This is a genomic window from Acinetobacter sp. YH12152 (assembly GCF_013418285.1).
GTDB classification, from domain to species: Bacteria; Pseudomonadota; Gammaproteobacteria; order Pseudomonadales; family Moraxellaceae; genus Acinetobacter; species Acinetobacter amyesii.
Genome location: NZ_VPCH01000029.1, coordinates 1 through 45,674, shown reverse-complemented (window position 1 = coordinate 45,674; position 45,674 = coordinate 1). Strand labels below are relative to the sequence as shown.

The following is a 45,674-nucleotide window of genomic DNA, read 5'->3' as shown; positions in this document are numbered from 1 at the left end:
ACTCACCCGTCCGCCGCTAGAAATCGGTAGCAAGCTACCTATTCCCGCTCGACTTGCATGTGTTAAGCCTGCCGCCAGCGTTCAATCTGAGCCATGATCAAACTCTTCAGTTTAAAATCAATAGTACATATAGTGTACCAATCTTGGCTCATCAATTACTGACAAAAATTTGCTCAAATAAACTTCGAGTAATTTCTACCATTAATCAATGAAAATAATTTCGATCGATCAATCAGTAAAAATCCACACAAGTTGTTCTTCATAATCTCTTAATGATCTTCTTAATGCTTCGTCAGCAAATAAGAAAACAACATCAAACAACTCAAAACCTTATGTTTATAGCTGTCTGCGTTGGTATGCAGCGTATTCTATAGAGTTTCAAAACAAACACAAGCCCCTATCATAGAAATTTCTACGATATTGCGCTTGAATGTATATTTTTTAAACTAAAAGCAATTTATTGCTTATTTAAAAATCAATATATCCGTATATTTTGCTTTATGAAAGACGAATTTTATAATTCTTGGTGATTTTTATATTCTTCAATCTAAAAAGCCCGTAATTCAACGGACTTTTCAAATAACGCGGATTTCAAGAAAACTAATAAAGTTACGAAAGTAACTTTAGTTTGCTTGCTCAGCCAACCAACTCATGAATTTTTGTCGTTCAGCTTTACTAGCCTTCTGCCAAAGCTGAATTAATTGTTGATCTACTCCATTTTGATGAACAGCTATATTTTTTGGAGCAGCTACAGGAACGGCTACGTTCGTTGGCTTTACTGTTACGGATTGTGCATAAACAGGTGCCGGTTGATTTTCTGGCACAGCTTCTTTCTTCGTAAAATCTACGGCATTACCCAATACACCATTGGAGAAAATCGATTTTTGTTCTTTCTTTGCCCCAGCTTGCTGCACAAGTAATTGATTAGATTTGTCATACAACCCAAATATTGGTTGGTCTTTATATTTTTGCGCAGCATCAAAATCTCTTGGTGCATTGACTAGACCTAAACGGTACTCTTGACCATCAATCAGTGCTGGAGTGCGAATAGCAGCAACTCCTGATTTTAATATATCGTGCGAATTATCAGCATGTTGAAAAAATTCGCTATAACGTACAGTTAATACGTTTTCACCTGCATCTAGCTTATATTTCTCTGTAGATCGAAATAAACCACCTGTAACTTCTTGATCATTAACTGCAACTATTTTGATTTCTTCCGGAACAGTCAAAGTTACAGCTGCAAATCCGGCACTACTTAACATCAGCGCTGCAGCAGCAACAGTTAATCTTAAAGTCATCATTATCACTCTTTATCAATTATTTAGTTTCGAATGCACTATGCAATGCATATATGACAATCTTATGACATCTAACAATCACTGTATATTTTGTTTCAAGACATTATTTTGATATTCATTCAAGAATTTTGCATATAAAAAAAGGATGCTCAAAGCATCCTTTTTAATTCATCACACCATCATTACTTGAATGTTTTGAATCGTTCTTCATCTGCAATAAAGGTTTTTTCACCTGCAGGTGCTTCAATCGAACCAAAAACAAGCTGTGCGCGTAGTTTCCATTGATCTGGCACATCAAATGCCGCAGCTGTTTCAGCATCAACAATTGGATTGTAATGTTGTAATGACGCACCAATATTTTTTTCAGCCAAAGCCGTCCAAGTAGCAAATTGAGCAATCGCTGTTGAGTGTTCAGACCATACTGGGAAATTATCTGCATAAAGTGCAAATTGTTCTTGGAGGGCTTTTACTACAGCCTGATCTTCATAAAATAATGCTGTACCAAAACCTGCTGCAAAACTATTAATCTTGCCATTGGTTCCTTCAAATGCATCTGCAGGTACAATTTTACGTAAAGTTTCACGTACGATATTCCAGAATTTTTGATGTGCATCACCAAACAGAATAACGACACGAGACGTTTGAGAGTTAAATGATGACGGACTTAAACGTACTGCATTTTTAATGGTTTGCTCAATTTCATCTTGCGATAAACTCACGTTATTACCAATAGAATAGATTGTGCGACGTTGTTCGATTTGATTCAAGAATGACATTACAAGACCTCTTTTTATTTTCAATTAGCTGACTAAGTTGAGATTTATAATAGGTGATGTTTTTAACAGTTGCATGACTATATTTACAACATTGTGTCTTATTTCTAGAACAATCAGTTGCAAGCATCTAAATACCTACAACCCACTTACATTCAAATATTGGTTCACAGTCTTTAGGACAGCAGAAATCAAAGCAACCTACAGAACATAGAAATTACTCATAAATTCTAAACTGATCTTGATCTTCTGGTTCTAAACGTTCAGGCGCTTGACCTTCAATTGAACCAAAGACCAACTGCGCACGTAGCAGCCATTGTTTTGAAATATTAAAGTGTTCGGCAACGGCATAATCAATGTGTGGATTATAGTGTTGTAAACATGCGCCTAAACCTGCATCTGCGATCGAAGTCCATACTGCGAATTGCGCCATGCCAGACGTTTGCTCCGACCACACTGGAAAATCTTCTGCACTTAATGGCACTTTCTTTTGTAATTGTTGAATCACAACTTGATCTTCATAGAAAAGTACAGTTCCCAGGCCAGCTGCACACTGATCTATTTTGAGCGCCACACCTTCAAAAATATAACTCGCAACATTCTTGCGTTGTACGTCTTTTACAATGTCCCAAAATTTTTGATGAGATTCGCCAAATAAAACTACAATACGTGTGCTTTGCGAATTATATGCAGATGGACAACTTCTTACGGATTCTTGAATCAGTTCCGCCAAATAAGCCTGACTGTAATGCACCTTCTTTCCAAGCTCGTAAATACTGCGACGTTTCTTTAATTGATCAACAAAGGACGCTTCTATTTCTTGGTCGGTATTTTTCTTTTTTAATTTAAAATCTTTAGTGATATCCGCAGTCAATACATGACCAATTTTATCGAGTAACGCCACCCTAAACACCCCAAAGCAATTTTTATATATAAACAACAATTCCTTACTTATTCTAAGGGTATATCAGGCTGAATTTTGATTATGATTTATTCACATGTTGCTTTTTAAATCAATCAGTAAGCTCAAAAACAAAAAACTCCGCATTTTGCGGAGTTTATGTGACATTTAACGCAATTTATTTATCAGTTTCAAATAATGCTGCGACAAATGATTTAGCTGAGAATGGACGTAAGTCATCAATTTTCTCACCTACACCAATAAAACGAATTGGCACATGGGTACGGCTTGCAATATTAAATAACACACCACCTTTCGCAGTACCATCCAGTTTAGTAATGGTTAGACCTGTAAGCCCTACTGCCTCATCAAACATTTCAACTTGGTTAATGGCATTTTGACCTGTACCTGCATCAACCACCAACATCACTTCATGTGGAGCTGTAGCGTCAATTTTTTGCATTACACGTTTTACTTTAGACAACTCTTGCATGAGGTGTCCTTTGTTATGTAAACGACCTGCGGTGTCTGCAATCAGCACGTCTACGCCTTTTGCACGAGCACTTTCAAATGCATCAAAAATAACTGAAGCAGAATCTGCACCATGACCTTGAGCCACAACGGCAATATTATTACGTTCACCCCAAATTTGTAATTGTTCTGTGGCTGCTGCACGGAATGTATCACCAGCAGCCAACATTACTTTTTTACCTTCACCTTGTAAGCGTTTCGCTAATTTACCAATCGTGGTGGTTTTACCCACACCATTCACACCAACAACCAAAATCACATACGGATTTTTATTGCTGTCGATATGTAGTGGTTTAACACGTGGTGCAAGTAATGCCACCAGTTCTTCTTGAAGCGCTTTATATAAAGAGTGCGAGTAAATTAAATCGCCACGTTCAGTACGTTCAGTTAAGTTCGCAATAATCGTTTTGGTTGCATCGACACCAATGTCAGCAACCAAAAGTTGCTCTTCAACTTCCTCTAAAAGTTCATCGTCAATTTCCTTCCCACCGATCAGGATATTCACCATGCCGTCTGCCAAGTTCTTACGTGACTTTGCTAGACCTTCTTTCATACGACTAAAGAAGCCGCCTTTCACCTTCGAGTCTTCAGTTTCTGACTCTGTTTCTTGTAATGGTGCAGCAACTTCTTGCTGTACTTTCGGTGTCTCGATAATCGGCACATTTACCGCAGGTAAACTCGGTAGCGTGACATCGTCATCACCGATATCAGCATCAATCAAAAATTTATTCTGCCCATGAGATTGCTGTTGCATGCCGAATCCTTGAAAAGCACTGCGTTAAAAAAACCGATTCTATCATAAGTTATCTTAAATTGAGTCGCTACACGCCTGTCAGAGCGAAGCACACTAAAAAACAACATGTTGAACTTGCAATCAAAATTAACTTTAGGAAAACTAGATAACTATAAAATGCATTTTAATGGATTCCTTTGTGTCCCATAAAAACAGATTTTCTCCTTGTTTTTTTAAAACTTTATTTCGCTCTGCGCTTCCTATCTGTGTCATCACTAGTTGCTTTTGGTGTGCACCCAATCTACATGCTGACACACGCACCCAATTAACGCGAAGCACCTTTGAAACCACACTTAAAAATGGCTTAAAGGTCATTATCCGTGAAGACCACCGTGCGCCGATGGTAATGACCCATATTTGGTATCGTGTTGGCAGTAGTGATGAGTCGGGCAATCTATTAGGGATCTCCCACGCGCTCGAACATATGATGTTTAAAGGAACCACCAAAGTTCCTAATGATGAATTTACACGTCTCAGCCGTATCTATGGCGGCAGCATCAACGCTGCAACCTTCACCAATTACACCAATTATTATCAGTTGTATCCTAAAGCCTATTTTCCTATGGCACTGGAGCTCGAAGCGGATCGTATGAGTAATTTACGATTGCAACAACAAGATTTCGAACCTGAAATTAAAGTGGTTATGGAAGAACGCCGACAGCGCACAGATGACAATCCTCGTTCTTTGGCTTATGAACGTTTCAAATGGATTTCTTATCCAACCAGTCACTATCGTCAACCCGTCATTGGACACATGAAAAATCTGCAAAACATCAAATTGGCAGATTTAAAACAATGGTATAAAGATTGGTATACCCCAAACAACGCCATTTTGGTGATTGTCGGTGATGTCGATGCCGAAGCAGCCATTCGTCAAGTTCAAAAATACTTTGGTGATATTCCATCACGCAAAACACCTGATCGTAACGATGTGAGGGAATTCGAGCGTGTGGGCTATCGTCATATGGAACTAAATTTACCCGTACAAGTGCCCAATTTGTATATGGCGTGGAATGTACGCTCACTGGCTACCGCAAAAAACCCACAAGATGCTTATGCTCTCAATATTATTCGCAATATTTTAGACAGCGGCATCTCATCGCGCCTACAAGACAAACTGGTACGCGATAGAAAATTACTTACTGCTGTAAGTGTTTCTTATGATCCATACAATCGTGGAGACAGTTTGTTTACCATTTCAGCACTCCCTGCCGATGGCGTCAAAATGGAACAAGCGCAAAAAGCGATACAAGATGAAATCGACACTTTAAAAACAGAATTAGTCAAAACACCTGAAGTTGAACGTATCACCACACGTTTTGTCTCCAATTTAGTCTATAACCAAGATGACATCAGCAGCCAAGCCAAGACGATCGGTAACTTAGAAGTCAATGGGCTCAGTTTCAGGCTAATGGACGAATTACCAAAACTATATGAAAACGTCAGCGCACAAGATATTCAACGTGTCGCAAATGCGTATTTTGTCCGAGAAAATTTAAGCACCATGTATCTACTTCCAGAACAGACGGAGGTTCCAACAACCTCAAATAAAGCAGATCAAACAGTAAAATCCGCTCAAACGGAAGTTGTTATTCCAGAGCAACAAATCAGCTCAACCCAAAACACAGATAGCGTCTTGTAAGGATTAGTGATGACTATTACGAAAATTTTATCCCTAAGCTTACTCACTGCGTTTGGCTCACTCCTCCATGCAGAAACTTATACGGAAAATGTTCCCGACCTCAACGATAATCCGAGCCAATTACAATCTATCCCCATGCTGCAAAGTTTAAAGAATTTACAGATTGATAAAGACTACCGTGCTCCGCTTGTTCAAGTGCTGAAAAACCGACATGGTGTGAATAGCCTGTTTGTTGAGTCACAAGATCTACCCATGGTGGATATTCAACTGACCTTTAATGCAGGTTCTGCTCGTGATGAAGAAGTCGGAAAAGGCTTGTATGGTGTTGCCAACATGGCTGCACGTTTAATCGATGAAGGCACAGAAAAATACAATCCAACGCAAATTGCCTCGGTTTTTGACCAAACAGGTGCTCAATTTAGCGTGCAAGCACATCGAGATATGTTTGTCGTTCGGCTACGCGTATTGTCAGACCCTAAAAAATTAGAACCTGCTTTAAGCATGATGATGGACGTGATTAAAAATGCGACTTTTAAAACCTCTAGTCTAAACTTAGCTCTCAGTAATAACCAAGCTGGTCAGAAGCAACTCCAAGAAAGCCCAAGTCGCTTAATGAATATTCGATTCTATCGGGCTGTATACGGCACACACCCTTATGCAGAACCGATTACGGGAACCAATGGCAGTATCAAAAAAATCACCCCAGACATTTTAAAAAAGTTTCGTGATCAATTTTTAGTTGCTCAAAACTTAAATATAGCCATTACAGGCAAACTCAGCAAAAAAGAAGCACAAAACCTTGCAGAACGTATTTCTGGAAACTTAAAGCAAGGCGAAAAAGCCAAGGCACTTGCACAACCAGAAGAAAAACAAGGCTTTGATATTATCCATCTTCCCTACAATTCCACCCAAGCCAACGTCATATTTGGACATTTAGGGACGACACGCGATAACAAAGATCGATTAGCCTTAGAAGTAGCCAATCGAATGTTTGGCGGTGGTGGTTTTAACTCGGTCCTCATGCAAGAGCTTCGTGTCAAACGTGGCTATACTTATGGTGCCTATAGTGCATTTAGCTTTAGCCAAGCGCCCGGTATCTTTAGTTTTAGCTATGGAACACGTCAAGATCAGCTGATAGATAGTATTCGTGTTGCGCATAAAGCCTTTAATGATTTTGTCAAAATGCCTATTGATCAAAAACAAATGGAAGAAACCAAAGCCGGTATGCTGCGTGCTTTTCCGAATAATTACAGCAGTAATGCAACAATCAATGCACAGCTTGGTCTATTGGGCTTTTATCAACAAGACCCAGATTATTTGACCCAGTACCCTAAATTATTGGAAAAAATAACTGTAGCTGATGTACAAAATGCGGTTCGTACCTACATGCACCCTGAAAATATGACGGTGATTGTGGTCAGTAAAACCTTAGATAAAAATGAAGTACAGCAGATATTGGAGGAGAATGTACAAGCAGCTCCAACCAAGATAATCCCTGCGACTAAGGCTGTTCCTCTGCCAAAGCCGGAAGTTGATGTGCCCGTACAGACTCCATCTGATAAGCATGCATCAATTTAAGATAAGCACCCACACGGATGCGATCTTGCTGTCTCAGCAACATCGCCATTTCCTGAGTTTCAGGATAACTTTGCTGAAACGCAAGTCGTGATACGTTTTGGTATTGCTGTACAGAAATAGGACGATATAAGGCAATCACAGCCAATACCAAAATCACCACGATCATGACTGAAACAAAGATATTATAAATTTGCTCAAGCTGTATTTTAGATTTGAATTGAATAATTTTTTCTAAATCAATAGTCATACACTACCTCAGGTTAAAAGTAGTGTATGGCTGACGTTCAAGAAGTTCAAGTCACAGCGCTTAAAACTGCATCAGTCCACTGTTTCAGTCTGTGAGTTAGCTAAACAATTTACTGAATAATGGTACGTATCACCGCAAAATAAAGAATCAATGCAATAATCGCCAAAACGATAAATACTGCAAAAATACTCATTCCACCCTCTGCATGCGCAGGATGTAAATCATCATCATCGGCGATTTTGAGTAATTCACCATTGTATGCATTGTAAAATTCTAAGCGCTGTCCCTTATCTAAATCCCGTGTGAAATCATATACACGTTTGCGCTGTGCTAAACCAAAATCCCCTAAATGAATCTCCTGATGAAAAATTGCGTCATCAAGATTGCGACGATGTAGATGTGCCAATTCCACAATTTGCGCTAATGTCGGAGGATAATCTAAAGTTAAACCGTCTAAAACTTTTGTCATTTTACTTCTCCTTATTATCTACAACTTCTTATGTTAGTATTTTACTCATGAAAACAATTGTTCATTGTTTAATCATGTAAACTATAGCAAATTAGAAATATTTACGTGAATAGTTGACAATTCAAGATAATTGTAATATTAGTTTAATAATACTTAGTTATATTAGTTAATAGGGCTAAAGAATGGGCCCTTAATGATCATAATTAGAATAAGGAGTTAAATATGATTCAACAATTCTCTCAACATGAACTCGAACATGTATACGCAAATGCGGTAAACACAATTCAATCTCAAATGAACTTCAGCGATGCAGTTCACGAATTGGAAGATGCAGCTCGTGCTGGACATGGTAAAGCAGCGTTATTTTTGGCTGAACTTTATTATCAAGGCTTCCGCGTAGAACGTGACTCACTCAAAGCGCAATATTGGCAGAACATGGCCACCTTGCAAGCATAAAAAAACGTCACTAAGGTGGCGTTTTTTACACCCTTCAACTTTTAACTACATAAATTCTTACAATCCAGTTCAAAGCTTACACAGCTTTTTCATAAGAATTTCCTACAATAGGAGCAACATCAACAACACGCTGCATATGATGTCTAAATTAAAGCAATATAAACCTATTCCAAAAGATTTATTTTTCAAAATTAGTATTTTAAAAACCATGATGTACTGTGGAGTCCTTTGGGGTCTCTACCACCAACAAGGTTGGGCAATGACCAGCGATCAAGATCATATTATCTTCCCGTTTTGGCTAAATGGCATTCAAGCGCATAAATATGCCAAAAAGCATTGGCCCAACTACACTCCACGACGCATTACACCAGAAGATTTTGAGGCATCGCTATTACCGACATTAACACGCCTTAAAGTCATCCCTGCGTTGCATAGCTCTAGCCATATCCGTCTCAAGCTCACAACCTCGCAAATGCGTTTATTCTTTTTTAACCAAGATAAGATTCAAATGGCATAAAACCCTCAGTGCATGCTTGACCTCAGCATGCACTGAAAAGTATTTGCTTTTTTCAAATTTCGCGTTAATTTAAATTAAACAAAAACTACTATAAAGGAATGAAAATATGACTACAGTTGCCCAAGTACTTAAAGACAAAGCTTATCAAGAAATTTACACCATCACCCCAGATGCGACTGTACTCGAAGCCATTTCCCTGATGGCACAAAAAGGCATTGGTGCCCTCGTTGTGACCCATGAAGGCACAGTTGTTGGGATTTTGTCTGAGCGTGATTACACACGTAAAATCGCCCTGATGGAAAGAACATCTTTCGATACCTCTGTCAGCGAAATTATGACGGGTAGTGTCATCACCGTGACAAGTGCCGCGACTGTCGAAGAATGTTTAGAACTTATGACAGATCGCCATTTACGTCATTTACCTGTCGTTGAGGAACAGAAATTAACCGGCTTAATCTCCATCGGCGACCTTGTAAAAGCAGCAATGGATGATCAACGCAAACTGATCGAACAACTTCAACAATATATTTCAGGCTAAACTTAAAAATCCCCCTTAACAAGCTTTAAGGGGGAAATCTAGAAATCAAAATTCTTCATACAACTCACAATATGTAATGACACACACATTACAAATTAATTACTTTTCTCAATTTCCTTTCTTATGTTGAAACCCGTTTTAGATAAATTAGACCAACTGGATGCCATCATTTTAGAATTAGAACGCTTAATGGTTTCTATGAAAGACGATGAACTGCTGCAATACCACCAACGTACGATTAATTTGGAGATTGCTTCGTCTATCGCTGAAATTTTAGATGCAAAGGCAATTATTTATGCGCTACATCCTGAGTTAATTCCAATTACATCAAGCGTTAACCACACTATATATAAAAATTATGTCAAAAAAAATATCCCAGTTAAAAACTGGGATACTTCGAATATAGATCGGGCTATACAACTGCAAAAGATTTTTGCACCATCAACAGATGATGAGCAACTTAGTCTTTTTTAATGGCAGTAATTAATTTAAACCTAATTTTTCAGCCACATAGTCTGAGTCTTTATCGCCCCGGCCTGAAACGTTAACAACAATCTTCACATCTTTGGCAAGTTTTGATGCTTCACGAATTGCCCATGCAACCGCATGTGAACTTTCTAGTGCAGGCACAATACCTTCTACACGTGAAAGCGTCATGAATGCATCTAAACATTCTTGGTCTGTCGCTGTTGTATATTCAACACGGCCTAGGTCTTTTAACAAGCTATGTTGTGGCCCCACTCCAGGATAATCCAAACCTGATGCAATTGAATGCACTGGTAATGGCTCACCCTGTTCATCTTCAAGGACATAACATGCCATACCATGAATTTGACTTGGTTTACCCAATGTCAACGTCGCAGAGTGCATATTGGTATCTAAACCATGGCCTGCAGGCTCCACACCCACAAGTTTTACATCTGTATCATTGAGGAATGCTGTAAATGCACCAACGGCATTTGAACCACCACCCACGCATGCAACCACATAGTCAGGATTTGCACCAAATCGATCATTGGCTTGAACTTTAATTTCATCACCAATAATTGACTGGAAGTCACGGACCATTTTCGGGAATGGATGTGGGCCAACCACTGAACCAATCGCATAAATAAAATTGGTTGGATCTTTTAAATATTCTTCAAAAGCGCTATCTACTGCATCTTTGAGCGTAGCTGTACCACGTGTAACAGAGATCAGGTTGGCACCTAAAATCTTCATTTTCACCACGTTTGGATGTTCTTTTTCAATATCCACTTGCCCCATGTGAATTTCACATGGAATGCCCACTAAGGCACAAGCCGTTGCCAATGCTACACCATGCTGACCTGCGCCGGTTTCAGCAATCACTTTGGTTTTACCCATGTATTTTGCTAACAAAGCTTCGCCAAGGCAGTGGTTAATTTTATGCGCACCGGTATGGTTGAGGTCTTCACGCTTTAGGTAGATTTGTGCGCCACCTAATTTGTCAGACAAGCGCTTTGCATAAAACAATGGACTAGGACGTCCAACATAGTGTGCAAACAACTCTTTCAATTCATTTTGAAATTCTTCTGTATGATGAATTTGCTCATAAGCAACATTAATGTCATCCATTGCCTGTTTTAAATCTGGTGGAATGAACTGCCCACCGTATTCACCGAAGAAACCTTCTTCATTAGGTAATGCGATACCATTAATTTGATGATCCATCATATTTCCTTCATGTTGTATGCAAAACAAAGACTTTTAAATACTATCCAATTTTGAAAATAAGAAACAATGCAAAATTGGAGTAAGTAATATAAACATCATTGATAAGAAAAAGTAGCGTTTTTAACGCTTTAGCGCGCTAAATATTTCGTCATATCTTCCACACCTTTTAGGGTCATCGGGAACATATGATCTTCAAAGATTTGTTTAATCGCAGCTATGGTTTGGGTGTAATGCCAATAACTTTCTTCTTCAGGGTTTAGCCACGCTGTTTTATCAAAATGATTGCGTAAGCGCTGTAACCACACCTGACCCGCTTCATCATTCATATATTCCACAGATCCACCTGCCGAGTTCAACTCATATGGTGCCATACTCGCATCACCGACAACGATGACACGGTAATCTCGACCATAGGTGTTGAATAGATCCCATGTATTCATACGCGTGCTTGAACGGCGAATATTGTCTTTCCATACATAATCATATAAACAGTTATGAAAATAGAAATACTCTAAAGTTTTAAATTCCGTTTTTGCAGCGGTAAAGAGCTTCTCACATTGGGCAATATGTGAATCCATCGAGCCCCCAACATCAAACAGCATCAATACTTTAATGCGGTTACGTCGTTCAGGAACCAACTGCACATCCAAAATACCCTGTTTGGCAGTTTCACGAATAGTTCCATCGATATCTAGCTCTTCTGCTGCACCTTGACGGGCGAATTTACGCAAACGACGCAAAGCCATCTGCATCTGACGACTTCCGAGAATCTGCTCATCATCTAGGTTTCGGTATTGTCGTTGTTCCCACACTTTCACCGCAGATCGTTTTCGACCAGGCCCACCGATACGCACACCTTCAGGATGGTCACCATAGGCACCAAATGGCGAAGTACCACCCGTACCGATCATTCGATTACCACCCTGATGCTTTTTATGCTGCTCACGCAAACGCTCTTCGAGCATTTTCATCAGTTCTTCTAATGAACCAGCTTTTTTTAATTCTTCTCGTTGTTCTGGTGTTAGATGTTTTTCGATGAGCTCAAGGTCAAACCAATCCTTTGGCAGTTTATGTACCTGATTTAGTAGCTCGTCTAAATCAAAGGTGGCAATACCGTCAAAATAGTCCTTCATGGCACGGTCGAACTTATCAAAGTAACGTTCATCTTTAACCATGACGGTTTTTGCAAGCTGATAAAATTCATTTTTATCTGCAAAGACCAGCCCTGCTGCCACTGCTTGGTTCAAGTCAATCAATTCACGGGTTGAAACTGGAACACCATATTTTCGAAGGGTATAAAACAATCGCACAAACATAGGCGAATAAAATCCAATAAAAATTAAATATTAAGAGGTCAAATCCAGTGTGAATGCATGTGATCTTGTTATTTCATCTGCAACTGAGTCTTGCCTTTACGCATACCATTATGAAAAATTGATCTCTACAAGTAAAGCCAAAAGCTTTTACTGCGTGTTCATATACGTTGCCCTACTACCCAAAGAAACACATACAGCATGATTTATTCGCAAGTCGCATTTCTATTGTTAAGCGATTGTTTAAGAGTTTCATATTTGTGCTGAACTTTGAGGCGATCTTGCTGCAACTTTTGAATAGATACGATTTTATAAAAACCTTGATGGTTTCTATAGCGGTTAAAATCGCTTAGGTTCAAGATCACAAAATCATAGTATTTCAGCTCAAGTACAGTTGCAGCACAGGCCTTTTGCTGAATGGCCGTTTGAGCTGCAAGATGATCTGATTGATCAATTAGCTTTTCTTTACGCCCAATACGCATCTTGGAGTAGCTGTTGATGCTGCTGTTCAAACTGAGCATCATCCATTGCATAGCTAAAACTAGAAAAATAAAAACTCGCAACCAACAAGAGTGCTGCCGACTTAAACCTCCTAGGTACAGCTATGTGTACACGAGATACGTATGCACTTGTCTGCATAATTCACCTTTATATTTTTTAATGCTCAAAATAAAAGCCGGATAACCGGCTTTTAAATCTTTTATAGAATTGATATCAATTAACGACGTGACATAAATGCTAGACGTTCAAGTAATTGCACATCTTGTTCGTTCTTAATCAAGGCACCATAAAGCGGTGGAATTGATTTCGATTTATCTGTGTTGCGTAAAATATCTTCTGGCATATCATCCGCCATCAGCAAACTCAACCAATCAATCAACTCAGAAGTTGAAGGCGGCTTCTTTAAACCCGGAACTTGACGTAATTTAAAGAAGATTTGTAGTGCTTCAGAAACCAAGGTATTTGAAATATTTTCAAAATGAACATCAATGATTTCACGCATGGTTGCTTCGTCAGGGAACTCAATATAATGGAAGAAACAACGACGCAAAAAGGCATCTGGAAGTTCTTTTTCATTATTTGAAGTAATGATCACGATTGGACGTTGTGTTGCCGTAATCGTTTCACCTGTCTCGTACACAAAGAATGACATTTTATCGAGTTCGTGTAGCAAATCATTAGGGAATTCGATATCTGCTTTATCAATTTCATCGATTAAAAGTACACAACGTTCTTCACTAGTGAATGCTTCCCAAAGTTTACCTGGCTTAATATAGTTTTTGATGTCATAAACACGGTCATCGCCCAACTGACTATCACGCAGACGAGATACGGCGTCGTACTCGTACAAACCTTGTTGAGCCTTGGTCGTCGATTTAATATGCCAAGTAATGAGCTTAAGGCCTAAACTTTCAGCCACTTGTTCGGCTAAAAGTGTTTTACCTGTCCCCGGCTCACCTTTAACCAAAAGTGGCTTTTGCAATGAACGTGCAGCTTTTACTGCAAGTTTTATGCTATCGGTCGCAATATATTGATCTGTACCAGTAAATTGTTGAGTTTCAACAGACATGACATAACCTTATTTTTTTATTTAAAGCGGTGAAATTTTCTTGTTTACAACGTGCTGTGGTTTCGCTGCATTGTATTTTGTCCAAAAATAGCCGAGGACTAAACCAATACCCACCACAAAGAGAATCAGCGATAGATTCAACCAAACCAATGGCTGATCTTTTGTTAATACACCAAAAATCAAACCAAAAATCGCAGGTGCGATTGCTGCATTTGAACCTTCAGAAACGGTTGGTGTTAATAAAATAGCAAATACGATAAGCCAACCAATGGCACCGATCGTTTTGGGTAAGCGCTTCATCAGCCCATACCAACACAACAAAGCAATTACAGCCCCACCTAAGTAAACCGTAATTGCAATACTGCTTTCAGGAATTGAGTCCAATACCGATACTACACCATTCATTTTCACAACTCCTGAATTAACTTAAGCGCCGCGCAAGCCTTCTGGCTCAACTGCATTTGGGTCAATTAAACCTTCTGGAGGCATCTGAATAAAGAATCCTTTTGTTTCAATAGAATCTATGACGTGTAATACGTTCACACGTGCAAGTTTGCGTGATTCACTGAGTTCTAGATCCATGACAAATGTGGCACGACCAAATGCTGTACGTAAAGCATCAGGCATTACTGCAAGTGGATCTGTCACTTCAGTTTCGTTTTCATTAACTTCAGGACGAGCAATATAAAGATACATTTCATCTTTTTTGCTCGATTTGTAGATAGAACAGTACATAATTGAATCAATACTCATTAAACGCAAGGCAAAGGATACATCAAAAAAAAGACTGATACATTAGTGTTTATTAACGCATCAGTCGTGAATTTGTATAAGTGATAGTTCTTTAATCAATCAGAACTTATTCCAACACTTTCATTTGACCAGAAAGATAACTTTCATCGGCATGCAGCACTTCAATTAAAGGCTTCGTCAGCAAATCATAGCGCCAGCCCAACAAATAGCTCGGTAAATCCTGTTCATCATTATGAAATACCACATGCTGATACAAGGCATTTAACCATTTTTTGCGCATTAAAACTTCTTTAGGCACAGAGGTTTCTTGTACTGCACGCTGAATAACGGTATCGACGCGCGAACCAATATCCTGAGACGAATGACGAATTGGACGTGCCATACGCAGCGGCCATTCAGCTTGCTCAGGTAAAAACTTCAACAAATCTAAAAAAATTTTACCATGCTCACGCACAATGTTCGGACGAATGTCTTTCACTGCACTCAATTGAAAATTATTTTTTGGATTTTTTTCTACCATATCAATGATGGTTGAGTTTTTAAGAATAAAGCTACGTGGCTGATTTAAGGCTTTCACCATTTGCTCACGCCAAACGGCCAATTGCTGAATTTGCATGAGCTGACGACGTGAATGTCGATAATTACCAATATCGTGATACAGCATATGGATCGGCGTTTCAGTGCCAATTTCATAAGTTAAATTTTTGCAGTCCTCAAGCACACAATTTAATAAACTTTTCGCAGCCAATTCATTCTGAATCGTATGGCTTAAATTCATTAAATAATGTACATCATTCGCTGCATAGTTCAATTGCTCGGCACTGAGTGGACGAGCCAACCAATCTGAACGTGTCTGATCTTTATCAATATCGACATCGAGCATAGTTTTTAAGGCATTTTGATAGCTGACTTGTAAGCCATGCCCTAAAAATGACATCCCAACTTGTGTATCAAAGACATTTTCTAAAGACTTATGCTGTGCATAGTGATAAATCAGGTCGATATCTTCACTACAAGCATGAAAAATGTTTTGCTGAGCCGCAAATAATTTTTGCCAGAATTGGCTTAAATCGAGGGTTGTACCATCAAGTAAATACACCTGATTTTGTACATTAATTTGGAAAAGTCCAAGTTTGGGCCACAGGGTATCTACTTTTATAAACTCGGTGTCGAGTCCGTAAATCGAGCTTTGGTCCATAAGATTTAAAACGCAATTTAAATCTGGCTGATTTTGAATGAATTGATACATAAGTTGCTGAGTCTAATTTTAGATGCTCTATGAGCTTATATTAACTGATATATATTATTTATCTATAAGGAAAAACGTTATTTTAGTGACTTATTTCTTTTATTTGGCTTTTTTATTCATTATAAACAAAAACTTTAATCGTTATTAAGTATAAATAATTAGATGAATTTTATACAAAGCGAAACGAGTTTCGCTCTATAGTTATTTCATTCGCATTCGGTTATGCACGGCCTGACTTAAGGTATGGCTATCCACATATTCAAGCTCACCACCCTGTGGTACACCCTGTGCAATACGGGTCATTTGTATTGGTAAATGCTTGGTCGCTTCAACCAAATAATGTGCTGTCGCTTGACCTTCAACCGTTGCATTGGTCGCCAAGATCACTTCCTGCACTTTACCATCACTTAGTCGTTGAATTAAATATGGAATACCAATTTCGTCGGGGCCAATACCATCGAGTGGTGACAAATGTCCACCCAATACATGATATTTCCCTCTAAAACTGCCACTTTGCTCGATTGCCATGACATCTGCTGGAGATTCAACCACGCAAAGCAGTTGATCATCACGCTCTGAAGAGATGCAAATATTGCATACTTCATCTTCAGTCAATGAATGGCAAATGGAACATTCATGAATATAGTTGGTTGCTTCAGTCAATGCATATGCCAAACCAACAGCGCCTTCCCTATTTTTCATGATTAAGTGCAGTGCCATACGTTGAGCCGACTTTGGCCCAACGCTTGGCAAAATACGCAATGCCTGTACAAGTTGATCAAAACGATCACTAAACATTCAACGTATTCCTTAGAATAAACCTGAAAGACCTGGTGGAAGACCCATACCAGAGTTTGCAGATTTCAGTTTTTCTTCTGAAATCACTTCAGCTTGACGTGAAGCATCATTCATTGCCGCTGCAATTAAGTCTTCAATCATATCTGCATCATCTTGAAGTAGTTCAGGATTGATTTCGATACGTTTCACTACATGACGTGCAGTCATAGTAACTTTAACCAGACCACCACCTGCTTCAGCGTGAACTTCAACTTGTGCAAGCTCTTCCTTGGCTTTTTTAATGTTGCTCTCAACTTCTTTTTGCATGCGTTGAGCTTGCTGCATGAGCATATTAATGTTCATAAAAATCTCCGAACAAAACTGATGAATTCACTTTAGATAAGATCTAAACCGCGTGAAAGATCGCGAATAATATCATTAATATCTTCTAAACCAACAGATACACGAATTAAACCTTCGCTAATCCCTGCTGCTTTTTTCGCTTCTGCTGACATTCTGCCATGAGAAGTCGTTGCAGGATGAGTAATTGTTGATTTTACATCACCCAAGTTACTTGTAATAGAAAGGAACTTGGTATTATCAATCACTGTCCAAGCGCCTTCACGTTCGCCTTTCGCAACAAACGATACAACTCCGCCAAAGCCTTTTTGTTGCTTTTTCGCCAACTCATGACCTTCATGATTTGGAAGTCCCGCATAGTACACTTTTTCAACTTTCGGGTGTGCATCTAACCATTCAGCTAAAGTTTGAGCACTTGCACAGTGGGCTTTCATACGTAAGCTTAAAGTTTCTAGGCCTTTCAGGAAGATCCATGCATTGAATGGGCTCATCGAGTTACCCAGTGTACGAATAACACCTGTAATCTCTTCCATCAATTTTGCACTACCTACAACAGCACCACCGAGCGCACGACCTTGACCATCAATATATTTTGTTGATGAATAGATCACGAGGTCCGCACCAAATTTAATCGGTTGCTGTAACACTGGTGTACAGAAGGTATTATCGACTGCAAATAATGCCCCATGCGCATGTGCAATATCAGCAATGGCTTGTAAATCACCTACTTGAGCTAATGGGTTTGACGGTGTTTCAATAAACAATAGGCGTGTAGTTGGACGAATCGCTTGTTTCCAAGCATCTAAATCTTCCAAATCAACAAAAGTAACGTCAACACCAAATTTGATGACATATTTTTCAAACAGAGAAATGATCGAACCAAAGACAGCACGTGAACACACCACATGATCGCCAGCTTTCAAATACGCCAAAGTGATCGCGTGTACGCCCGCCATACCTGAACTTGTCGCAACCGCGGCTTCAGCACCATCCAAAACAGCTAAACGTTTTTCGAAAGCTTGTACAGTTGGGTTGGTATAACGTGAATAGGTATTGCCTTCAATTTGACCTGAAAATTTTGCTGCGGCATCTGCTGCACTTTCACAAACAAATGATGAAGTCAGGAAAATTGGCTCGCTATGTTCACCCTCAAAAGTACGAGTATGACCTGTACGAATCGCTAAAGTCTCTAATTGGTATTCGATGTCGTCTTGTTGGCTCATCTGTATTACTCAGTCGCGAAGAACTGCCTTTGTGAAGAATTGCCAATATTTTGAGCGTCTAAGCTATTTAAGGTCAAGGTAAAATACGAAATTATCGCTTAGACTTCGACCAATCCTACAAGGACTTAGGCAATTGACAGTTATGCATCCTTTCAAACAGAAATTTCTGGCGCAGCAAAAGAAAATTAAACACTTGTCTACACGTGTGTTTAATGCAAAATCGCTGGTCCTTTCTCAATCGACACCCTATGAAGTAATTACTGAATATAAACATGCAAAAGTTCGGTATTACGCTTCGCCTGATCGTAAATATAAAGAACCCTTAGTGTTTGTTGCTCCACTGGCCATCAATATGGCGATTTATGATTTGTATCCATATCGCTCATTGGTTAAACATTTTCAACACAGTGGCTTTGATGTCTATTTGCTGGAATGGGGAAAATTAAACTATCAAGATCGTTTCTTAAATTTTCTATCGTTTATTGATGATGTGATTCCACATTGTATTGATCAAATTTGTGAGCATGCAGATAGTCAATACATCTCGCTACACGGTTGGAGCATGGCTGGAGTCTTTGTCACGCTGTATACCGCATTACATCAACCTGAACATGTTAAAAATCTCATGGTGATGGGCGCACCAATTGATAGCTATGCCTCAGGTCGTATCGGAAAGTTATTTCAAAAAACCAATCGCTTGCTTTCACGTAGTAAGAATTTACAAGATACTGTTTACACTGGGAAAATTCCTAAACATTTTATCCATACACCGGGCGTGCTTAATGCGATTGGATTTAAAATCGTCGATCCAATTGGTTGGTTCAAAAGCCAAAAGCAATTTTTATCTAACTTAGATAATCTGCATGACCTGTATGAACATGCAACCATGGGCGATTTTCTCAATCACATGATTGACTATCCGGGTGGCATTAACCAAGACATGGTGTTCAATGTTTGGCTACAAAATCCGCTTAAAAACGGCATTATTCAATTGAAAGATAAAGTTATTCAATTAAAAAATATCCACTGTTCATTGTTGATTGGCGCGGGTTCTACCGATCAAATTGTTACGGCAGATGCAGCAAGTCCTTTAGGCGAATTGACAAGTAGTCAAGATGTCACGTTTACTCTCATTCCCGGTGGTCACCTCGGCCTGATGTCGAGTCAAAAAAGTGCCAATCAATTTTGGCCAACTTTGACCCAGTGGCTTACACAAAGATCCAGTTTATTGAAATAAAAATTTAGAGGGTAAAGTAAAGATGATTCAGTCAGTTGCATTTATTGGATTGGGCGCAATGGGTTACCGTATGGCAGCACACCTACCAAAACAGTTCGACACGGTTTATGTCTGGAATCGAAACTTTACCAAGGCAGAACAACATGCTGCTGAATTTGGTACGCAAGCGGTTGCTATAGAGCAAGCAGTACAAGCGGACATTATTTTTTCTTGCCTACCCATCAGCCAAGATGTTGAAAATTTAATTGCGAGTGTAACGCTGAAATCAGGCTCGATTTGGGTCGACTGTACCAGCGGTGTACCCGAATCTGCAAAAAAACTCGCTGCTGCCTTAAAGCAGCAAAATGTTGCATTCTTAGATGCCCCTGTGAGTGGACAAACCATTGGCGCTGAAACGGGAACATTAACCGTCATGATTGGTGGTGACAAAGTAGCCTTTGAACGTGCATTACCTGCGATCCAAACATTTGGCAAACTGATTAAACATGTAGGTGAACCGGGTGCGGGTTTTGCCGTCAAAGCTGTAAACAACATGTTAATGGCTGTAAATCTTTGTGCAGTTGCTGAAGGATTCACCACCTTAAAAGCGCATGGCGTGGACTTACATGAAGCACTCGATTGTATTAATGCGTCGAGCGGTAAAAGTAATGTGACTGAAACAGTTTTACCGCAGCGCGTACTGAATCGTAGCTTCCCATTAACCTTTGCACTTCCATTACTTGCAAAAGATACGGGAATTGCTGTTGATCTGGTGCGACAAGCAAAACTTTCAGCACCGGTGCTCTCTTTGACGCAAAATTTAATCCAAGCAGCAAGCGATCAAGCTGAAGAAAACAGTGATTTTTCAAGCGCTATGATTATGTATGAAAAATGGAGTAAAATTACAATTGAGTAATAACTCGCCATTGAATAACGATAAATAACCATCATATTGTACTCTAGTGTCATAACACACATTGTTACAAATGACAGAGGAAACTCGCATGAACAAATTTACCCTCGCAACTTTGCTAGGTGCTGTAACTTTAATCGGGGCTTCTACTGCTGTTTTAGCATCTGAGCAAGAATGCCAAAAGTTGAAAAATGACCATGATGTGATTTATGCATCGAAAGGTTTCTGCTTTAAAGATCCTGACGCTAAAGCGAAGTTTGGCAATGACAATTGCTACACAACTAAGCCTAAATTTTCAGAAAAAGAGCAACAACGACTTGACGCGATCAAAGATCGTCAGAAAGAATTGAACTGTAAATAATTACGATTCAATTCGCTCAAGGAATTTAGCAATGACTTATGATGATCAAAATATTTTTGCTCGGATTTTACGTGGAGAACTTCCTGCGTTTAAAGTCTATGAAGATGATCAAGTACTCGCTTTTATGGATGTCATGCCACAGGCCGAAGGTCATACGCTCGTAATTCCTAAAACCCCTGCTATTACACTGCTTGATTTAGATCCAGAAGCGGCTGCTTATACTATTCAGGTTGCTCAAAAAGTTGCGAAAGCAATGGAAAAAGCCTTAGACGTGAAAGGTATCGTATTGATGCAGTTGTCTGGCGCTGCTGCGGGTCAAACTGTTCCGCATGTACATTTCCACCTAATACCGACTTCAGTGCATGAATTAGGTAAACATGCCGCACAAATGGGCGATATGGAAAAAATCAAAGCCATTGGCGAAAAAATCAAAGCAGCACTTTAAGTTCAATTGAGTTTAAAGTGATGATCAATGGAGCTTCGGCTCCATTTTTTATGTCTCGAATATTATCCCAAGAACTTTTAGCTGCAAAATTTACTGTTCAATACAACTCTAAGCATTTAATAAATATTGCTTTTTATAAGTATAAAAGTAATTTAAACCAAAAGTCACCTTTCACCGTTTTGAAATATTTCCTTAATAGAACTGTCTTATTTGTAATGAATACTTAGCGCCATTAGATAGCGAAATTACTTCTAGCCAAGCTACTGATAAAACATATTGATATGACTGGAAAAGTCTTCTGGAGCTTCAAATGAAAAAAACTCTATGTGCATTAGCAATCGGGGCAACAATTCTTACACCAATGATGGCATCTGCTGCAGATGTAAAAATTTATGGCCGTGCACATGTCTCTCTTGACTATCTAGATGATGGTAAAGATTACAACGAAGTTGGTCTTTCTTCTAACGCTTCACGCTTAGGCTTCAAAGTAGATCAAAAAATTAATGATGACCTCAACGTATTCGCTCAAATTGAGCAAGAAGTAAACTTTGCAAGCGGTAGCCAAGACAGCAAAGGCGTAGATTTTTCAACACGTGATACATTTGTTGGCTTAAAAAGCGGTACTTATGGTCAAGCACGTGTAGGTCGCTTCGATAGCCCATTCAAAGTTGCACGTGGTCCAGTTAACTTCTTCGGTGATATGGTCGGTGACGTACGTAACGTAACTCGCGTAGGCAACTTAAAATTTGATGAACGTAACGAAAACACCATCGAATATAAATCACCAAAATTTGGTGGCGGCTTTAACGTCCTCGCTGCAATATCTATGCACTCAGGCACCAATATCGGACGTGTTGATGCTACCACCACTCCTCCTGCAGAAGGTGTAAAAGAGGGCAAAGACGACAACAAAGCTTATGACTTAGCTTTAACCTACAAAGAAGGTCCGATCGACTTTGCTGCGGCATATGAAAAATATGACGAAAATGCTGCAAATGCTGCTGGCAGTGCAGGCCGCGATGCCTTCCGTATTGCAGGTGCATACAAACTCACCGAAGCATTTAACTTAGGTGCGTTATATCAAATTGCAAAACACGATAATGATACGGCAAACCCAGATGCTCAAGTCTTTGGTGTAGCTGGCGAATACAAAGTAACACCTAAAACTTCTGTACGCGGTGAATATTTCTACCGTGATGTAGATGCAGATGACGCAAATGCAAGCTTAGTTGGTGTAGGTGTCGAACACAAATTGGACAGCACCCTACGGGTATACGGCAACTTAGCAACTGTAATTAACGACAAAAATTCAAAACTTAATCCTTGGAAAGAAGGTCGTAGCTTCGGTAACGGTATCTCAGGTATCGGTGATGAAAATGCAACTGCACTTTCTCTTGGTCTACGTTACGACTTCTAAGCTGCAATATCTCCCCCAAAAGACATACTCCGGTATGTCTTTTTTTTACTCAAATAAAATGTCTCAGAACTAAAATAAGCTAATTTCATCATTTATCAGTGGTTTATAAAAACAATTAAAAAAACTAGACACGCCTATTCAATATCATCCGTATAACGATCGTTTACTAGCACCACATCAACAACGGATTTATTTAGCTAAACTTAAAAATAATAAATACAAATCTTATTCATTCAATAAAGATTCTCATTATTAACAATATAACTTTTAGTAAATATAGTAAATTAGTCAGAATTTAAATTAGATACATAAGCAATTTAGTCGGGTTTAAAAAGTTTAAATATAAGTATTTTAGTCAGGTATTTAAATAACAGAATTAGTTTATTTTTAAATCATTAAAACGATTAAGTTATTGTATTAAAACACTTTAATAATATATTTTTATTTTAACTGTTCAACCTATTTGCTTTTTGTGTATATTTGTTAATAATATAGTACAAGTTTAAAGAATAGGCTTATCTCCATGAGCTTAAAATTCAAAGATTTAAATCGTCGTGTGGTCAGAGAAATAACCGCAATACTAATAATTAAAGTGATTATTTTAATGATCATTAAGAACATCTGGTTCGACGCCCCTACCATCCCTAAAAACTTTGACAATCAAGTTGCCGAGCATATTGCTGGCAGTCCTTCCCAAATCAAGGAGACACGTTGATGATTTCTGAAAGCGTGGTCGATCTTTCGCGGTTCCAATTTGCAATGACCGCGATGTATCACTTTATTTTTGTTCCGCTGACTTTAGGTCTGGCTTTTATTCTTGCCATTATGGAAACCACCTATGTGATTTCTGGCAAAGAAATTTATAAAGACATGACTAAATTCTGGGGAAAACTCTTCGGTATTAACTTCGCATTAGGTGTTACTACTGGTTTGACCATGGAGTTTCAGTTCGGTACTAACTGGGCGTATTACTCGCACTATGTCGGTGATATTTTCGGTGCACCATTAGCCATTGAAGGTCTGATGGCATTCTTCCTTGAATCAACATTTATTGGTTTATTCTTCTTCGGCTGGGATCGCCTATCCAAAGTTCAGCATTTGGCTGTCACTTGGTTAGTTGCGCTTGGCTCGAACATGTCTGCACTATGGATTTTAGTGGCCAATGGTTGGATGCAAAACCCTGTTGGTTCTGCTTTTAACTATGAAACCATGCGTATGGAAATGGTGGACTTCGGTGCATTGATTTTCAACCCTGTGGCTCAGGTTAAATTCGTACATACCGTATCTGCAGGTTATGTGACTGGTGCTATTTTCGTACTGGCAATTTCAAGTTACTACTTATTGAAAAAGCGTGACTTGCCATTTGCGCGTCGTTCATTCGCTATCGCTGCTATCTTTGGTTTAGCTTCTACACTTTCAGTGATCTTACTAGGTGATGAATCTGGTTATGAAATTGGTGATGTACAAAAAACTAAACTTGCTGCAATTGAAGCTGAATGGGACACTCACCCAGCTCCAGCGCCATTCACTTTGTTTGGTATTCCAAATAAAGAAACCATGTCTACTGACTACGCGATCAAAATTCCTTATGTCATGGGGATTATTGCAACACGTTCAACTGACAAAGAAGTGATAGGTATTAAAGACCTGATCGTACAACACGAAGCGCGTATTCGTAACGGTATGGTGGCTTACTCACAGTTAGAACAACTTCGTGCAGGCGATACGTCTCCTGAACTTAAAGCAGCATTTGCTGAGTCTCAAAAAGACTTGGGTTATGGTCTGCTTCTGAAAAAATACACAGACAAAGTGGTCGATGCTTCTGATGATCAAATCAAAGCTGCTGCAAAAGACACTATTCCACATGTTCCAAGCTTGTTCTGGGCATTCCGTGCAATGGTTGCTTCTGGTTTCTTAATGCTCCTTCTGTTCGTACTTGCTACCTTTGCTGTCGGTAAACGTAATGCAGAAAACAAACCTTGGTTATTAAAGTTTGCTTTATTTGCCCTGCCATTACCTTGGATTGCAGCACAAACAGGTTGGTATGTTGCCGAAGTTGGTCGTCAACCTTGGACTATCGGTGAAGTTCTACCTACACATCTTTCAGCTTCTAGCTTAAGTACAGGTGATGTATGGGGTTCTATCCTTGCATTGGCAGCGTTCTACACTGTACTGCTGATCATTGAAATGTACTTAATGATTAAATTCTCACGCCTTGGCCCAAGTTCTCTACATACTGGTAAATACCACTTCGAGAAACTTGAAGCTGCAAAAAAGGCAAATGAGGAGGCTCAAGCATGATCGAATATGAATTACTCAAAATCATTTGGTGGGTTTTAGTCGGTGTCCTACTGATCGGCTTCGCCCTCACCGATGGCTTCGATATGGGCTCAATGGCGATCATGCCATTCGTAGGTAAAAAAGACGAAGAACGTCGTGCGGCAATCAATACGATTGCCCCACACTGGGACGGTAACCAAGTATGGTTTATTACTGCCGGTGGTGCACTGTTTGCAGCATGGCCAATGGTATATGCAACTGCATTCTCAGGCATGTATTGGGCGCTGTTACTGGTACTCTTCGCTCTCTTCTTACGTCCAGTCGGTTTTGACTACCGTTCTAAACTTGAAAATACCAAGTGGCGTAATTCTTGGGACTGGGGTTTAGCAATTGGTGGTGCCGTTCCTGCCCTCGTATTTGGTGTTGCGTTTGGTAATATGTTCCTTGGTGTTCCATTCACTATGGACGAAACTGTTCGCTCGACTTATACAGGGAGCTTCTTTGCACTGCTTAACCCATTCGCTTTAGTTTGCGGTATCGTGAGTTTATCTATGCTTTGCGCTCACGGTGGTGCATGGCTCATGCTTCGTACAGACGGCGATCTACGCGCACGCTCTGCAAAAGCAACTCAGCTTATGGGTATCGTATTCTTAGTTTGCTTCTTACTGGCAGGCGCATGGTTATACTTCGGTAATATCCAAGGCTACACATTAGCTCAACCGTTTGACACTAATGGCGTTGCAAACCCATTAGCTAAAGAAGTGATCACCAATGCCAACCCAGGTTGGATGAACAATTACAGTACTTATCCAATTACTATGATTGCGCCAATCATGGCTATTTTAGGTGCGCTGATCATCATCCTTGCCGCAGGTAAAGGTAAAGCAGGTTTCAGCTTCCTTGGTTCAAGCTTGGCAGTCATTGGTGCAATCTTAACTGCTGGTTTTGCATTGTTCCCTTTCCTTATGCCATCGAGCATCAACCCAACTGTAAGTTTGACTATGTGGGATGCGGTATCAAGTAAAAATACCCTAACTGTGATGACAGTTGCAGCATGTATTTTTGTCCCACTTATCCTGTGCTACACAACTTGGTGTTACTACAAGATGTGGGGTGTAGTCACTAACAAACATATTGAAGAGAATTCACACAGCCTATACTAAGGCTGTGTCTAAGGAGAAAAGACGATGTGGTATTTTGCTTGGATTCTCGGTATTTTGATGGCATGTTTTGCAGGTGTACTTAGTGCGCTTTACATCGAACATCATCAAGATCTAGATGAGGAATAACAAATGACTGATGCTGCTGTAGAAAAATCACTTGTAGAAAAGAAGCCAAATAAATTTGCAATGGTCATTTCCTGCCTGTTAGCTTTTCCTTTGGCAGCCGTGTTACTTGTACATCCTGCTGCCATGCTGGATGACAATGGTGGATATAGCCATCGAGCGCTGATGTTCATCATGATAGGTATTTCAGGTGGTTTTGTGCATGGTGTGGGTTTTACACCACACCATTGGTTCTGGAAATGGCTTTTTAGCCCCTTCCTCGCTTGGCCACTCATGTTATGGGGCTACTACACATGGTTCCTACATTAATTAATATCTAAATAAAGCCCTCACTTGAGGGCTTTATTATATTTACGATCAATTTCGGCTTTTTTTTCTGCTGTAATATCGTCTTGCATTTGAAAACAGCCTCTAAATTTTTCATGGATATGATGAATATATTTTTCTTTAGCGGCATGCCTTAGCAAAATTTGAGCTGCCATTATGATAAATCCATTGACTTGCTTCACTATTATTATGCGCTGAGCATCCGCCAACCCAGCTTTTCGCTGAATTAATGAGTTTCGACCAGTATGCACAATCGAATGCAAATGCTTTAACGAATAGAACTTAAACTCTTTAAACATTTCAACAATATGCTTAATTTCTACAACATTTTCTAACTTTGTAATCATTTCAGCTACGGTAGGAATTTTCACATTCTGAAGCAACTCTTCTTCTCGTTGAATTTCAAATTTCTGAATTTCTATATTAGAGGCAACCATTAGTAACCAATATGCCCTCACCACAGCTTCAAATTGAATTCGAAATAATGCGAGTGCAGATATATCTTGGCGTGATTCTAAAAGTTGTAAAATGGCTTCACCATGCTCCATGGATAATTCACAACATTCATAGACTAAATCAAGTCGCTGCACGCCACCAATAAATGCTGAATGACTTAACTCGTTATATAGCTCATCCAACATCGATTCAGAATCACGAAAAATATCTATCAACATCAGCTTCCATTTTTTAAATGCCAAAATTTTAAATATAAAAAAAGCCGGATTAATTCCAGCTTTAAAATTTAACGATGCGTATGAATCGACATCACAATCCCCATACCTGCAAGCATGGATATGACTGCCGTCCCCCCATAACTCATCAAAGGTAATGGATCGCCTGTTACAGGCAAAATCCCACTAACCATACCTGAGTTCAAAAATACAAAGAAGAAGAAAGTTAAGCCCATCGCCCCTGCATAAAGTCGTCCAAAATTATGGAAAGAATTTAGTCCAATAATCAGACAGCGAACAATAATTGCTGTAAACAAACTAAATAAAAGGAAAACACCAATAAAGCCAAATTCTTCTGCATAGGTCGACATAATAAAGTCAGTATGATGCTCTGGAAGATAACCCAAGTGCGACTGTGTCCCTTCGGTATAACCCTTACCCATTAAACCACCTGAACCAATGGCAATTTTAGACTGAATAATATTCCAACCTGCACCAAGCGCGTCAGACTCCGGGTCAAATAACGTCAGTACACGTTTTTTCTGATATTCCTGCAAAAAGAACATCCAGAGTACAGGTGCTGCAATCGCAAAGGCTGTTAAAGCACCTGCAATCAAACGCCAAGACATACCACTTAAAAATAAAACAAAAATACCCGGAATAATCAAACCAATATTCAAGTCGGGCTGTAAAGCGACCAATGCAAATGGAATCAATAATAAAATTAATGCCCCGACGATTTGTAAAAATTTCGGTGGAAATGGTTTTCGCGCAAAATACCACGCCATCATCAGTGGCATGGCAAATTTCATAAACTCACTCGGCTGCATACTGCCGATACCCGGCAAGCTAATCCAGCGTTTCGCCCCCATCCTTTTTTCACCAATAACCAAAACCAACAACAGTAAAAATATACCGATGGCATATAAGTACGGACTCATAGATTGGTAAACTTTGGGTGGAATTTGCGCGCAGATCAGCATCACAATAAAGCCCACGCCAAAACTTGTGGCTTGACGCAGCACCATTCCCGAGTCTTCTGCGGTCGCACTATAGACAACCATCAGCCCCAATATTGCATTGAGTACCAAGAAGCAAAGTAACCACGGGTCTAAATGAAGTTTAGCCCATCGAGAAGAATCGTGTTTTATACTGCGGCCATCGCGTAATGACTGACGTAAAAAACGATACTGTTGAGAAGGGATCATTGCGAAACAGATCTAAAAAGGATGCGGGAATTATAGATTAAAGCGACAGTAAAAATCACTTTCCCTTAAATATTCCTTGAAATAATCATCTATTAACTTGAGACGCTAAAATTAAACGTGCCAATTCCAAGTCATCAGGATAGGTAATTTTAATATTGTCCGAACGACCCTGCACGACATTGACATGCTCACCGAAAAATTCTAAAGCACTTGCCTCATCTGTGATGGTCGCACCAGCGGCAAGCGCTTGTTCAATGGCATTTTTAAGTACACCCAATTTGGCAATTTGTGGTGTCTGTGCTTGCCATAAAGTTGAACGATCTACCGTTGTTGATATAAGTGGCGCCGTTTCAACTCGTTTTAATGTATCGCGTACGGGAATGGCGAGAATCGCACTTTGCTCAGTTTCTACTGCCGATTGAACTAAATCTTCTAAACTCAACTGTGAGACACATGGTCGTGCTGCATCATGAACAAATACCCAATCATCATCATTGGCAATCTTAGATAGATATTGCAATGCATTGAGTACAGAATGCACACGCTCTGCACCGCCTAAACAAAAATGAGCCTTCTCTTGATTAGTGAGTGCCAAGGTCTGCGCAACATTATCTTGCTCGCCTATAGCCAATACATAGCCTGTTAAAGGCAATTGGTTGAGACGTGCAACTGTGTGTTCAAGCACCGTTAGACCCGCAATGTTTTGATATTGTTTTAGTTCAGTTTTAGAAAATCGACTTCCTGAACCAGCAGCAGGAATAATGGCCCACAATTTAAGGTTCGGGTGGAAGTTCGGCGGGTTCTGACTCATTGGTACGTAGGTCTACTTTTGCGTTTGGATCAATATAAATTGGTTTGTACTGAGTACTGATCGTACTCATCTGTACGAAAGTTTCATGCGGTTTAATTAAACCTAAATCTAGACGAGCATGCTCTTCAATAGCTTCAACGCCATTTTTTAAATCGTATACCTCAGCGGCAAGCACACGATTTCGTTCTTTTAATTCGTCATTGAGTTCGACTTGTTGTTGTATTTTCTGACTCAGTTGTTGATGTTGATGATAACCACCTTCACCGAACCAGTATAAATATTGAAACCCTGCGATCAAAAAGATCGCAAGGCCCAACAATGCTTTACTCGCTTTGGAGTCAAATACATTTAACATAGATAGCATGATCTGCTTAGTTCAAACCTTTGAACTCAGCTTTACCGCGATATGCAGCATTAGTCAATTCTTCAATACGAAGTAATTGGTTATATTTCGCTACACGGTCAGAACGGCAAAGTGAACCAGTTTTGATTTGACCCGCTGCTGTACCTACTGCAAGATCCGCAATTGTAGAATCTTCAGTTTCACCAGAACGGTGTGAAATTACTGTAGTGTAACCATTTGCTTTCGCAAGGTAGATTGCATCTAGAGTTTCAGTCAACGTACCGATTTGGTTGTACTTGATCAGGATCGAGTTACCCACTTTTTCGTTGATACCACGTTGAAGAATCTTAGGATTCGTAACGAATAGGTCATCACCAACCAATTGGATTTTGTCGCCAAGGATTGAAGTGAGGTAAGACCAACCTTCCCAATCAGACTCGTCCAAACCATCTTCAATTGAGATGATTGGGTATTGTTTCGCAAAACCAGCAAGGTAGTCAGCAAATTGGTTGCTTGTGAATGCTTTATTACCTTCACCTGCAAGGATGTATTGACCATCTTTGTAGAATTCTGAAGATGCACAGTCAAGCGCAAGCATAATGTCTGAACCTGCTTTGTAGCCAGTTTTTTCAATTGCTTCAAGAATTACTGTAATTGCTTCTTCGTTAGAACGTAAGTTTGGCGCAAAACCACCTTCATCACCCACTGCTGTGTTTAAACCTTTTTGATTCAATACAGATTTTAATGAGTGGAAAATTTCAGCACCAGCGCGTAAAGCTTCAGAGAATGAAGTGAAGCCAACTGGCTCGATCATAAATTCTTGAATGTCTACGTTGTTGTCTGCATGTGAACCACCATTTAGGATGTTCATCATTGGAACAGGCATAGTCAAAATGCTGTTATTACGAAGGTCTGCGATGTATTGGAAAAGTGGAATTTTCTTTTCGTCAGCAGCAGCGCGTGCAGCAGCTAGCGATACCGCTAAAGTTGCGTTCGCACCTAATTTTTCTTTGTTTTCAGTACCGTCAAGCGCGATCATTGTGTTATCAATGTCTTTTTGTTCGAATACTGATTTACCCAACAATGCATCACGAATTACTGTGTTAACGTTGTTAACCGCAGTTTTAACGCCTTTACCTAAGTAACGAGCTTTGTCGCCGTCACGAAGTTCTAAAGCTTCACGAGAACCAGTTGAAGCACCAGATGGTGCACATGCACGGCCTACAACGCCAGAGGCTAAGGTTACGTCTGCTTCGATGGTAGGGTTACCACGAGAGTCCAAAATTTCACGTGCACGAATGTCAACGATTTGACTCATGAACAATTCCTCAGTTGATTAATAAAAATGATGCGTCAAAAGTGACGCATCAATGTGTATCGAATTAGTGTGTGTCTAACTTTGCGAAACCTTTAACTAAGGTATCGAGCTCTTTTAACTGTGCCAAGAAAGGTTCCAACTGTGACATGCGTAGCGCACATGGACCGTCACATTTGGCATTTTCTGGATCTGGATGAGCTTCTAAGAACAATCCTGCTAAACCAGTCGCCATACCTGCTCGTGCCAGTGTCGTGATTTGCGCACGACGACCACCTGCAGAATCCGCACGACCACCCGGCGTTTGAAGCGCATGCGTAACATCAAAGAACACAGGGACATTCATTTCTTTCATGATGTCAAAGCCCAACATGTCTACAACTAAATTATTGTAACCAAATGCTGAACCACGTTCACAAAGAATCAGTTTGTCATTCCCTGCTTCCAAACACTTATGCAGAATATGACGCATTTCGTGTGGTGCGAGGAACTGTGCTTTTTTGATGTTGATGATGGCATCAGTTTTCGCCATCGCTTCAACAAGGTCAGTCTGACGGCTTAAAAATGCAGGAAGTTGGATAATATCCGCAACTTCAGCAACAGGCGCAGCTTGGTATGGTTCATGTACGTCAGTAATAATCGGCACATTAAAGTGTTTTTTAATGTCAGCTAACCACTCGATTCCTTTTTCCAGGCCTGGGCCACGGAAAGAGTTCAAGCTTGAACGATTGGCTTTATCAAAACTTGCTTTAAACACATATGGAATATCCAAGCGTTTGCAGATATCCACATAGGTTTCAGCAATTTCAAAAGCAAGGTCTTTTGACTCAAGTACGTTCATGCCGCCGAATAGTACAAATGGCAAATGATTTGCCATTTGTATATCGCCTAAACGTACAATTTCCTTTGGTTTTAATTGTGACATTTAAACTCTTCCTGGTTTAGTCAAAAACACATTATTTCGCTTTTTGGTACTGCTTTTTAGCAGCATCAATAAAGCCTGCGAATAATGGGTGTCCATCACGTGGTGAACTTGTAAATTCCGGATGGAATTGTACAGCAATAAACCAAGGATGTTCAGGAATTTCAACAGTTTCAACAAGACGCTGTACTGGAGAATAACCTGAAATCTTCATGCCTTTTTCTTCAAGCACTGGGATATAACGGTTGTTCATTTCATAACGATGACGATGACGTTCAACGATCTCTTCAGAACCGTAAACTTGTGCAGTTCTTGTTCCTGCAACCAATTCAGATTTTTGAGCACCCAGACGCATTGTGCCGCCTAAGTCAGAATCTGCATTACGTTGTTGAACTTCGCCGCGCTCATCTAACCATTCAGTGATTAGACCAATCAATGGTGATTTTGTAGAACGGTTAAATTCAGTTGAAGTTGCATCGCTAATACCCGCAACGTTGCGCGCATATTCGATCACAGCCAACTGCATACCTAAACAGATGCCGAGGAACGGTACACCGTTTTCACGTGCAAAACGAATCGCTTTCATTTTGCCTTCTGTACCACGTTCACCGAAACCACCTGGCACTAAGATTGCATCCGCGTCTTTTAATACGTCGTTTACATCTTGGCTTTCAAGCTCTTCTGCATTGACGTAGTCGATTTGAACTTTCACACGGTTTTGAATACCCGCATGTAAAAGTGCTTCGTTTACAGATTTGTATGCATCTGGAAGTTCAACGTATTTACCAACCATCGCTACACGAACTGTGTATTCAGGGTTCAGTAATGCATCTACAACGTTATCCCAGTCTGTAAGATCAGCTTCTGGAAGATCGCTATAACCAAAACGTTCACAAATTAAATCGTCAACGTTTTGTTCATAGAAAGTACGTGGAATTTGGTAAATTGAACGCGCATCTTTACATACCACAACTGCACGTGCTTCAACGTTCGTAAATAACGCGATTTTACGTGTAGTATCAGCATCAACATCATGCTCTGTACGGCAGATCAGGATGTCTGGTTGAATACCAATCGATAAAAGCTCTTTTACAGAGTGTTGAGTTGGTTTGGTTTTTAATTCAGCAGCTGACTTAATGTATGGGAGTAAAGTTAAGTGCATTAACATTGTGCGCTTATGACCTAGTTCGACCATAAGTTGACGTACAGATTCCATGAATGGGAGAGATTCAATGTCACCTACTGTACCGCCGATCTCAACGATCGCAACGTCATAGCCTTCACCTGCGCGAAGAACACGTTCTTTAATATTGTCAGTAATATGTGGAATAACTTGAACTGTACCACCGAGGTAGTCACCACGACGTTCTTTATTCAAGACATCTTGGTACACTCGTCCTGAAGTAAAGTTGTTCAGTTTGGTCATTTTCGCACGACGCAAGAAACGTTCGTAATAACCCAAGTCTAAGTCAGTTTCAGCACCATCCTCTGTGACAAAAACTTCACCGTGTTGGAATGGACTCATAGTCCCTGGATCGACATTAATGTATGGATCCATTTTTACCATGGTTACTTTTAAACCACGGGCTTCTAAAAGCGCAGCCACTGATGCAGCTGAAATACCTTTACCTAGTGATGATACAACACCACCAGTAACGAAAATAAAATGGGTCATTAAGTTTCTCGTACAATGGAGCCTAAATTGGCCTACAATGTTGTGCGATTTTACTTTACTCTGTACCAAGAAAGCAAAGTCATTCCGCATCAATTCATAGAACAATTAACAATTGGCTATTGTAACAGCAATTATCATAAAAATTTAGAGTAAGTTCTTATCATTTCTATATTCTTATTTGCTGTTATAATGCAGTTATCCAATCCACACTTTTTTGTTTTGTGTAATTATGAATAAGAAACTTTTAATCTGCGGTGCAATCGCAACAGGTCTACTTCTTACAGCATGTGTAAAAAAAGAAGCACCAAAAGAAGAAGAACAGGAACAGGTTGAAGTTGCAGCATCTGAACCAACAGCATCTGTACCTACACAATTAGAACCAGTTGAAGAACAACCAGTTGTTGAAGAACCGACTCAACAGCATGTTGAAGTGATTCGTGAAGAGACACCGAATACAACAACTGAAATTCGTCGTGAACCTACTCCTCCTGCAGAAGCTCCTGCTCCAAAAGCAGAAGCACCTAAAGCAGCAGAAAAACCTGCGCAAGCTGCTCAACCTAAACAAAACTCAGGTTCTGCACAGTCTGAAGATGACGCCGTAGCTGCTGCCATTGCTGCTGCAACACCAGCTTTAGAGAACTAAGATCGAAGTTTTATCAAACAAATGATCAAAAAAACCCGGCAAAAGTCGGGTTTTTTATTGTTTCTATGTAAATAAAAATCTGTACCCGACGATGCACTGTTTTTCTCACAACTATTCTTGTAATTTTTCAGCTAAATATTCAATAAATAAACGAACACGTTTCGGTAAATGCTCTTGTTGATAATAGACAGCATGAATAAGCTGTTCATGCGGTTCAATTTGATCGTCTAAAAATTGTACCAATCGCCCTTCTGCAATATCTTTTTCTAACATAAAAATCGAAAGACAAGCGATGCCCATCCCATGAATCGCAAGCTCGCGTATCGTTTCACCATTTGACGCCTTGATGTTCGGGCGGATCGTCAGGGGCTTCCCTGCGACTTGGATCGGCCAAGTATTCATATGGGTAATTTGACTAAATCCAAGTAAAGCATGTGCGGTTAGCTCTTCAGCATTTTGCGGACGTCCATGCTGCTGAAGGTATTCAGGACTCGCCACCAAACACAGTCGACTCTTGTAGATAAGTTTTGCATGCAAACTGGAGTCGCTTAATTTTCCAAAGCGAATTGCGACATCTGCTTTATGCTCTAATAAGTCAATCACTTGATCATGATTCACCAATTCAATCTGTATATGCGGATAACGTGCATTAAATTCTGGTATCAAGGGAACGATCATATGCAGAATAAACGAAATCGCAGAATCGACCCGCACCAACCCCGAAGTATCTGCATCTAATTTCAGCAGAGAATCTTCCGCTTCACTCAAATCATTCAATATCCGCCGTGTTTTAGCTAAAAATAATTGCCCCTCTTGCGTCAGCTTAATTTTGCGGGTTGTTCGTTCCAACAGGGTTACATTTAATTTAGATTCCAGACGCTGTAATGCACGGCTGACACCAGATGCTGTTTGATCCAGTCTTTCTGCTGCTTTGATAATAGAGCCGCTATCTACAATAACAGTAAAAGCCTGCAGCTCCTCAATGGTCGATTTCATTGCATATTCTAATTCGTGATTTTTAATCAATAATATATTCCAAACTCATGCATTTTTCTTCATTAAAATTAGCAGCACAATAGCATCAACTCAAAAAAAGAGAATTCCTGATGATTGTTCCTCAATTTGGTGTCGGCACCTTCCGTTTGACAGGTGACACTGTCATTCATTCTGTTAAAACTGCCTTAGAAGTTGGATATCGTGCTGTAGACACCGCACAAATCTACGGTAATGAAGCAGAAGTAGGCCAAGCAATCGATGAAAGTCAGGTCAATCGAGCTGATATTTTCTTAACCACGAAAATTTGGACTGAAAATTATGCTGCCGACAAACTGATACCCAGTCTAAAAGACAGCTTAATTAAATTAAGGACGGATGCAGTTAACCTCACACTTATTCATTGGCCTGCACCTGCACTTGGAGTCAATATTCCAGAATTAATGGGACATTTACTTGAGGCAAAAAAACAAGGTTTGACTGAATATATTGGTGTATCTAATTTTAATATTGAGCTTACTCAACAAGCTATTGACAGTATAGGTGCTGAGCAGATTGCAACCAATCAAATTGAACTGAGTCCTTATCTTCAAAATGAACGACTTGCGACTTACTTAAAACAGCAAAATATTGATGTCACCTCTTATATGACCTTGGCTTATGGCAAAGTGCTAAATGACCCAATACTTTCTGATATTGCAGCACAACACCAAGCTTCAGTTGCACAAGTGACACTCGCTTGGGCGCTGCAAAAGGGTTATGCCGTAATTCCATCGTCAACCCAACGTGAACATTTAACCAGTAACTTAAAAGCTCAAGACATTCATTTAACATCAGAACAGATGCAGGCCATTGCCACACTAGACAGAAATGCACGTGAAGTGAACCCACCTGAACTTGCTCCAGTGTGGGATATTTAATATGAAATTCAATCTTCCATTAATTGCATTAGCCGTAGGTGCTTTTGCAATTGGCACAACAGAATTTTCACCGATGGGTTTTTTGCCTGAAATCGCAGCAGATTTATCGGTTTCCATTCCTCAAGCGGGCTTACTGATTAGTGCCTATGCCGTTGGCGTCATGATTGGTGCCCCATTAATGACCTTATGGTTAGCACGTTTTCCTAAACGTACTGCCCTTATTTTACTAATGGCAATCTTTACCATCGGTAATATTTTGGCAACGATTGCACCCAATTATCTCGGTTTAATGGCGGCACGTTTGGTGACTAGCTTAAATCATGGGGCATTTTTTGGCTTAGGTTCTGTCGTTGCAGCGAGTGTTGTGCCGAAAGATAAACAAGCCAGTGCCGTTGCTATGATGTTTATGGGCTTGACCATTGCCAATATTGGCGGCGTGCCACTCGCAACGTGGGTGGGGCAAAATATCGGTTGGCGTATGTCTTTTGCCGCTATTACCTTACTGGGCATCATCACCATGTTGGCATTATGGAAAGCACTACCTCACCAGCAACAGACCGAAAAACCTGATGTACGAGCAGAGTTAAAAGTATTAACACGCATGCCTGTTGTTTTAGCACTGCTCACCACGGTAATGAGTGCTGGAGCTATGTTCGCGCTCTATACCTATATTGCACCGAGCTTAAAAGTCTTTACCCATGCAAGCCCTGAGCTTATCACTTTCATGTTGGTCTTAATCGGGATCGGATTTTCAATCGGTAACCATTACGGTGGTAAGTTTGCAGATCAATCCTTAGATAAAACCTTGATTGGCTTTTTAGTCTTACTGATGCTGATGATGCTGTTATTTCCAATTTTAGCAACAACCACCATTGGCGCGGCGATTGCATTAATCATCTGGGGAGCAGCAGCCTTTGCCGTTGTGCCACCTTTACAAATGCGTGTTATGACAGTCGCTCACGATGCACCAGGCCTTGCTTCTTCAGTGAACATCGGTGCATTTAATCTTGGAAATGCTTTGGGTGCAGTCGCAGGTGCCGCGGTGCTCAATCTCAACCTAAGCTATGCTGCAGTATCTTATACAGGAGCGACATTGAGTGCTATAGCGTTGATTTTAGTATTGATACAGATGAAGCTTAAACCTCAAACAACTGCATGTTGCGCACAAGCCGAGTAACACACACTTAAAATAGCCTATCCAAAGTAGGCTATTTTTTAGTTCGCATATAACTTTAAAAAATCTGCCATCAATTTGGTTGCCCATGAATGGGTATCAACAAGACCTTCATAATAACCACAGTGACTGCCTTTTTTGGTGGTCACCACCACCACATTCGGCAAAGAACGAATTAATTCTTTATAGGGCTCAAAGTTTTGAATGTGGCAAATAGGATCGTCTTCGGCATTTAAAATCATCAAAGGAATTTTAAGATTTTCAAATACATAAATTGGGTTGGTGGATTTGGCATAACTTTCATAATCAGTAAAACCCGCCATTTGAAAATATGTACGTTCAAACTGCGCCAGATCTTTACTTTTTAGGACTTCTATTAAAGATGGTGTTGTTGACCATGTTGCAGAATAAGGTTCTACAAATTTCTGAAAGAGCTTCTTGGTCATCATTTTACTGTAAAAAGGATGGACATTTTTAAAGCCAAGCTCTGTGTCATAGCCCGGACATAAAGCAAAAGCCGCTTTAAATGGTGTTTCCTCCCCTTGTTCGCCTAAATAGCGGACCAATAGCCCCGTTCCGGCAGATGAACCAACGCCAAATAAATTCGATTCAGGAAATTTCTGCTGAATAAAGACAATCTGTTCACGTAGGTCATCGGTTGAACCAAATAAATTTATTTTGGCAACAGGCATAGGTAAATTGGCATGACCGCGTCTTAAACAGAGTGCAATGCGCCAACCTGTATATAGATGAAGATCCCTCACCACTTCTCGCATACTTTCAGGCGTTCCCGTAATCGTATGCATGAGCACCACAGTTGGCACAGCCGCAGGTAAATCTAAACCTAACCATGCAATGGCTGTGATTCCACCATCAGCCATGGTTAGCTGCTCTATGGCATCATATTTAAGCTTCACTTGACGCTTTTTAATGACATCAAAATATAGTAAATGTGCGTGGGTATTCGACAGCCAAGGCGTAGGGCGATATTTTTCATGTAGTTGCTTTAACTTCGGCAGCACATGTTTCATTTGCCCTTCAGGATGATAATAAAGCTGTGGTAATTCTGCACCGATTGCATGATCTACAAAATTTAAAAGAGCCTGACGCCCTTTATGCATCACATTATTCATTGACCTTACCTTCACCTCGCTTCGCACTACAGCAAATCATTTCAATCTTTTCACTTTGACCAACAAGGCCCATTAAACAAACGTATCTACAAAACCATATCTCACTAGCAATATTTGTTTACTTAAACCTCATAAGCAAAAAGCATGACAATATCCATCATGCTTTTTATCATTCTGTGATGAGCATTTAAAAATCAGCAGATTCAAGGCTGATATTGCATAATGCGCTCACCCATTTTCGCCGCCAATGCTTCCAAGCCACTTTTCGGACGGAGCATGACTTCAAAATCAATCATCTGTCCTTGTTCATTAAACTGAATCATGTCGATCCCTTTTAATTTTTTCTCGCCAACATTGGCAGAAAACTCAAGCACCACATTTAAACCATCTTCTGAGTAAAACTCACGGTGATAGGTAAAATTTTCAAAAATTTGAATCACATTGGTCAAAATAAAAGTTACTACAGGCTTACCTGGATATGGGTTAAACGCGACAGGTGAACGAAACACCACATCCTCTGCCAAGAGTTCATTTAAAATATTCATATCCCGTGTGTCGAGCATTTCGTGCCAACGTGCAACAGATTTTTTTGTTATTTCAATAGTCATGTTTATGTCCTTTTTTGTTGATGAATCATTTCCCTCTCCCCAATCCTCTCCCAAAGGGAGAGGAAGTACGACAACTGCACATCAAATTGAATATAGTCATCATAGTTTAGTATGAGGCTGATTAAATCACCGCTGCCAAGTCAGCACCTTGACGAATTGCACGTTTAGCATCTAGCTCTCCTGCTTCTTTCGCACCACCAATTAAATGTACAGATTTACCCGCAGTTTTTAATTGCTCATACATTGCTGTAAAAGGCTCTTGACCTGCACAAATCACCACATGATCAACATCTAAAATACGTGGTTGACCATCAACGGTAATATGCAAACCTTGATCATCAATTTTGTCGTAGCTTGCACCCGCAATCATTTTCACGTCGCGGTGTTTCAAACCTGTACGGTGAATCCAACCCGTGGTTTTACCTAAGCCTGCACCAACCGATTTAACCTTACGCTGCAATAAATACACTTCACGCGGCGATTCTTCGACGTCTGGATGTTTTAAGCCACCAACTTGTGCATAGGTTGTATCAATACCCCATTCATCATAAAATTTCTCTGGATTGAGGCTACCGCTTTCACCTTCATGCGTTAAATACTCAGCCGTATCAAAACCAATACCGCCTGCACCAATGATCGCTACACGTTTGCCCACAGGTTGACGTTCACGTAAAACCTGTAAATAACTCAATACTTTTGGATGATCAATACCATCTATATCTAACTGACGTGGTGTTACACCCGTCGCCACCACGATGTCATCAAAATCAGACTGAGCTAATTCTTCATAGGTTGCCGTATGGTTCAGTACCAATTTAATCTGAGGCAATAGTTCTATTTTGCGTTTGAAATAGCGCAGCGTTTCATAAAACTCTTCTTTACCAGGAATCGTTTTCGCAATATTAAACTGCCCACCAATTTGGCTTGAAGCTTCAAAAACCGTTACGTTGTGACCACGTTCTGCTGCATAAGTTGCAAAGCTTAAACCCGCAGGTCCCGCACCAATCACAGCGATATTTTTCACCTGTGCAGATTCTTTAAAAATCAGTTCAGTTTCATAGCAGGCTTGAGGGTTAACCAAACATGTTGCAATTTTCATCGAGAAAATATGATCTAGGCAGGCTTGGTTACAACCAATACAGGTATTAATTTCATCACTACGACCTTGTTCTGCTTTTTCCACAAAACGTGGGTCAGCCAGCATTGGACGTGCCATAGACACCATATCTGCATCACCAGAAGCAAGTACATGCTCAGCCATTTCAGGAGTGTTAATACGGTTTGAGGTGATTAAAGGAACATTCACAATGCCTTTTAATTTCTTGGTCACCCATGTAAATGCAGCACGTGGCACTTTGGTTGCAATGGTCGGAATACGTGCTTCGTGCCAGCCAATACCGGTATTGATAATGGTTGCACCGGCTTTTTCAATAGCTTTTGCAAGTTGCACAACTTCTTCGAAAGTCGAACCGCCTTCAACCAAATCCAACATAGAAAGACGAAAAATAATAATAAAATTTTCACCGACTAATTCACGCGTACGACGCACGATCTCAATTGGAAAACGAATCCGGTTTTCATAACTGCCACCCCATTCATCATCACGGTGGTTGGTACGTGCAGCAATAAACTCATTAATTAAATAACCTTCTGACCCCATGACTTCTACACCGTCATAACCCGCTGTTTGTGCTAACTGAGCACATCGAGCAAAGTCATTGATCGTGCGTTCGACGTCTGCTGTGCTTAAAGCTTGCGGTTTTACTGGGTTAATTGGTGCTTGAATAGATGAAGGTGCAACATTATTGGCTTGATACGAGTAGCGACCTGTATGCAAAATCTGCATCGCAATTTTACCGCCAGCATCATGTACCGCTTGCGTAATCACTTTATGTTTTTCTGCTTCTTCTAAAGAGTCTAATTTTGAACCACCAGCAAATGTCACACCATCATCATTGGGAGAAATACCACCAGTTACAATCAGACCTACACCACCTTTCGCACGCTCAGCGTAAAAAGCTGCCATGCGTTCATAGCCACCCGGTGCTTCTTCAAGGCCGATATGCATAGAACCCATCAATACACGGTTCTTTAGCGTTGTAAAACCTAAATCTAGTGGTGCCAATAAATTTGGATAATTTGACATTTTTTCTCCTTAGCGTGCTGAAAAGCTGGCTATTTTTATCTTCGCTTGTATACGAGCTTTCTATTTCCATCTACGCATACAAGATTTTTGCAACTTGTTGCACTAATTTATATGCGAGATTTGATTTTTATGCAACATGTTGCATAATAAAAAGTACAAAACTATTTTGACTGAGCCATATATGTCTTTAGCCCATGTTTTACTCACGAGCTTACTTGAAAAACCGAGTACAGGAATTGACCTTGCACGCCGTTTTGACCGCTCTATGGGCTTTTTTTGGAATGCGACACATCAGCAAATCTACCGTGAACTCAGTGGTATGCAGCAAAAAGGCTGGATCAGCACCATTGAAGATGACCACAGTACAACCCGTAAAAAAACCTACCAAGTTGAACAGCTTGGACGTGTTGAATTAGCCAATTGGATGGTTGAGCAAAGCCCTCCGGCTCAGTTACGTGAAGAGTTAATGGTTCGTTTACGTGCTGAAGCTCAACTGGGCACAAACGGCGTATTACCCGAATTAGAACGTCACCTAGAAATTCACAAAGAAAAACTAAAAGTGTACCAGTCTATTTTTGCAAAAGACTTTGCACATGCGCATGATGAAGACCGTACTTTGTACATTCATAAAATGATTTTACAGCTTGGGATTGATTTGGAAATCGGTTGGATCAAATGGCTTGAAACCATCATTCCACAGTTGCATAAGTTTAATCGCTAAAACAAAAAATAAATAGGAAGCCGCATGCCACACTATACAATGCCCGATCAGCAACAACTGTATGTTCGTGAATATGGTCAAGGAGAACCCATCCTGGTTTTATCTGGACTGGGCATGCAAAGTTGGCAATGGCACCCTTTTCTATATCAACACCGAAAGCATTTTAAATTTATCATTCCAGACTGGCGTGGATTTGGCGGCTCTAAACATTGTCAAATTCCAAATACGGACACCATTTCAAGCCATTGGCGAGATATTGACAGCTTAGTTTCCCAGCTTGGTTACGATAAAATCACGGTGATTGCCTACTCCATGGGGGCAACGACCACCATGCACGGTTTAAAATACGGTCAGTTTGCTGAAAAAATTAAACGTTATTTGCACATCGATCAAACGCCTAAAATACGAGTAGATGCAGATTGGCAATATGGTTTATATGGCAAACGCCACACTGAGTTTTTAAGTATTTTAGAAGACATCTCGAAGGTACTTGCAACCAACCTCTCCGTGCCATTTGCACAGCAGATGAATAAACATGACCGTCAAGGTCTGGTCGACACTTGGTTAAGGTTCATAGACTTACAAAATAGCAATCCTTATGCATTATCCGCTTTCCGTATTGCATACCAACAACCAACTTTACAGAAGCTGATGTTACCCTCACAAAGTGTGGCGTATTTATATTGGTATATTCAAAATTATTTAAACCATACTGAAGATTATCGTGAAGCCATTGCAGCACTCACCGCGCCAACAACTTTTTTCACAGGGGCAAAATCGATCCTCTATCCTGCTCAAGGTCAAAAAATTATTGCTGACAGCCTAGCCAATGCAGAGCAGATTATTTTTAAAAAATCGGGACACACGCCATTGCTCAGTGAACCGGTCAAATTCAGCCGTGAAATCACCAAGTTCTTAAAACAAGCGCTCTAATAAGACTGAATAAAAAAATAGGCTCAATACTTTCAAGAATGAGCCTATGTTTTATGCAGAAAGGTGTTACTTAAACGTTTGCTTCAAAATTGAATTTCAAATTTAACGTTATTATTACTTTTTAAAATAAGCACTAGAAAACCCGACGATCGTATTCAATTGCTTCCAAATCATATACTTGGTAAACGCAGTCAAATAAAGGACGCGCCAACTCCCCTTCATCATCATTCCGCACGATCAAGTAAATTTGGCTAATGGCCGCACTATCCGATAATTTCACATAATTCACATGCCTAAACTGCATAATTTGTACAGATTCAGGAACAATACAAATACCTTCGCCTGCTGCAACCATGCCTAGTGATTGCTGCAAATCTGCTTGGGTGTTAAAGCGTTTCGGCTCCATACCGTATTCTAAAAACAACGACTTGATCAGCGTTGCATAACTTTGACCATCCGTTGCTGGATAGATAAAAATCTGCTCATCTTTGAGATTATTTAATGCAATCTGCTGCTGTGAAGATAAAGGATGGCTCGAATGCACCGCAACAATTAGCGGCTCTTCACGCAATAGCACACGTTTAACCGCCTGATCCGACACACGAACTCGGCTAAAACATGCATCAACCCGACCTTCTTTTAATGCCTGAATCTGATCAACTGCACTCAGTTCGATTAAATTTACATTTAAGTGTGGGTATTGCTGGCGGAACAAATAAACAATTCGAGGTAATAAACCACAGAGTAACGAACCGCCATAGCCAATATTAATAGTACGTTCAGTGGCACTGGCCCGCTGCGTAATGAGCTTAATCTCTTCTGCATTGGAGAGTAATTTCACGGCTTGCTGATAAAAGAAACGGCCGATGGTGGTGGTTCTTAAAGGACGGCTGCCACGCTCAAAAAGCTGTGCACCCAACTCTTCTTCTAAATTTTGAATTTGACGACTTAAAGGAGGTTGAGCAATAAATAGCTTTTCAGCAGCCTTCGTAAAACTCTGTTCTTCTACAACGGCGACAAAGTAACGTAAATGTCTTAATTCCATGACATTGTCCTTTAATGTCGAATTTCTTTCATAATGGTCTTGTATTTGAATATATCAGGACGACACTCAAATCACATCCTTCAAATTCGGTTATTTAAAAGATGTATACACCACATTTATTGTTTGGTCATGCTAATGTGAAACGATTACAAGGTTAACCCGACTTTAGTCTTGGCAATTTTGCTCAACTTTCTCACATGAAAAACTACAAAACGTGATTGACTTCATGAAACAATTCAAGTTAATTAGCTAAATCGTTGCAAATATGGAATAAGAACAGTGCTGAGTGATCTAGATGATTTTTATTGTTTTGCCCAAGTGGTCGAGCATGGTGGTTTTAGTGCAGCAGAACGTGCAACAGATATTCCAAAATCAAAACTGAGTCGTCGGGTCTATAACTTAGAAGAACATTTAGGTGTCCGCCTAATTCAGCGTAGCTCACGACATTTTGCTGTTACTGATATTGGTATGAATATCTATCGACATGCACAAGTCATGATGAATGCAGCTCAAGCCGCACACGATTTGGTTGATCATCTCAGTACGCAGCCGCGCGGCTTAATTAAAGTCAGCTTACCGGTTTCCATCGCACAAAATGAAATGACCAAAATTTTGCCTGAATTTTTAAAACAATATCCAGAAATTAAAGTGCAAATGATGGTGACCAATCGCCGCGTAGATATCATTAATGAAGGCTTCGATCTTGCTCTACGTGTCCGTTCAAATCTAGATGACGACCCAAATTTAGTCATTCGTAAATTTGAAACGATTGAGCAGCACTTATTTGCCAGTCAGACCTATCTGAATAAATTTGGTGAACTCAAACAGCCCGAAGACTTATCACAGCATCAAATCTTAAGTATGGCGGATGAGCATCTCGATCAACATATTATTGTGACCGATGCACAGCATCATCAGAAAAAAATTAAAGTCAACCCAACGGTAATGGGCTCTGACCTATCGATGTTAGCTGCACTAGCCTGCCAAGATTGTGGCGTGGTGTTATTACCCGACAGTATTGTGTCCGATCATGTGAAATCAGGTGCTTTGGTTCATGTATTACCTGAATGGAAAGCTGCACATGGTATTTTCCATGCTGTATATCCATCTCGTCGTGGCTTATTACCGGCTGTACGTGTTTTCATTGATTATTTAGTTGAAAAACTCAGCCAACATGAACACGCTAAATTTTAGGCAAAAAAAAGCTTACCCATGTGATGGGTAAGCGAAAACTTAAAAACTAAGTAAAATCAGAAACTACAGCAGAATCTGTAATCATATTATATAAATAAAATACATCTTTATTAAATCGTTAATAGCTCTAACTGATTTTCAGAGTTATAAGCAAAACCTTAGTAAGCGTCCGCTGAACACACCTTATGAATTCATCCTATAAGCCTTAATTTAGTCCCCACTTAGAAACAAGTGGGGACTTAAATTTATGACTACAAATCATCAGACATCCATCGCATCTCTTGCGAA

The 45,674-nt window shown here is 40.0% G+C and carries 50 protein-coding genes, 1 rRNA gene and 1 pseudogene; 22 read left to right on the top strand and 30 right to left on the bottom strand.

Annotated elements, in window-relative coordinates; all coding sequences use genetic code 11:
• The 5 genes from FTU83_RS10700 to ftsY form a co-directional block, all read right to left on the bottom strand.
• A 16S ribosomal RNA gene (locus FTU83_RS10700) occupies window positions 1–113 on the bottom strand; the annotation flags it as partial.
• Between the two features lie 510 nt (window positions 114–623).
• A complete protein-coding gene (locus FTU83_RS10695) occupies window positions 624–1,301 on the bottom strand; it encodes a DUF2057 domain-containing protein (RefSeq protein WP_180041014.1) in 678 nt (225 codons plus the stop codon).
• A 182-nt stretch (window positions 1,302–1,483) separates the two neighbouring features.
• Entirely contained in the window at window positions 1,484–2,077 is a 594-nt protein-coding gene (locus tag FTU83_RS10690; RefSeq protein WP_180007270.1) for a nitroreductase family protein, read from the bottom strand.
• A gap of 214 nt (window positions 2,078–2,291) precedes the next feature.
• Entirely contained in the window at window positions 2,292–2,978 is a 687-nt protein-coding gene (locus FTU83_RS10685; RefSeq protein ID WP_180027252.1) for a nitroreductase family protein, read from the bottom strand.
• Window positions 2,979–3,153: 175 nt separating this feature from the next.
• Window positions 3,154–4,260: a signal recognition particle-docking protein FtsY gene (gene ftsY, locus FTU83_RS10680; protein ID WP_180007272.1), complete on the bottom strand. Its 1,107-nt coding sequence runs from the start codon at window positions 4,258–4,260 to the stop codon at window positions 3,154–3,156.
• A gap of 241 nt (window positions 4,261–4,501) precedes the next feature.
• On the opposite strand from ftsY, the pseudogene FTU83_RS10675 reads away from it, so the two are divergent.
• Together FTU83_RS10675 and FTU83_RS10670 are read left to right on the top strand one after the other, a co-directional pair.
• Window positions 4,502–5,824, top strand: a pseudogene (locus FTU83_RS10675) (M16 family metallopeptidase); the annotation flags it as partial.
• A gap of 123 nt (window positions 5,825–5,947) precedes the next feature.
• Entirely contained in the window at window positions 5,948–7,519 is a 1,572-nt protein-coding gene (locus FTU83_RS10670; RefSeq protein WP_373685257.1) for a M16 family metallopeptidase, read from the top strand.
• On the opposite strand, the gene FTU83_RS10665 is transcribed toward FTU83_RS10670, so the two are convergent.
• Together FTU83_RS10665 and FTU83_RS10660 are read right to left on the bottom strand one after the other, a co-directional pair.
• Window positions 7,443–7,766, bottom strand: a complete 324-nt coding sequence (locus tag FTU83_RS10665; protein WP_180011239.1) for a hypothetical protein — start codon at window positions 7,764–7,766, stop codon at window positions 7,443–7,445. The two genes, FTU83_RS10670 and FTU83_RS10665, sit on opposite strands and share 77 nt — an antisense overlap.
• Window positions 7,767–7,875: 109 nt before the next feature.
• Window positions 7,876–8,235 (bottom strand): hypothetical protein, encoded by a 360-nt coding sequence (locus FTU83_RS10660; protein WP_180011241.1) that lies wholly within the window; start codon window positions 8,233–8,235, stop codon window positions 7,876–7,878.
• 222 nt (window positions 8,236–8,457) lie between these two features.
• On the opposite strand from FTU83_RS10660, the gene FTU83_RS10655 reads away from it, so the two are divergent.
• From FTU83_RS10655 to FTU83_RS10640, 4 genes are all read left to right on the top strand, one after another.
• A complete protein-coding gene (locus FTU83_RS10655; protein ID WP_078188494.1) occupies window positions 8,458–8,691 on the top strand; it encodes a hypothetical protein in 234 nt (77 codons plus the stop codon).
• 139 nt (window positions 8,692–8,830) lie between these two features.
• Window positions 8,831–9,208 (top strand): DUF2750 domain-containing protein, encoded by a 378-nt coding sequence (locus FTU83_RS10650; protein ID WP_078188495.1) that lies wholly within the window; start codon window positions 8,831–8,833, stop codon window positions 9,206–9,208.
• A gap of 106 nt (window positions 9,209–9,314) precedes the next feature.
• On the top strand, window positions 9,315–9,746 hold the full coding sequence (locus tag FTU83_RS10645; protein WP_078193901.1) for a CBS domain-containing protein: 432 nt from the start codon (window positions 9,315–9,317) through the stop codon (window positions 9,744–9,746).
• A 123-nt stretch (window positions 9,747–9,869) separates the two neighbouring features.
• Complete coding sequence (locus FTU83_RS10640; RefSeq protein ID WP_180106445.1) at window positions 9,870–10,220, top strand: hypothetical protein; 351 nt, start codon at window positions 9,870–9,872, stop codon at window positions 10,218–10,220.
• Window positions 10,221–10,229: 9 nt separating this feature from the next.
• Here FTU83_RS10640 and trpB read toward each other — a convergent pair whose 3' ends face one another.
• From trpB to FTU83_RS10585, 11 genes are all read right to left on the bottom strand, one after another.
• Entirely contained in the window at window positions 10,230–11,438 is a 1,209-nt protein-coding gene (gene trpB / locus FTU83_RS10635; protein ID WP_180106472.1) for a tryptophan synthase subunit beta, read from the bottom strand.
• A 131-nt stretch (window positions 11,439–11,569) separates the two neighbouring features.
• Window positions 11,570–12,757, bottom strand: a complete 1,188-nt coding sequence (locus tag FTU83_RS10630) for a VWA domain-containing protein (protein WP_180106447.1) — start codon at window positions 12,755–12,757, stop codon at window positions 11,570–11,572.
• Window positions 12,758–12,960: 203 nt separating this feature from the next.
• Window positions 12,961–13,266, bottom strand: a complete 306-nt coding sequence (locus FTU83_RS10625; RefSeq protein ID WP_180106449.1) for a hypothetical protein — start codon at window positions 13,264–13,266, stop codon at window positions 12,961–12,963.
• Window positions 13,220–13,393, bottom strand: coding sequence for a hypothetical protein (locus FTU83_RS10620; RefSeq protein ID WP_180106452.1), 174 nt, complete (start codon window positions 13,391–13,393; stop codon window positions 13,220–13,222). Before FTU83_RS10620 ends, FTU83_RS10625 begins: the two co-directional genes overlap by 47 nt.
• A 79-nt stretch (window positions 13,394–13,472) precedes the next feature.
• Entirely contained in the window at window positions 13,473–14,324 is an 852-nt protein-coding gene (locus FTU83_RS10615) for a MoxR family ATPase (RefSeq protein ID WP_180106454.1), read from the bottom strand.
• A 21-nt stretch (window positions 14,325–14,345) separates the two neighbouring features.
• Window positions 14,346–14,729, bottom strand: coding sequence for a hypothetical protein (locus tag FTU83_RS10610; RefSeq protein ID WP_078193907.1), 384 nt, complete (start codon window positions 14,727–14,729; stop codon window positions 14,346–14,348).
• A gap of 21 nt (window positions 14,730–14,750) precedes the next feature.
• The gene (locus FTU83_RS10605) at window positions 14,751–15,059 is read right to left on the bottom strand and encodes a YcgL domain-containing protein (RefSeq protein ID WP_078194000.1); all 309 of its coding nucleotides are present in this window, start codon (window positions 15,057–15,059) and stop codon (window positions 14,751–14,753) included.
• Between the two features lie 124 nt (window positions 15,060–15,183).
• Window positions 15,184–16,326 carry an HRDC domain-containing protein gene (locus tag FTU83_RS10600; RefSeq protein WP_180106458.1) on the bottom strand — a complete coding sequence of 381 codons (1,143 nt, stop codon included), beginning with the start codon at window positions 16,324–16,326 and terminating at the stop codon, window positions 15,184–15,186.
• Window positions 16,327–16,527: 201 nt separating this feature from the next.
• On the bottom strand, window positions 16,528–17,124 hold the full coding sequence (recR, locus tag FTU83_RS10595; protein WP_168379667.1) for a recombination mediator RecR: 597 nt from the start codon (window positions 17,122–17,124) through the stop codon (window positions 16,528–16,530).
• Between the two features lie 12 nt (window positions 17,125–17,136).
• Entirely contained in the window at window positions 17,137–17,466 is a 330-nt protein-coding gene (locus FTU83_RS10590) for a YbaB/EbfC family nucleoid-associated protein (protein WP_078188506.1), read from the bottom strand.
• A gap of 32 nt (window positions 17,467–17,498) precedes the next feature.
• Window positions 17,499–18,686, bottom strand: a complete 1,188-nt coding sequence (locus FTU83_RS10585; protein ID WP_180040989.1) for an O-succinylhomoserine sulfhydrylase — start codon at window positions 18,684–18,686, stop codon at window positions 17,499–17,501.
• 142 nt (window positions 18,687–18,828) lie between these two features.
• Between FTU83_RS10585 and FTU83_RS10580 the strand changes: the two genes are divergently transcribed.
• From FTU83_RS10580 to FTU83_RS10535, 10 genes are all read left to right on the top strand, one after another.
• Window positions 18,829–19,923, top strand: a complete 1,095-nt coding sequence (locus tag FTU83_RS10580) for an alpha/beta fold hydrolase (protein WP_180106460.1) — start codon at window positions 18,829–18,831, stop codon at window positions 19,921–19,923.
• Window positions 19,924–19,945: 22 nt separating this feature from the next.
• Window positions 19,946–20,818 carry an NAD(P)-dependent oxidoreductase gene (locus tag FTU83_RS10575; protein WP_180106462.1) on the top strand — a complete coding sequence of 291 codons (873 nt, stop codon included), beginning with the start codon at window positions 19,946–19,948 and terminating at the stop codon, window positions 20,816–20,818.
• A gap of 88 nt (window positions 20,819–20,906) precedes the next feature.
• Window positions 20,907–21,176 (top strand): YARHG domain-containing protein, encoded by a 270-nt coding sequence (locus tag FTU83_RS10570; RefSeq protein WP_078188510.1) that lies wholly within the window; start codon window positions 20,907–20,909, stop codon window positions 21,174–21,176.
• A gap of 31 nt (window positions 21,177–21,207) precedes the next feature.
• Entirely contained in the window at window positions 21,208–21,621 is a 414-nt protein-coding gene (locus tag FTU83_RS10565) for an HIT family protein (RefSeq protein WP_078188511.1), read from the top strand.
• Between the two features lie 310 nt (window positions 21,622–21,931).
• Window positions 21,932–23,038 carry a porin gene (locus FTU83_RS10560; protein WP_180106464.1) on the top strand — a complete coding sequence of 369 codons (1,107 nt, stop codon included), beginning with the start codon at window positions 21,932–21,934 and terminating at the stop codon, window positions 23,036–23,038.
• A 523-nt stretch (window positions 23,039–23,561) separates the two neighbouring features.
• A complete protein-coding gene (gene cydP / locus FTU83_RS10555) occupies window positions 23,562–23,753 on the top strand; it encodes a cytochrome oxidase putative small subunit CydP (protein ID WP_078188513.1) in 192 nt (63 codons plus the stop codon).
• Window positions 23,753–25,339 carry a cytochrome ubiquinol oxidase subunit I gene (locus FTU83_RS10550; RefSeq protein WP_180022131.1) on the top strand — a complete coding sequence of 529 codons (1,587 nt, stop codon included), beginning with the start codon at window positions 23,753–23,755 and terminating at the stop codon, window positions 25,337–25,339. The genes cydP and FTU83_RS10550 overlap by 1 nt, the downstream gene beginning before the upstream one ends.
• On the top strand, window positions 25,336–26,481 hold the full coding sequence (gene cydB / locus FTU83_RS10545) for a cytochrome d ubiquinol oxidase subunit II (protein WP_168378622.1): 1,146 nt from the start codon (window positions 25,336–25,338) through the stop codon (window positions 26,479–26,481). The genes FTU83_RS10550 and cydB overlap by 4 nt, the downstream gene beginning before the upstream one ends.
• 24 nt (window positions 26,482–26,505) lie before the next feature.
• Window positions 26,506–26,607 carry a cytochrome bd-I oxidase subunit CydX gene (cydX, locus tag FTU83_RS10540; RefSeq protein WP_002120988.1) on the top strand — a complete coding sequence of 34 codons (102 nt, stop codon included), beginning with the start codon at window positions 26,506–26,508 and terminating at the stop codon, window positions 26,605–26,607.
• Between the two features lie 3 nt (window positions 26,608–26,610).
• A complete protein-coding gene (locus FTU83_RS10535; protein ID WP_078188516.1) occupies window positions 26,611–26,913 on the top strand; it encodes a cyd operon YbgE family protein in 303 nt (100 codons plus the stop codon).
• Window positions 26,914–26,933: 20 nt separating this feature from the next.
• Here the strand turns inward: FTU83_RS10535 and FTU83_RS10530 are convergent, their stop codons facing one another.
• The 7 genes from FTU83_RS10530 to FTU83_RS10500 form a co-directional block, all read right to left on the bottom strand.
• The gene (locus tag FTU83_RS10530) at window positions 26,934–27,605 is read right to left on the bottom strand and encodes a hypothetical protein (RefSeq protein ID WP_257222583.1); all 672 of its coding nucleotides are present in this window, start codon (window positions 27,603–27,605) and stop codon (window positions 26,934–26,936) included.
• Window positions 27,606–27,673: 68 nt separating this feature from the next.
• Window positions 27,674–28,810: a rod shape-determining protein RodA gene (gene rodA / locus FTU83_RS10525; protein ID WP_180007840.1), complete on the bottom strand. Its 1,137-nt coding sequence runs from the start codon at window positions 28,808–28,810 to the stop codon at window positions 27,674–27,676.
• 85 nt (window positions 28,811–28,895) lie between these two features.
• Window positions 28,896–29,621: a 2-C-methyl-D-erythritol 4-phosphate cytidylyltransferase gene (ispD, locus tag FTU83_RS10520; RefSeq protein WP_180040997.1), complete on the bottom strand. Its 726-nt coding sequence runs from the start codon at window positions 29,619–29,621 to the stop codon at window positions 28,896–28,898.
• A complete protein-coding gene (locus FTU83_RS10515; RefSeq protein ID WP_078188520.1) occupies window positions 29,584–29,976 on the bottom strand; it encodes a septum formation initiator family protein in 393 nt (130 codons plus the stop codon). Before FTU83_RS10515 ends, ispD begins: the two co-directional genes overlap by 38 nt.
• A gap of 16 nt (window positions 29,977–29,992) precedes the next feature.
• Window positions 29,993–31,282, bottom strand: a complete 1,290-nt coding sequence (gene eno / locus FTU83_RS10510; protein ID WP_180040999.1) for a phosphopyruvate hydratase — start codon at window positions 31,280–31,282, stop codon at window positions 29,993–29,995.
• 64 nt (window positions 31,283–31,346) lie between these two features.
• Window positions 31,347–32,204 (bottom strand): 3-deoxy-8-phosphooctulonate synthase, encoded by an 858-nt coding sequence (gene kdsA / locus FTU83_RS10505; protein ID WP_168378626.1) that lies wholly within the window; start codon window positions 32,202–32,204, stop codon window positions 31,347–31,349.
• 31 nt (window positions 32,205–32,235) lie between these two features.
• A complete protein-coding gene (locus FTU83_RS10500) occupies window positions 32,236–33,876 on the bottom strand; it encodes a CTP synthase (protein ID WP_180106466.1) in 1,641 nt (546 codons plus the stop codon).
• A gap of 229 nt (window positions 33,877–34,105) precedes the next feature.
• On the opposite strand from FTU83_RS10500, the gene FTU83_RS10495 reads away from it, so the two are divergent.
• Window positions 34,106–34,519 (top strand): internalin, encoded by a 414-nt coding sequence (locus FTU83_RS10495; protein ID WP_180090060.1) that lies wholly within the window; start codon window positions 34,106–34,108, stop codon window positions 34,517–34,519.
• Between the two features lie 111 nt (window positions 34,520–34,630).
• Here the strand turns inward: FTU83_RS10495 and FTU83_RS10490 are convergent, their stop codons facing one another.
• Complete coding sequence (locus FTU83_RS10490; RefSeq protein WP_180106476.1) at window positions 34,631–35,515, bottom strand: LysR family transcriptional regulator; 885 nt, start codon at window positions 35,513–35,515, stop codon at window positions 34,631–34,633.
• 110 nt (window positions 35,516–35,625) lie between these two features.
• Here FTU83_RS10490 and dkgB point away from each other — a divergent pair, with 110 nt between their 5' ends.
• Window positions 35,626–36,432, top strand: coding sequence for a 2,5-didehydrogluconate reductase DkgB (dkgB, locus tag FTU83_RS10485; protein ID WP_218945807.1), 807 nt, complete (start codon window positions 35,626–35,628; stop codon window positions 36,430–36,432).
• A 1-nt stretch (window position 36,433) separates the two neighbouring features.
• Entirely contained in the window at window positions 36,434–37,609 is a 1,176-nt protein-coding gene (locus FTU83_RS10480) for an MFS transporter (protein WP_180090062.1), read from the top strand.
• Window positions 37,610–37,647: 38 nt separating this feature from the next.
• Here FTU83_RS10480 and FTU83_RS10475 read toward each other — a convergent pair whose 3' ends face one another.
• From FTU83_RS10475 to FTU83_RS10465, 3 genes are all read right to left on the bottom strand, one after another.
• On the bottom strand, window positions 37,648–38,739 hold the full coding sequence (locus tag FTU83_RS10475; protein ID WP_180090064.1) for a YheT family hydrolase: 1,092 nt from the start codon (window positions 38,737–38,739) through the stop codon (window positions 37,648–37,650).
• Window positions 38,740–38,942: 203 nt separating this feature from the next.
• Complete coding sequence (locus FTU83_RS10470) at window positions 38,943–39,347, bottom strand: nuclear transport factor 2 family protein (protein ID WP_078189187.1); 405 nt, start codon at window positions 39,345–39,347, stop codon at window positions 38,943–38,945.
• 121 nt (window positions 39,348–39,468) lie between these two features.
• Window positions 39,469–41,493 carry an NADPH-dependent 2,4-dienoyl-CoA reductase gene (locus FTU83_RS10465; RefSeq protein ID WP_180090066.1) on the bottom strand — a complete coding sequence of 675 codons (2,025 nt, stop codon included), beginning with the start codon at window positions 41,491–41,493 and terminating at the stop codon, window positions 39,469–39,471.
• 181 nt (window positions 41,494–41,674) lie between these two features.
• Here FTU83_RS10465 and FTU83_RS10460 point away from each other — a divergent pair, with 181 nt between their 5' ends.
• On the top strand, window positions 41,675–42,214 hold the full coding sequence (locus FTU83_RS10460; protein ID WP_180005106.1) for a PadR family transcriptional regulator: 540 nt from the start codon (window positions 41,675–41,677) through the stop codon (window positions 42,212–42,214).
• Window positions 42,215–42,238: 24 nt separating this feature from the next.
• On the top strand, window positions 42,239–43,147 hold the full coding sequence (locus tag FTU83_RS10455; RefSeq protein ID WP_180106468.1) for an alpha/beta fold hydrolase: 909 nt from the start codon (window positions 42,239–42,241) through the stop codon (window positions 43,145–43,147).
• 133 nt (window positions 43,148–43,280) lie between these two features.
• Here the strand turns inward: FTU83_RS10455 and FTU83_RS10450 are convergent, their stop codons facing one another.
• The gene (locus FTU83_RS10450; protein ID WP_078188530.1) at window positions 43,281–44,192 is read right to left on the bottom strand and encodes a LysR family transcriptional regulator; all 912 of its coding nucleotides are present in this window, start codon (window positions 44,190–44,192) and stop codon (window positions 43,281–43,283) included.
• Between the two features lie 279 nt (window positions 44,193–44,471).
• Between FTU83_RS10450 and FTU83_RS10445 the strand changes: the two genes are divergently transcribed.
• Window positions 44,472–45,386: a LysR substrate-binding domain-containing protein gene (locus FTU83_RS10445; RefSeq protein ID WP_180106470.1), complete on the top strand. Its 915-nt coding sequence runs from the start codon at window positions 44,472–44,474 to the stop codon at window positions 45,384–45,386.
• The last annotated feature ends 288 nt before the right edge of the window (window positions 45,387–45,674 follow it).

Bases quoted from the DNA above. Each gene is read 5' to 3' on its own strand.
- FTU83_RS10695 (WP_180041014.1), bottom strand. From the start codon at position 1,301: ATGACTTTAAGATTAACTGTTGCTGCTGCAGCGCTGATGTTAAGTAGT.
- FTU83_RS10690 (WP_180007270.1), bottom strand. From the start codon at position 2,077: ATGTCATTCTTGAATCAAATCGAACAACGTCGCACAATCTATTCTATT.
- ftsY (WP_180007272.1), bottom strand. From the start codon at position 4,260: ATGCAACAGCAATCTCATGGGCAGAATAAATTTTTGATTGATGCTGAT.
- FTU83_RS10665 (WP_180011239.1), bottom strand. From the start codon at position 7,766: ATGACTATTGATTTAGAAAAAATTATTCAATTCAAATCTAAAATACAG.
- FTU83_RS10660 (WP_180011241.1), bottom strand. From the start codon at position 8,235: ATGACAAAAGTTTTAGACGGTTTAACTTTAGATTATCCTCCGACATTA.
- FTU83_RS10655 (WP_078188494.1), top strand. From the start codon at position 8,458: ATGATTCAACAATTCTCTCAACATGAACTCGAACATGTATACGCAAAT.
- FTU83_RS10650 (WP_078188495.1), top strand. From the start codon at position 8,831: ATGTCTAAATTAAAGCAATATAAACCTATTCCAAAAGATTTATTTTTC.
- FTU83_RS10645 (WP_078193901.1), top strand. From the start codon at position 9,315: ATGACTACAGTTGCCCAAGTACTTAAAGACAAAGCTTATCAAGAAATT.
- FTU83_RS10640 (WP_180106445.1), top strand. From the start codon at position 9,870: ATGTTGAAACCCGTTTTAGATAAATTAGACCAACTGGATGCCATCATT.
- trpB (WP_180106472.1), bottom strand. From the start codon at position 11,438: ATGGATCATCAAATTAATGGTATCGCATTACCTAATGAAGAAGGTTTC.
- FTU83_RS10630 (WP_180106447.1), bottom strand. From the start codon at position 12,757: ATGTTTGTGCGATTGTTTTATACCCTTCGAAAATATGGTGTTCCAGTT.
- FTU83_RS10620 (WP_180106452.1), bottom strand. From the start codon at position 13,393: ATGCAGACAAGTGCATACGTATCTCGTGTACACATAGCTGTACCTAGG.
- FTU83_RS10615 (WP_180106454.1), bottom strand. From the start codon at position 14,324: ATGTCTGTTGAAACTCAACAATTTACTGGTACAGATCAATATATTGCG.
- FTU83_RS10610 (WP_078193907.1), bottom strand. From the start codon at position 14,729: ATGAATGGTGTAGTATCGGTATTGGACTCAATTCCTGAAAGCAGTATT.
- FTU83_RS10605 (WP_078194000.1), bottom strand. From the start codon at position 15,059: ATGTACTGTTCTATCTACAAATCGAGCAAAAAAGATGAAATGTATCTT.
- FTU83_RS10600 (WP_180106458.1), bottom strand. From the start codon at position 16,326: ATGTATCAATTCATTCAAAATCAGCCAGATTTAAATTGCGTTTTAAAT.
- recR (WP_168379667.1), bottom strand. From the start codon at position 17,124: ATGTTTAGTGATCGTTTTGATCAACTTGTACAGGCATTGCGTATTTTG.
- FTU83_RS10590 (WP_078188506.1), bottom strand. From the start codon at position 17,466: ATGAACATTAATATGCTCATGCAGCAAGCTCAACGCATGCAAAAAGAA.
- FTU83_RS10585 (WP_180040989.1), bottom strand. From the start codon at position 18,686: ATGAGCCAACAAGACGACATCGAATACCAATTAGAGACTTTAGCGATT.
- FTU83_RS10580 (WP_180106460.1), top strand. From the start codon at position 18,829: ATGCATCCTTTCAAACAGAAATTTCTGGCGCAGCAAAAGAAAATTAAA.
- FTU83_RS10575 (WP_180106462.1), top strand. From the start codon at position 19,946: ATGATTCAGTCAGTTGCATTTATTGGATTGGGCGCAATGGGTTACCGT.
- FTU83_RS10570 (WP_078188510.1), top strand. From the start codon at position 20,907: ATGAACAAATTTACCCTCGCAACTTTGCTAGGTGCTGTAACTTTAATC.
- FTU83_RS10565 (WP_078188511.1), top strand. From the start codon at position 21,208: ATGACTTATGATGATCAAAATATTTTTGCTCGGATTTTACGTGGAGAA.
- FTU83_RS10560 (WP_180106464.1), top strand. From the start codon at position 21,932: ATGAAAAAAACTCTATGTGCATTAGCAATCGGGGCAACAATTCTTACA.
- cydP (WP_078188513.1), top strand. From the start codon at position 23,562: ATGAGCTTAAAATTCAAAGATTTAAATCGTCGTGTGGTCAGAGAAATA.
- FTU83_RS10550 (WP_180022131.1), top strand. From the start codon at position 23,753: ATGATTTCTGAAAGCGTGGTCGATCTTTCGCGGTTCCAATTTGCAATG.
- cydB (WP_168378622.1), top strand. From the start codon at position 25,336: ATGATCGAATATGAATTACTCAAAATCATTTGGTGGGTTTTAGTCGGT.
- cydX (WP_002120988.1), top strand. From the start codon at position 26,506: ATGTGGTATTTTGCTTGGATTCTCGGTATTTTGATGGCATGTTTTGCA.
- FTU83_RS10535 (WP_078188516.1), top strand. From the start codon at position 26,611: ATGACTGATGCTGCTGTAGAAAAATCACTTGTAGAAAAGAAGCCAAAT.
- FTU83_RS10530 (WP_257222583.1), bottom strand. From the start codon at position 27,605: ATGTTGATAGATATTTTTCGTGATTCTGAATCGATGTTGGATGAGCTA.
- rodA (WP_180007840.1), bottom strand. From the start codon at position 28,810: ATGATCCCTTCTCAACAGTATCGTTTTTTACGTCAGTCATTACGCGAT.
- ispD (WP_180040997.1), bottom strand. From the start codon at position 29,621: ATGAGTCAGAACCCGCCGAACTTCCACCCGAACCTTAAATTGTGGGCC.
- FTU83_RS10515 (WP_078188520.1), bottom strand. From the start codon at position 29,976: ATGTTAAATGTATTTGACTCCAAAGCGAGTAAAGCATTGTTGGGCCTT.
- eno (WP_180040999.1), bottom strand. From the start codon at position 31,282: ATGAGTCAAATCGTTGACATTCGTGCACGTGAAATTTTGGACTCTCGT.
- kdsA (WP_168378626.1), bottom strand. From the start codon at position 32,204: ATGTCACAATTAAAACCAAAGGAAATTGTACGTTTAGGCGATATACAA.
- FTU83_RS10500 (WP_180106466.1), bottom strand. From the start codon at position 33,876: ATGACCCATTTTATTTTCGTTACTGGTGGTGTTGTATCATCACTAGGT.
- FTU83_RS10495 (WP_180090060.1), top strand. From the start codon at position 34,106: ATGAATAAGAAACTTTTAATCTGCGGTGCAATCGCAACAGGTCTACTT.
- FTU83_RS10490 (WP_180106476.1), bottom strand. From the start codon at position 35,515: ATGAAATCGACCATTGAGGAGCTGCAGGCTTTTACTGTTATTGTAGAT.
- dkgB (WP_218945807.1), top strand. From the start codon at position 35,626: ATGATTGTTCCTCAATTTGGTGTCGGCACCTTCCGTTTGACAGGTGAC.
- FTU83_RS10480 (WP_180090062.1), top strand. From the start codon at position 36,434: ATGAAATTCAATCTTCCATTAATTGCATTAGCCGTAGGTGCTTTTGCA.
- FTU83_RS10475 (WP_180090064.1), bottom strand. From the start codon at position 38,739: ATGAATAATGTGATGCATAAAGGGCGTCAGGCTCTTTTAAATTTTGTA.
- FTU83_RS10470 (WP_078189187.1), bottom strand. From the start codon at position 39,347: ATGACTATTGAAATAACAAAAAAATCTGTTGCACGTTGGCACGAAATG.
- FTU83_RS10465 (WP_180090066.1), bottom strand. From the start codon at position 41,493: ATGTCAAATTATCCAAATTTATTGGCACCACTAGATTTAGGTTTTACA.
- FTU83_RS10460 (WP_180005106.1), top strand. From the start codon at position 41,675: ATGTCTTTAGCCCATGTTTTACTCACGAGCTTACTTGAAAAACCGAGT.
- FTU83_RS10455 (WP_180106468.1), top strand. From the start codon at position 42,239: ATGCCACACTATACAATGCCCGATCAGCAACAACTGTATGTTCGTGAA.
- FTU83_RS10450 (WP_078188530.1), bottom strand. From the start codon at position 44,192: ATGGAATTAAGACATTTACGTTACTTTGTCGCCGTTGTAGAAGAACAG.